The sequence below is a fragment of the Streptococcus sp. SCPM-O-B-15294 (M123) genome (assembly GCF_058200455.1).
The window spans coordinates 1-57671 of the sequence record NZ_JBYQGU010000013.1 but is presented as its reverse complement, the minus strand read 5'-3'; the positions used below and the strand labels follow the sequence as shown (position 1 = coordinate 57671).

General features: G+C 42.7%; 49 protein-coding genes, 1 pseudogene and 1 riboswitch (1 of these 51 running past the window's edge). Of the genes and pseudogenes, 43 read left to right on the top strand and 7 right to left on the bottom strand.

The window, feature by feature from the left end; all coding sequences use genetic code 11:
* A protein-coding gene (locus AC3E8G_RS08460; protein WP_414285698.1) for a cation:proton antiporter crosses the window boundary here: on the top strand, nt 1-1316 show its 3' portion. It extends 739 nt beyond the left edge of the window; 1316 of the gene's 2055 nt are visible here — the last part of the coding sequence; its start codon lies off the left edge, out of view; the stop codon is at nt 1314-1316.
* Nucleotides 1317-1398: 82 nt separating this feature from the next.
* On the opposite strand, the gene AC3E8G_RS08455 is transcribed toward AC3E8G_RS08460, so the two are convergent.
* On the bottom strand, nt 1399-2202 hold the full coding sequence (locus AC3E8G_RS08455) for an ABC transporter ATP-binding protein (protein WP_195348073.1): 804 nt from the start codon (nt 2200-2202) through the stop codon (nt 1399-1401).
* Nucleotides 2203-2258: 56 nt separating this feature from the next.
* On the opposite strand from AC3E8G_RS08455, the gene AC3E8G_RS08450 reads away from it, so the two are divergent.
* The 7 genes from AC3E8G_RS08450 to AC3E8G_RS08420 all read left to right on the top strand — a co-directional run bounded on the left by AC3E8G_RS08450 (nt 2259) and on the right by AC3E8G_RS08420 (nt 11478).
* Nucleotides 2259-3386 (top strand): AI-2E family transporter, encoded by a 1128-nt coding sequence (locus tag AC3E8G_RS08450; protein WP_048715385.1) that lies wholly within the window; start codon nt 2259-2261, stop codon nt 3384-3386.
* Between the two features lie 595 nt (nt 3387-3981).
* On the top strand, nt 3982-5463 hold the full coding sequence (locus AC3E8G_RS08445; RefSeq protein WP_490677495.1) for an AcpB/EbpR/MafR family transcriptional regulator: 1482 nt from the start codon (nt 3982-3984) through the stop codon (nt 5461-5463).
* A gap of 104 nt (nt 5464-5567) precedes the next feature.
* Nucleotides 5568-6917, top strand: coding sequence for a hemolysin family protein (locus tag AC3E8G_RS08440; RefSeq protein WP_490677494.1), 1350 nt, complete (start codon nt 5568-5570; stop codon nt 6915-6917).
* A 112-nt stretch (nt 6918-7029) separates the two neighbouring features.
* On the top strand, nt 7030-8355 hold the full coding sequence (locus tag AC3E8G_RS08435; protein ID WP_490677493.1) for a hypothetical protein: 1326 nt from the start codon (nt 7030-7032) through the stop codon (nt 8353-8355).
* A gap of 427 nt (nt 8356-8782) precedes the next feature.
* The gene (locus AC3E8G_RS08430; RefSeq protein ID WP_154853547.1) at nt 8783-9757 is read left to right on the top strand and encodes an ABC transporter substrate-binding protein; all 975 of its coding nucleotides are present in this window, start codon (nt 8783-8785) and stop codon (nt 9755-9757) included.
* 10 nt (nt 9758-9767) lie between these two features.
* Nucleotides 9768-10661: an ABC transporter permease gene (locus AC3E8G_RS08425; RefSeq protein ID WP_195550047.1), complete on the top strand. Its 894-nt coding sequence runs from the start codon at nt 9768-9770 to the stop codon at nt 10659-10661.
* A gap of 13 nt (nt 10662-10674) precedes the next feature.
* Entirely contained in the window at nt 10675-11478 is an 804-nt protein-coding gene (locus AC3E8G_RS08420) for an ABC transporter ATP-binding protein (RefSeq protein WP_195550046.1), read from the top strand.
* Nucleotides 11479-11680: 202 nt separating this feature from the next.
* Here AC3E8G_RS08420 and AC3E8G_RS08415 read toward each other — a convergent pair whose 3' ends face one another.
* The gene (locus AC3E8G_RS08415) at nt 11681-16537 is read right to left on the bottom strand and encodes a glycosyl hydrolase family 95 catalytic domain-containing protein (RefSeq protein ID WP_490677492.1); all 4857 of its coding nucleotides are present in this window, start codon (nt 16535-16537) and stop codon (nt 11681-11683) included.
* 264 nt (nt 16538-16801) lie between these two features.
* Nucleotides 16802-16984 (bottom strand): annotated as a pseudogene (locus tag AC3E8G_RS08410) (UTRA domain-containing protein); the annotation flags it as partial.
* Between the two features lie 216 nt (nt 16985-17200).
* Between AC3E8G_RS08410 and pflA the strand changes: the two are divergent.
* The 4 genes from pflA (at nt 17201) to AC3E8G_RS08390 (ending at nt 20269) form a co-directional block, all read left to right on the top strand.
* A complete protein-coding gene (gene pflA, locus AC3E8G_RS08405; RefSeq protein WP_048689741.1) occupies nt 17201-17995 on the top strand; it encodes a pyruvate formate-lyase-activating protein in 795 nt (264 codons plus the stop codon).
* Nucleotides 17996-18123: 128 nt separating this feature from the next.
* Entirely contained in the window at nt 18124-19059 is a 936-nt protein-coding gene (locus tag AC3E8G_RS08400; RefSeq protein ID WP_048789551.1) for a manganese-dependent inorganic pyrophosphatase, read from the top strand.
* 63 nt (nt 19060-19122) lie between these two features.
* Complete coding sequence (locus tag AC3E8G_RS08395) at nt 19123-19635, top strand: YiiX/YebB-like N1pC/P60 family cysteine hydrolase (RefSeq protein ID WP_490677491.1); 513 nt, start codon at nt 19123-19125, stop codon at nt 19633-19635.
* Nucleotides 19619-20269: a DUF1803 domain-containing protein gene (locus AC3E8G_RS08390; protein ID WP_490677490.1), complete on the top strand. Its 651-nt coding sequence runs from the start codon at nt 19619-19621 to the stop codon at nt 20267-20269. Before AC3E8G_RS08395 ends, AC3E8G_RS08390 begins: the two co-directional genes overlap by 17 nt.
* Before the next feature lie 37 nt (nt 20270-20306).
* On the opposite strand, the gene AC3E8G_RS08385 is transcribed toward AC3E8G_RS08390, so the two are convergent.
* Nucleotides 20307-21752 (bottom strand): UDP-N-acetylmuramoyl-L-alanyl-D-glutamate--L-lysine ligase, encoded by a 1446-nt coding sequence (locus AC3E8G_RS08385; RefSeq protein WP_490677489.1) that lies wholly within the window; start codon nt 21750-21752, stop codon nt 20307-20309.
* Nucleotides 21753-21838: 86 nt separating this feature from the next.
* Between AC3E8G_RS08385 and AC3E8G_RS08380 the strand changes: the two genes are divergently transcribed.
* The 13 genes from AC3E8G_RS08380 to AC3E8G_RS08320 all read left to right on the top strand — a co-directional run bounded on the left by AC3E8G_RS08380 (nt 21839) and on the right by AC3E8G_RS08320 (nt 36313).
* The gene (locus tag AC3E8G_RS08380) at nt 21839-23467 is read left to right on the top strand and encodes a putative polysaccharide biosynthesis protein (RefSeq protein ID WP_490677488.1); all 1629 of its coding nucleotides are present in this window, start codon (nt 21839-21841) and stop codon (nt 23465-23467) included.
* A gap of 139 nt (nt 23468-23606) precedes the next feature.
* Complete coding sequence (locus tag AC3E8G_RS08375) at nt 23607-24701, top strand: cystathionine gamma-synthase (RefSeq protein WP_490677487.1); 1095 nt, start codon at nt 23607-23609, stop codon at nt 24699-24701.
* 9 nt (nt 24702-24710) lie between these two features.
* Nucleotides 24711-25880, top strand: coding sequence for a MalY/PatB family protein (locus tag AC3E8G_RS08370; RefSeq protein WP_490677486.1), 1170 nt, complete (start codon nt 24711-24713; stop codon nt 25878-25880).
* Between the two features lie 41 nt (nt 25881-25921).
* Nucleotides 25922-26076, top strand: a riboswitch (M-box (ykoK) riboswitch).
* A 223-nt stretch (nt 26077-26299) separates the two neighbouring features.
* On the top strand, nt 26300-28960 hold the full coding sequence (gene mgtA, locus AC3E8G_RS08365; protein WP_490677485.1) for a magnesium-translocating P-type ATPase: 2661 nt from the start codon (nt 26300-26302) through the stop codon (nt 28958-28960).
* A gap of 100 nt (nt 28961-29060) precedes the next feature.
* Complete coding sequence (gene upp, locus AC3E8G_RS08360; protein ID WP_048689715.1) at nt 29061-29690, top strand: uracil phosphoribosyltransferase; 630 nt, start codon at nt 29061-29063, stop codon at nt 29688-29690.
* A 162-nt stretch (nt 29691-29852) separates the two neighbouring features.
* Nucleotides 29853-30443 (top strand): ATP-dependent Clp protease proteolytic subunit, encoded by a 591-nt coding sequence (locus AC3E8G_RS08355; protein WP_455166636.1) that lies wholly within the window; start codon nt 29853-29855, stop codon nt 30441-30443.
* Nucleotides 30444-30573: 130 nt separating this feature from the next.
* Nucleotides 30574-30858 (top strand): DUF2129 domain-containing protein, encoded by a 285-nt coding sequence (locus AC3E8G_RS08350; protein WP_490677484.1) that lies wholly within the window; start codon nt 30574-30576, stop codon nt 30856-30858.
* Between the two features lie 93 nt (nt 30859-30951).
* A complete protein-coding gene (locus AC3E8G_RS08345; protein WP_490677483.1) occupies nt 30952-32109 on the top strand; it encodes an ABC transporter substrate-binding protein in 1158 nt (385 codons plus the stop codon).
* A gap of 81 nt (nt 32110-32190) precedes the next feature.
* Nucleotides 32191-33060 carry a branched-chain amino acid ABC transporter permease gene (locus AC3E8G_RS08340; protein WP_009731472.1) on the top strand — a complete coding sequence of 290 codons (870 nt, stop codon included), beginning with the start codon at nt 32191-32193 and terminating at the stop codon, nt 33058-33060.
* Between the two features lie 3 nt (nt 33061-33063).
* A complete protein-coding gene (locus AC3E8G_RS08335) occupies nt 33064-34011 on the top strand; it encodes a branched-chain amino acid ABC transporter permease (protein ID WP_490677482.1) in 948 nt (315 codons plus the stop codon).
* A complete protein-coding gene (locus tag AC3E8G_RS08330; RefSeq protein WP_490677481.1) occupies nt 34011-34775 on the top strand; it encodes an ABC transporter ATP-binding protein in 765 nt (254 codons plus the stop codon). The genes AC3E8G_RS08335 and AC3E8G_RS08330 overlap by 1 nt, the downstream gene beginning before the upstream one ends.
* Entirely contained in the window at nt 34775-35485 is a 711-nt protein-coding gene (locus tag AC3E8G_RS08325; protein ID WP_490677480.1) for an ABC transporter ATP-binding protein, read from the top strand. Before AC3E8G_RS08330 ends, AC3E8G_RS08325 begins: the two co-directional genes overlap by 1 nt.
* A gap of 171 nt (nt 35486-35656) precedes the next feature.
* On the top strand, nt 35657-36313 hold the full coding sequence (locus AC3E8G_RS08320) for a CBS domain-containing protein (protein WP_490677479.1): 657 nt from the start codon (nt 35657-35659) through the stop codon (nt 36311-36313).
* A gap of 38 nt (nt 36314-36351) precedes the next feature.
* On the opposite strand, the gene AC3E8G_RS08315 is transcribed toward AC3E8G_RS08320, so the two are convergent.
* Nucleotides 36352-37239 carry a YitT family protein gene (locus AC3E8G_RS08315; protein ID WP_490677478.1) on the bottom strand — a complete coding sequence of 296 codons (888 nt, stop codon included), beginning with the start codon at nt 37237-37239 and terminating at the stop codon, nt 36352-36354.
* A gap of 172 nt (nt 37240-37411) precedes the next feature.
* Here AC3E8G_RS08315 and tmk point away from each other — a divergent pair, with 172 nt between their 5' ends.
* From tmk to AC3E8G_RS08275, 8 genes are all read left to right on the top strand, one after another.
* Nucleotides 37412-38050, top strand: a complete 639-nt coding sequence (tmk, locus tag AC3E8G_RS08310; protein WP_490677477.1) for a dTMP kinase — start codon at nt 37412-37414, stop codon at nt 38048-38050.
* Nucleotides 38047-38946: a DNA polymerase III subunit delta' gene (locus AC3E8G_RS08305; RefSeq protein WP_490677476.1), complete on the top strand. Its 900-nt coding sequence runs from the start codon at nt 38047-38049 to the stop codon at nt 38944-38946. Before tmk ends, AC3E8G_RS08305 begins: the two co-directional genes overlap by 4 nt.
* A gap of 4 nt (nt 38947-38950) precedes the next feature.
* Nucleotides 38951-39271 (top strand): DNA replication initiation control protein YabA, encoded by a 321-nt coding sequence (gene yabA, locus AC3E8G_RS08300; RefSeq protein ID WP_023024026.1) that lies wholly within the window; start codon nt 38951-38953, stop codon nt 39269-39271.
* A 2-nt stretch (nt 39272-39273) separates the two neighbouring features.
* Nucleotides 39274-40137, top strand: a complete 864-nt coding sequence (rsmI, locus tag AC3E8G_RS08295; RefSeq protein ID WP_490677475.1) for a 16S rRNA (cytidine(1402)-2'-O)-methyltransferase — start codon at nt 39274-39276, stop codon at nt 40135-40137.
* Between the two features lie 10 nt (nt 40138-40147).
* Entirely contained in the window at nt 40148-40720 is a 573-nt protein-coding gene (locus AC3E8G_RS08290; RefSeq protein ID WP_490677474.1) for a GNAT family N-acetyltransferase, read from the top strand.
* A complete protein-coding gene (locus AC3E8G_RS08285; protein ID WP_490677473.1) occupies nt 40713-41201 on the top strand; it encodes a methylated-DNA--[protein]-cysteine S-methyltransferase in 489 nt (162 codons plus the stop codon). Before AC3E8G_RS08290 ends, AC3E8G_RS08285 begins: the two co-directional genes overlap by 8 nt.
* 9 nt (nt 41202-41210) lie before the next feature.
* Nucleotides 41211-41564 carry an arsenate reductase family protein gene (locus AC3E8G_RS08280; RefSeq protein ID WP_490677472.1) on the top strand — a complete coding sequence of 118 codons (354 nt, stop codon included), beginning with the start codon at nt 41211-41213 and terminating at the stop codon, nt 41562-41564.
* A gap of 84 nt (nt 41565-41648) precedes the next feature.
* On the top strand, nt 41649-43190 hold the full coding sequence (locus AC3E8G_RS08275; RefSeq protein WP_490677471.1) for an ABC-F family ATP-binding cassette domain-containing protein: 1542 nt from the start codon (nt 41649-41651) through the stop codon (nt 43188-43190).
* A gap of 33 nt (nt 43191-43223) precedes the next feature.
* Here AC3E8G_RS08275 and AC3E8G_RS08270 read toward each other — a convergent pair whose 3' ends face one another.
* A complete protein-coding gene (locus tag AC3E8G_RS08270) occupies nt 43224-44048 on the bottom strand; it encodes a peptidylprolyl isomerase (RefSeq protein WP_490677470.1) in 825 nt (274 codons plus the stop codon).
* Nucleotides 44049-44348: 300 nt separating this feature from the next.
* On the opposite strand from AC3E8G_RS08270, the gene AC3E8G_RS08265 reads away from it, so the two are divergent.
* The 7 genes from AC3E8G_RS08265 to AC3E8G_RS08235 all read left to right on the top strand — a co-directional run bounded on the left by AC3E8G_RS08265 (nt 44349) and on the right by AC3E8G_RS08235 (nt 53194).
* Nucleotides 44349-45317 carry a hypothetical protein gene (locus tag AC3E8G_RS08265; protein WP_490677469.1) on the top strand — a complete coding sequence of 323 codons (969 nt, stop codon included), beginning with the start codon at nt 44349-44351 and terminating at the stop codon, nt 45315-45317.
* 159 nt (nt 45318-45476) lie between these two features.
* Entirely contained in the window at nt 45477-46397 is a 921-nt protein-coding gene (locus AC3E8G_RS08260) for a hypothetical protein (RefSeq protein WP_490677468.1), read from the top strand.
* Between the two features lie 36 nt (nt 46398-46433).
* Entirely contained in the window at nt 46434-47198 is a 765-nt protein-coding gene (locus tag AC3E8G_RS08255) for a hypothetical protein (RefSeq protein ID WP_490677467.1), read from the top strand.
* A 78-nt stretch (nt 47199-47276) separates the two neighbouring features.
* Entirely contained in the window at nt 47277-47819 is a 543-nt protein-coding gene (locus tag AC3E8G_RS08250) for a hypothetical protein (protein WP_490677466.1), read from the top strand.
* Nucleotides 47820-47921: 102 nt separating this feature from the next.
* Nucleotides 47922-50276, top strand: a complete 2355-nt coding sequence (locus tag AC3E8G_RS08245; protein ID WP_490677465.1) for a DNA translocase FtsK — start codon at nt 47922-47924, stop codon at nt 50274-50276.
* Between the two features lie 101 nt (nt 50277-50377).
* Entirely contained in the window at nt 50378-50764 is a 387-nt protein-coding gene (gene gloA2 / locus AC3E8G_RS08240) for an SMU1112c/YaeR family gloxylase I-like metalloprotein (RefSeq protein ID WP_048689655.1), read from the top strand.
* 84 nt (nt 50765-50848) lie between these two features.
* Nucleotides 50849-53194 (top strand): HAD-IC family P-type ATPase, encoded by a 2346-nt coding sequence (locus AC3E8G_RS08235; RefSeq protein ID WP_490677464.1) that lies wholly within the window; start codon nt 50849-50851, stop codon nt 53192-53194.
* A gap of 62 nt (nt 53195-53256) precedes the next feature.
* Here the strand turns inward: AC3E8G_RS08235 and AC3E8G_RS08230 are convergent, their stop codons facing one another.
* On the bottom strand, nt 53257-53601 hold the full coding sequence (locus AC3E8G_RS08230) for a DUF3397 family protein (RefSeq protein ID WP_006595849.1): 345 nt from the start codon (nt 53599-53601) through the stop codon (nt 53257-53259).
* 160 nt (nt 53602-53761) lie between these two features.
* Here AC3E8G_RS08230 and rplK point away from each other — a divergent pair, with 160 nt between their 5' ends.
* From rplK to AC3E8G_RS08215, 3 genes are all read left to right on the top strand, one after another.
* Nucleotides 53762-54187, top strand: a complete 426-nt coding sequence (rplK, locus tag AC3E8G_RS08225; protein WP_006595850.1) for a 50S ribosomal protein L11 — start codon at nt 53762-53764, stop codon at nt 54185-54187.
* A gap of 97 nt (nt 54188-54284) precedes the next feature.
* Nucleotides 54285-54974, top strand: coding sequence for a 50S ribosomal protein L1 (gene rplA / locus AC3E8G_RS08220; protein WP_006595851.1), 690 nt, complete (start codon nt 54285-54287; stop codon nt 54972-54974).
* 156 nt (nt 54975-55130) lie between these two features.
* Nucleotides 55131-57671, top strand: a 2541-nt coding sequence (locus AC3E8G_RS08215; protein ID WP_490677463.1) for an accessory Sec-dependent serine-rich glycoprotein adhesin, incomplete at its 3' end; no start/stop codon positions are given.

Here is a 57671-nt window from a genome sequence, read left to right as displayed (position 1 = left end):
TGGCTGGGATCCTAAAGGCTAGTCGGTTTAAGAAAATTACCCTACTAGAAGCTAAGGTGGATACGGTCACGCATACGGTATGGAATACAGTCAATTTTATCCTCAACGGGTCTGTCTTTGTCCTCTTGGGGATGGAGTTGGAGATGATTTCTGAGCCAATTTTGAGGACTCCCTTTTACAACAATCTGCTCTTGATTGTGACTGTTCTCTTATTGACGGGGCTCTTGTTCCTGATTCGCTTTTTAATGGTGTATGGATTTTACTGGTATCGGGGTTTCCGATTGAAAAAATCCATTGACAAGTATCTGAAAGATGCCCTCTTGTTGACCTTTTCAGGGGTCAAAGGAACAGTGTCTATCGCGACCATTCTCTTGATACCGACGCATCTAGAAGCAGAATATCCAGTTCTCTTGTTTTTAGTAGCAGGGGTCACCTTGTGTAGTTTTTTAATCGGACTTCTCGTCCTACCAAAACTATCCGAGGACAAAGAGGAATCCAATGATCATTTGATGCATATTGCCATCTTGAACGATGTCGTCATGCTATTGGAGAAAGAGTTGACGGTGACCAAGCAGAAGGGTCCTTTATACGCGGCGATTGATAATTATCATGGACGGATAGAAAATATGATTCTCAATCAGGAAGATAAGGCGACTCAAAGAGACTGGGAGCAACTGAAACTCCTTATTCTCAGTATCGAGAACGATGGTTTGGAACAGGCTTATGAAGAAGGAAAGATTCGAGATAGAAGTTACCATGTCTACCAACGTTATCTTCGATCCATGGAGCAGAAGGTCAACCGCAATCTGTCATCTCGCCTGACCTATTATTTCTTGGTGCTCTTCCGCCTGCTCCGACTGCTGTTGCACGAGCTTGTGACCTTTGGATCCGGTATTCGGGCATGGAAAAACGGAGAGAATTACAAGCTTGAAGCCATCGACTATGACCAGATTGCTGCCTTGTATCTGGCCAATACGGAAATTATTATCGAGAGTTTGGAAAACCTAAAAGGGATTTATCGGAGTACCTTGATTTCCTTCCTTCAAGAATCTCGTCTGCGGGAAACATCGTTGATTACCAGTGGTGCTTTTGTAGAGCGGGTTATCAATCGCATCAAGCCCAATAATATTGACGAGATGCTAAGAGGCTATTACTTAGAAAGAAAATTGATTTTCGAATATGAGGAGCAGCACTTGATTTCGGCCAAGTATGCGCGTCGCATGCGCCAAAATGTCAACGAATTGGAAAACTATTCCTTAAGAGAAAGTGCCAATACTCTTCCTTATGACATGATTAATTATGCTCGGAATCGGTAAAAGTGAGTTTCCGCTTTAATAGAAGAAAAGAGATTGGTGACGCTTGTCCCAATCTCTTTGTTTTGTATCTTAGTAAGTCTTTTTACTGCTCTGGCTGGATATAATAGCGTTCTTCCCCGATTGGAATCAGCTGGACCTTCCCTCCATAGAAAGCTGATAGCGTTTCTTGGGTGAGAATTTCCTCCTTGGGTCCTTGGGCAAAACTTTGTCCCTCCTTGAGGAGAAGGACATGGCTAAAGGACTTGGTGATTTCCTCTGCATGGTGGGTGACAAAGAGAATGGTCGGCGCCTTTTCCATCTGCTTGATCTGTTGGATTAGCTGAAAGATCGCTTCCCGAGCAAATAAGTCAAGCCCACTGGAGGCTTCGTCAAAGATGAGAAGATCGGGTTCTTCCATGAGACTACGGGCGATTAGAATCGTCTGTTTTTCCCCTTGAGAGAGAGTCCGGTATTTTCGCCCAATCAAAGAAGCAGCACCGATGCGACGCAACATGGATCGTGCTTCCTCGAGTTCTTTTTCTCCATAAGCTGTATAAAGAATGCTACTCTTGTATTTTCCTGTGAGGACAATTTCTTCTGGGGATAGAGATTCAGGGATGCGCTCAGAAATAAAGGAGCTGACCACTCCGATTCGCTTGCGGAGCTCAGGAATCCCTCCTTGTCCAAATTGTGTTCCAAGGACAGAAACTTCCCCTTCCGTTTTCCAATATTCCGCCATTAAGAGACGGAGTAGGGTTGATTTGCCAGCACCATTCAGTCCAAGGATGGCCCAGGTTTCCCCCTTGTTGACGGTCCAATTCAAACGGGAAAGGAGATTTTTTCCTTCTTTTCTGAGAGTAACGTCTTTCAGTTCAATTAAGCTTTCTTTCATCTTTTTAACCTTCATAAAAATATTCTCTATTTTACCATAAATATGATAAAATAGCAGATAGGAGGAAAGGGATGTTTCATAAAAGTAAATTATTTTTCTGGACCTGTGAAGTCCTATTATTAACAATTATATTCTATATTTGGGGAAGTATGGGAAGCCTGATCTCTCCCTTTGTATCCGTTCTGAATACCATTATTCTTCCATTTTTGATTGCTGGTTTCTTGTACTACATCACCAATCCAATCGTAGAATTTTTGGAAAAGAAATTTCATCTGAATCGAATTTTGGGCATTCTATTAACCTTGGTAACCCTTTTTGGATTGATTATTTATGGGATTGTTTATATCTTGCCTATTTTGATCAACCAGTTGACAAGCTTGATTAATTCAACCCAAGGCTTGTATTGGGAAGTGCAAAGTTTTGTAACGAAGTTATCAAAGAATCCAGCCTTTCAGAGTATCAATATCCAATCAACCATTCAGCAACTAAACCTATCTTATGTGGATATTCTACAAAATATCTTAAATAGTGTGACCAATAGTTTGGGTAGTGTGGTGTCAACGATTGTGAATACACTCTTCATTCTGGTGATGACACCGATATTCCTAGTTTACTTCTTGATTGATGGGAAAAAACTGCTACCGATGTTAGAGCGGACCATCCTGAAAAATGACCGGCGGAATATTACCTCTCTCTTAGTGAGTCTCAACCAAACAGTTTCTCGCTATATTAGTGGAATTTCTATCGATGCTTTAATTATCGGGACTTTAGCCTTTATTGGCTACAGTTTTATCGGTTTGAAGTATGCCTTGGTCTTTGCCATTTTCTCAGCCTTGGCTAACCTCATTCCCTATATTGGACCGACGATTGGCTTGATTCCTATGGTGGTTACCTATGCCTTCACGGATTTCAATATGATGATCAAAGCGGTCATCTTCATGCTCATCGTCCAACAGATTGACGGAAATATCCTCTACCCTCGGATTGTGGGAGGGGTGATGAAGGTACATCCTATTACCATCATGGTCCTCTTGCTCTTATCCAGTAACATCTATGGTGTGATTGGGATGGTTGTGGCCATTCCGGTTTATTCGATCGGTAAAGAGATCGTGAAATTCCTCGTGGCCTTGTATGAAAATCATAAAAAGACAAAGGAACAGCGCAAGCAAGAGGAGTATGGAATCATCAATAAATCCTAACAGAATAAACGAGAAGGGAATGGGTGACCATTCCTTTCAAATTGAAGATAAAGTCTTCTAAAAAAACTTTCCTTAGGTGAGTACGGACGTCAGCGAACTTCGTCGAAGTTCCAAGACTAAATCAAGATGCAAAGGGCGTTCGCGGATAAAGTCAAAATAGGAAGTTTGACGCAGAATCTTTTGATTCTAGGAGAACTTATCTTTTTGACACAATCCGAAGCCCGTGTTCAATTTGTATTGAGCCTCTTCGCTCTTTAATCTCTGGGCTCAGGCTAAAACAGTTTCCCAAACTGTTTTACTCTCAATAATTCCGAGTGCCTGAAACTTAATTGTTTCAGGCACTTTTCTCACAGCGGAAAGTTTTAGCTCTACTTGAATGACTCAAAAAATAAGAGTCATTTTTTGAAAATTATCTAGCTGTTTTATGTAAAACAATAGTATGTCTACGTTCAAAAAGGAATGGGTGACCATTCCTTTTTGAGTATAGACTTAGACAGGATAGGCTAAGCGCTTGAATCGTAAACTTTTAGCTTTCCTTTAAGAAAATATGTTATAATGAATTAGTAATGATACAAAATCAAGGAGTTTCTATAAGATGATAGAATTGCTTGCCAAAAAGCAGCGACGCCAAATGCGTTTGCTAGAAACATTAATTCGTGAAAAGCGCTGGTTTCATTTGAAGGAACTCGCTGAAATGTTAGATTGTACAGAGCGGTCGTTAAAGGAGGATCTTTCAAATTTACGGACGGTTTTTAATGAATTTTTGATTGAATCTTCGACAAATGGTATTAAAATTAGCTATGACGATTCGATTGGGATTGAGGTGGTGTACCATCACTTCTTTAAAGAATCTACAGCTTTCTCCCTCTTGGAATACTTGTTCTTCCATAAGGATGTTTCCAGTGACTTAATTTGTAGACGGTATGATCTCAGCCAACAATCATTTTATCGCTTGATTCGAAATATCAACCAAATTATTCAGGAAAAGTACAATATTCGAATCACCTTGAATCCTCTAAATGTTGTGGGGGACGAAGTCGATATTCGCTTTTTCTATTCCCAGTATTTTGCAGAGCGGTATTATTATTTGGAGTGGCCATTTCCAGATATCAGAGAGCAAGTCATTATTGATTTCATCACCTTCTTCTATAAATTGACAGAAATCCCACTGACTTATTCGATTTTCCATTCCTATAAAATCATGCTGACGGTCTACCTATACCGGATTAAGCAAGGTTATCGAATTGAAGGGGCCAATAATTTTGAACAATACGCTTATCTCTATCAAGAGCTCCCAAAAATCAATGAGATGCTTCGTTATTTTGGTTTGCAGTTGGGTGTAGAATTTAACGAAGAAACCATTGAACAGCTCTTTATTATCTTCCTACAGAAACGCTTCTATTTTACCCCACAGGATTTGATCAACGCTACTGAGGAAGATGCTGTTACAAAAAAATCCTATATTTTAGCCTCTCAATTTCTTGATCACCTGAGTAAATCTTATGGCTTAGAACTTGAGAATTATGAAGAGATGATCATGCATATTCACAACACTGCCTATTTGGAGCGGCGTGAAATCTTTGGTGAATTTCTTCTCTATGATACCAAGAGCTATACCAATGAGGATTATCGAACCCTCTTCCCTAAATTTTATCAGGATGTTGAAACTGGTTTGTATCACTATCTCAAAGAGATGGGCTTTCATGAAAACCCTGAAAACCTCAAGCATCAGATTTATACCGTATTTTCACATTGGGAAAATCTATTGCCTCAACTATTAAGGAGACGGACAGCTGTCAAAGTCTTAATCATTAGCCGATACGATGACCACCATGCCAAGTCTATGATTGACTTCTTAAAATTCTATTGTACGGATAACTTTGAGTTTTCACAGGTTATCAAGCATGACTTTAATCTTCATGAACTAGAGCACACTGAGTATGATGTCATTGTTGCCAACTTTATGATTCCGGATATCAAAGGGAAAAAATTTATTTGTACAAGTAGTTTGACCCTTTTGGAACTTGTAGAAAAATTGAATGTGCTCTTTTATGATTTTACACGTTATGGAGTATAACTGAGCCTTCCCTCCTCTTTTAGGAGGGAAATTTTTGCGACTATGCACCATTTTAAAAAATATGATATAATGGGCATTATTACTATACATTGAGGAGAATATCCATGGAAGACCCTGGCAGTCAGGATTTAATACTGCAATTTGTTTTACTATTTGTATTGACCTTATTAAATGCATTTTTCTCTGCAACGGAGATGTCGATGGTATCGCTGAACCGTTCTCGCGTAGAGCAAAAGGCGGAGGAAGGTGATAAGAAATATATTCGTCTCTTAAAGGTGTTGGAAAATCCCAACCACTTTTTATCTACGATTCAGGTTGGTATCACCTTGATTACCATCTTATCTGGGGCAAGCCTAGCTGATGATCTTGGGAAAGTAATCGCTTCTTGGATGGGAAATACGGAGACAGCACGTGCGATAGCTAGCTTCCTCTCACTGGCTTTTCTGACCTATATTTCGATTGTATTTGGTGAGTTATATCCGAAGCGTATTGCCATGAATCTGAAAGATAGCTTGGCTGTTCGGACGGCTCCAATCGTTATTTTACTAGGGAAAATCGTTAGCCCCTTTGTCTGGCTCTTATCGGCATCAACCAATCTGGTCAGTCGTCTGACCCCTATGCAATTCGATGATGCAGACGAAGAGATGTCACGAGATGAGATTGCTTATATGCTGGCTAAGAGTGAAACGAGTCTGGATGCTGACGAGATTGAAATGTTGCAAGGAGTCTTTTCACTAGATGAGCTGATGGCGCGTGAGCTAATGGTTCCTCGTACGGATGCCTTTATGGTGGATATCCAAGATGATACCAGAGAAATCATCGAAAGTATCTTGAAACAGAATTTTTCTCGTATTCCTGTCTATGATGATGACAAGGACAATGTCATTGGTCTCATCCATACCAAACGTTTGCTTAATGAAGGTTTTGTGAATGGATTTGATAACATCGCTCTTCGCAAGATTCTTCAGGAACCACTATTTGTACCGGAAACGATCTTTGTGGATGATCTTTTGAAGGAGCTCCGGAATACACAAAATCAGATGGCCATTTTGCTTGATGAGTATGGAGGAATGGCTGGTCTGGTAACCTTGGAGGACCTTCTTGAGGAAATCGTCGGTGAAATTGATGATGAGACCGATAAGGCTGAAAATGACGTATTTGAAATTGAACCCAACCTCTATATTGTGCAGGGGATTGTGACCCTAAATGACTTCAACGAGTATTTTGATGTGAAGTTGGAAAGTGATGATGTGGATACTATTGCAGGCTACTACCTGACTGGTGTCGGACGGATTCCAGGTCACAAGGAACGCTTGAGTTTTGAAGTAGACAGCATGAAGAAGCATTTAATCCTTACAAACGATAAGGTAAAAAATGGTCGTGTCACCAAGGTGAAGGTTGAGGTCAGTGACCTAGTCGATGAAGATGAGCAAGCGACAAAAGTTCAAGAATAAAGAACATAAAATCAGGGAGTTTCCCTGATTTTTTTTGCTCATTTTAGACGCATTTGCATCTCTCATGAAATTCCTTTATAATAAAATAACTAAAGGTTATAAGGAGATCGCAATGAAACAAGAAGAATGGTTAGCAGAGTTTGAGAGGGTTCATGGTCGACCGGCCAATCAAGAGGAAATCCAACAGGCTTTTGGTACGTTTGGAAGTCCAGAAACACAAACGACACCGAATACGCCCGTAAACCCAATTCAATCTCCATTTGAAGGTGCAGCACCTGTTTCCAATCAAGGACAATTTGGAGGTCCCTTACCGTTTCCAGAACAAGCCAAATTTGGAGGAGCAGCACCAGCCCCAGAACAAACGCCATTTGGAGGAGCAACGCTAACTCCAGAGCAAACACAGTTTGGAGGAGCAACGCCAACTCCAGAGCAAACACCATTTGGAGGAGCAACGCCAACTCCAGAACAAATTCCATTTGGAGGAGCAATGCCAACTCCAGAGCAAACACAGTTTGGAGGAGCAGCGCCAACTCCAGAGCAAACACAGTTTGGAGGTGCGACACCAGCCCCAGAACAAACACAGTTTGGAGGTACAGGCCAAGCCCCATTTGGAGATGCAAGCCCAACTCCAAATCAATTCCAAGGTGGAGCAAGTCAGTATCAACATCAAGAACAAGCTTTTGGGCAAGGTGGAACTCAGCCACAAGCTCCTGTTCAGGAGGCGGCTCAAACAGGAGCGCCCTTCGCATCTTATAACAACACTCAGATGCAGGGAGGCTACCCAAACAATGGGCAACTGAATTACCAGGCTAGTTCCCCATATATGGGACAAGCTCCAATGCCAGGTAAGAAGTCTAAAAAAGGGCTGATTATTGGTTTATGTAGTCTTGTTGCTGTTGCAGTTTTATCTGTGCTTGCATTTTTCTTTTTTACTAAAAATCCAAATAGTATTCAAGGAAAATGGTCGGCTACTCCTGAAATGAAAAAGACAATGAAGTCTGCTTTTGCAGGCACTTTCTCTACTACATCAGATATTTCTAGTGAATTTGTAAAAGATATGGATATGATCGTAGAGGTAAAGGGGAAAAAAGTAACCATCAGTGTGATTGGTAAGATTGATTTCAAGGGAGCTGCAAAGGAACTCTATGATGATGGGGACAATGATTTTTACTCTGTTGAGGATGCCTTAGACTATATCCAAGAAAACAGTGAGAATTCCTATTTAGAGGATATGGGACTTGAAATCGATGTGAAAAAAGGCACTCTTAAAATGGTAGCCTTTGAAGGTGAGGTGGATGAAAAAGATCACCGATTCATTCAGGATGAAGATGCGAGTCATTTCCTTAAATACGATCTCAAGTATAAAATTGAAAATGGAACGCTGAAAGTTTCCGTGGATGGAAATGATTATGGAATTGAATACTCCTTTAAAAAATAAGATATTCGCTTATTTAGTGCCCTATCGGGCACTTTTTTTGTTGATATACGTAGAAAAAAATAAGATAATTAAAAAAATTCTGAATTTAGGGTTGACAGCTTGAAAAATTTTCGGTAAGATAGTCAACATAAAAAAACGAAAGCAGAATCTTATGAAAAACACGAACTCCACATTGTTGAATCAAAACTTTTACTTTAGCTACTTTAGATAATGTTTGTAGACATGAACTCATGGATGCAAACGAAACGAGCAATTTGTTTGTATCTATGTGGCTAAGATTTTTGATTGTGGTCCATATAGATGATATCTAAATGGACGGCAATGCTGGCATACTTTTAAGTTTGTGAGGAATGATACCAACCGTTTAGAATCATCTAAACGGTTTTTTGTATTCTGTTTGAATGTTTTAGAGAAGGAGACATGTTTCATGAAAATTGTAAAGAAGTTAATTGCACCGGTCCTGGTAGTTGGTCTACTAATGACCTCCCTCTTGACCCTCCACCATTTGAAGACCTCTAAGCATCAAAAGATCAAGATTGGGATTTCCCAGTATATTACCCATAAGTCTCTAGATGCGACTCGAAAAGGCTTTGTCGAAGAGTTAGCCAAACAAGGTTATGTGGATGGAGAAGAGATTGAAATTGATTATCAAAATGCCCAAGGGGAGCAGAGAAATTTGAAAAATATTTCAAATCAATTGTCACAGGAAAGTGATCTTGTATTTGCCATTGCGACTCCGTCAGCACAAAGTATCGCCAATACAAGCAAAACGACCCCGGTAGTCTTTTCCGCAGTGACGGACCCTCTGGCTGCCAAGTTGGTCAAGAACTTGGATCAGCCTGGTGGCAATGTGACAGGAACGAGCGACCAATCTTCAGATGCCATTGCTACGCAAGTCGATCTGATTCAAAAGGTTTTACCAACAGCTAAGACGATTGGGATCCTCTATACGCAAAGTGAGCCCAACTCCGTCGTTCAAAAAGAGGAAGCCAAGAAGGTCCTTGAGGCCAAAGGCTACCGTGTCGTAGAGAAGACCATTTTAGACAGTAATAATGTGAAAGCGGCAGCTGACAGTTTGATGTCAGAAGTCGATATGGTCTTTGTCCCAACAGACAACATCATTTCTTCCACAATGGAAACCATCAAACAAGTGTCTTTGAAACATCAGGTTCCAGTTATTGGAGGTTCGATTGAAATGGCCCAAGTAGGAGGGCTCTATACCTATGGGACAGACTACACCGAGTTGGGTCGTCAATCTGCTCGGATGGCGATTCGTATCCTGAAAGGGGAAAAGGCAGGCGAACTGGCAGTGGAAGCGCCTAAAAATCTAGAATTGTATGTCAACAAAGAGATGGCTAAGAAATTAGGGATTGATCTCTCTGGTATAAACGAAAAGAAATAGGAGATGGATGATGGATTTAGTATTATCAAGCTTATCTGAAGGTTTATTGTGGTCGATTATGGCCATTGGTATTTTCTTAACATTCCGCATTTTAGATATAGCGGATATGACAGCAGAAGGGGCTTTCCCACTTGGGGCTGCAGTCGTTGCTTCCCAAATCCAAGCAGGGCAAAACCCTTGGATAGCGACCCTCTTCTCGATTTTAGCAGGGATGCTAGCAGGTTTGGTCTCTGGTCTTCTTCATACCAAGATGAAGATCCCAGCGCTCTTAACAGGGATTGTGACTCTGACGGGACTCTATTCAATCAATATTAAGATCATGGGGGGCGTCCCTAATTTATCCATTGGAGATTCTAGTACCATTTTCAAGTCTGTGATGGGCTTGGGTTTGTCCAATGAGGAAGCAGTCTTTGCTGTTAGTATTGCTTGTTTGTTATTGGTCTGTCTGATTTTGACCCTCTTGATGAAAACCCAGATTGGTTTGGTTCTTCGTTCGACTGGTGACAATATCCCGATGAGTGAAGCCAATGGGGTGAATGTGGACACCATGAAGATTTTCGGTTACATGATTTCCAATGGCTTGGTGGCATTGTGTGGGGCTCTCTTCGCTCAGACAGATGGCTTCTCAGACGTGACTTCTGGTACAGGTACCATCGTCGTAGGTCTCAGTGCTGTTATTTTAGCAGAAGTCTTGATCCATGATTTGACCATTGGAGGACGCTTGCTTTCGATTGGAGTGGGGGCAATTGTCTACCGCCTCATTATCCTCAATATCTACGAAATTCCAAACCTAGACCAAAACTTGGTCCGTTTGTTTAACGCCATTCTCTTGGCCTTGGTCTTGTTCGCACCAGAAGCCCAGAAACGTCTCAAGATTCGTGGATTGAAATTAAGCAACAACTAGAAGGAGAAGATAAATGGCAACATTGTTAAAAATTGAAGATATCCATAAGACATTCGAAGCAGGTACGGTCAATGAAAACCATGTTCTCAAAGGCTTGGATCTGACAGTAGAAGAAGGAGATTTCATTTCCGTCATTGGAGGAAATGGAGCCGGTAAATCGACCTTGATGAATATTCTGGCAGGTGGCCTGCAAGTGGACCAAGGAGATATCCTTTTAGAAGGGAAATCGATTAAGCAGACCAGCGTTCGGAAGCGTGCCAAGGATATTGCGCGTGTTTTCCAGGATCCTAAGATGGGGACGGCTTCCCGCTTGACCATTGAAGAGAATATGGCCATTGCTAAAAAACGTGGAGCAAAACGGGGACTCAGTTGGGGGGTCAAAGAAAAAGACCGCGAGGAATTTAAAACAGCTTTGAAGGAACTCAATATTGGCTTGGAAAATCGCCTCAAAGTGGATACGCAATACTTATCAGGGGGACAACGACAAGCTTTGACCTTGGTCATGGCTGCCTTGGTCAAACCCAAACTCTTGCTACTGGATGAACATACCGCAGCGCTCGATCCCAAGACCAGTGAAATGGTCATGGAATTGACGCAAAAGATCGTGGAAAGCCATGATTTGACAACCTTGATGATTACGCATGATATGAATCATGCCATCGCATATGGCAATCGTTTGATCATGCTCTACCAAGGCAAGATCGTGGTCGATGTTAAAGGGGAAGAAAAGAAGAACCTGACGGTTGAAGACTTGATGCGCCTTTTCCATCAGAATAGTGGTGAAACCTTGGTGAGTGACGAATTGGTTTTAGGATAAACGAAAAAGAGGCTGGGACAAAAGTCCTAGCCTCTCAATTGTCTTTGGATTATCGAGCAAGACGCAGTGGTCTACTACGCTGAATTCATCAGCTTTTACAGCCCTACTCAACTGTGCGGAGGTGGGACGACGAAATCGAATTCTAACGAATTACCGATTTCTGTCTCACTCTCTTTTTATTGATCTTGTCAGCTACATCAAGCTAATCGTTTTTCTTTTTCTCTAGGAAAGTAGCTGTGAGGACAAGGCTGAGTCCTGCTAAGAAGGGTAGGTATGAACTGTGTCCGGTATTCGTTTTTGGAAGTTGTCTTTGCGAAGCCTGGTCTTGTTTAGAGTTGGGAACACTCATTAAAGAATCACCGGCCTTCCTTGGACTCGTGCTCTCTGAAACTGGCTTGTTTGGCTCCCTTCTTTCTGATACAGTCGGTTCCACTTGTTCACTGGAGTCTGACTGGTAGACAATGGCATAGGTTCCTAACTCTTGTGCCATGAATTCAATCATGCCCTCTCGTAGTGTAAATTCTACTGCTTGGAGTTCTTGATTAGGAGTCAAGACATAGACTTGCTTCACTTCTTTTGATAGTGGAAGTCGAACCAGTACACTTCCTTTTACGGGAACTGGATTCCCTTCTCTATCCTTGAGTTGAAGGTTGAAAGCATCGTAGGTCTTGCCAAAGAGACCTTGGTCAAGAACCTTTTGAATCTCTAAATGACTATCACTACCAATCTCATTTTCTCCACTAATGACCTCTACCTGGCTTGCTTGATCTTTCAGTACTCGAAGGACATATTTAGGTAGAGAGTGAATAGCGGCCTCTTGCCCAGCAGTTCCGATTGGCTCTGTGTACTCAGGAAGGGTCACTACAGGTGGTTCTTGGTCTCCCAAACTCGTCACAATAGCAGGTAAGAGAGAGACGACCGGACTAGTGATGGTCTTTCCTCGGATGGCATAGGCTGAGATGATCTGAGTTTGTTTTTGATGAGCAGTTTCTGAGATCGGCAATTCAACTTGCTGGTCCTTAATCGCTAACACTCGATTTCCATCTGATAGAGTGACGTGTTGCTCATCGGTTTTCTTAAGGAAAATAGGATCTTTTTCCCCAAGGAAATGAAGGGCAATAGCATCCCACTCCCCAGACGGAAGTGTGAGGGTAATGGTCTGATCGCCTGCTTTTATTGGGGCCAGGCTTGGAGTATCCAGGGATACTGTTGACGGCTTCAAGATGTCAAATGAATCCAGAGAAATCATCTTTCTGCCATCAGGAGAGTTAGGATCCACTGTCAAGGTGAGGATATGATCTCCATTGCTTAAGTTTGTATACTCGCCAACCAACACATTCTTTTCATAGTCAGCACTTGAGTAGAAGTCCAAACTTGGCATTTCTTTTCCATCTATGGTGATTAAGGCTTTTCCATAGTCAGAAGATTTTAAGCCGTAAATACGAATACCTGTACCAGTGAAAGGAATGGTTGCTTTGGCCTCTGCATACTGAGATGGATCCACGTTTTGGAGAGTCGCGTATTTTTCTGTCGTTTGATATAAGCCTGATTCACTCCAGTCCTTGAACAAGGAGCCATAGTGGATACGAGAATCTCTGTCATCCATCTTTTCAACAGTCGCCCCTTGACCCGGATAGATTTTAAAGTAATCTATGGAAATTTTTGAGCGTTCATTCCCTCGGTTCAAGTGTTCCTTCTTCACGGTTAGAGTCAGGAAGTGCTCTCCATCAGGAAGTCCTGTGAAACGACCGATTAGAGCACTTTTTTCCGTTTCTCCCGAGGTGTGGAAATCCAGGTCTCCTACTTTCTTGCCATCGATTTGAACTTCCGCTAGGCCTAATTCAGATGATTTGAGACCATAGATTTCAATTCCTCGTCCATTAAAAGAAATTCTAGCAGTAGCATCGTTGTCAGAATAACTATCGACAGTTAGGTCAGCATATTTTTCGGTTCCTGCAAATAGGTCAGCATCCTCCCAGTTATGGAAGGCAGGACCGTATTGAACACGAGGATCTCTGTCGTCCATCAATTCGACAACTGGCTGGATTGACGCAGATTCTGATGCTTGCCTTGAGTGCTCCCCAATCATGGCTCTAACAGAATAGCTATAGCTGTGGAGAGAATCGATGGAGCGATCGATGAAATGAGTGACATTGGTTAGGAATTCCTTGATAGAAGGAGCGTCACTGCTTTCATCTTTGCTTTCTCGACGGATGACATAGTGGGTCGCATCTGTAACCGGATTGAAATCGAGTTCAGCTGTTACAGCATCTTTTCTCACAGCAGATAGGCGAGTGACCCGCTCTGGTAACTTTTCAAAGGTGATCTGATCCCCTTTTTGAGTGGCAATCTGAATCCGATTGTCCTTCAGAAGAGTTGGCTTGATTTCTTTCCCGTTAATTTTGACAATACTCGATTCGATGTCTGGATAATCGACCACTAAATCACCGCCTGCATGGGAAAGGAAAGCTAATGATTCAAGATTTTTCTCTTTCCATTTCATGCTGACTTCAAAGTTGCCACGGGCCACGAGACCTGAAACTTGACCGTCTTTCCAGGCATCTGGAAGGGCTGGTAATGGGGCAATATAGCCTGTGTGAGATTGAAGGAGCATTTCTGCCATACCGCTGGTGGCACCAAAGTTCCCATCGATTTGGAAAGGTGCATGGGTATCCCAGAGGTTTTCTAGAGTTGAGGACTTGAGCTGTTCAGCCAACAAACGGTGGGCGCGGTTTCCGTCTAAGAGACGAGCCCAGAGGTTAATTTTATTAGCCTTGGACCAACCTGTTCCACCATCTCCACGATGGTTCAAAGTTGCGCGTGCGGCCTCCAGATATTCAGGCTGGTCCTTATCAAATAGAGTACCTGGGAAGAGTCCAACTAGATGGGAAACGTGGCGGTGATGGTTTTCAATGCCTTCGTTGGTGAATTGAGGACTGTCTTCCTCGTACCATTCCTTGATACGGCCGTCTTGGTTGATGTGGAGTGGTTTGAGCTTGTCAAATTTAGCCTTCACTTCTGTCACCAAATCTTGGTCGACATTGAGGTGATTGGCTGCCTCCATATAGTCGTGGAAGAGTTGCCAAACTAGAGATTGGTCGAAAGTATTTCCGATCGTGATAGTACCATGCTCTGGCGAGTAAGACGGAGAAGAAACCCAACGGTCACTAGCCTTGTCGTAGTGCAAGAAGGAATTCCAGAACTTGGTTGTTTCCTTGAGCATTGGGTAAATCTTTTCTTTGAGATAAGCCTCATCCTTGGTGAATTTATAGTAGTCATAGACATTCTGCATCATCCAAGCATTGGCAGCAGGAGACCAACCCCAATAATAATTCCAACCAGGAGTAGTCCATCCAAATGGTGTCGCCTGAGTATGAACCAGCCATCCATTTTCCTGACCTTCTTTGGATTCGATACCTGCGTATTCTTTAGCAGCGATACGACCATAGTAACGCATGTCATCGATATAATTGATCATTGGCTTAGCCGTTTCTGCAAGATTACTCATGTAGGCAGGCCAATAGTTCATTTGTAGGTTGACATTGAGGTGGTAATCAGCGTTCCAAGGTGGATTATCTACAGCATTCCAGACACCTTGCAAGTTAGCAGGAAGGGCATCTGTCCGGTCACGAGAAGAGCTGATGAGGAGGTAACGGCCGTATTGGAAGAAGAGCTCTTCTAGTTCTTGTCCTTTTGTAGGATCATAGGTTTGGAGAGCTTCTTTTGTCGTTTGGCTAGACTTATTACCACCAAGATTTAGTTGAACACGATTGAAGAGACTTTGATAGTCCTTGATGTGGTTATTTTTTAGAGTTTCATAATCTTTTGTCTTGGCAGCTTCTACGATAGACTTAACAGTATTTTCTACGTCAATATCCTTGCGGTAATTGGTTTTTGGATTTTGAGCATAATTAGTCTTGGCACTGAGTAAAAGGGTCGCATAGCTGGCTCCAGTGACAGTCAAATAGCCATCTTGGGCAGTGACTTGTCCATCTGTCTTGATTCCAAGATAAGAGGCAAATTGAAGACCATTGTCTTTGACAGTCCCCTTGAGCAAGATACCATTTGAATCGGTCGTGACTGCCCCTTGTTTATACTTCGAATATTCCCAAGAGTAGTCACCATTCGCAAGTAAATCCTCTGTCAAGCTATTCCAAAGGGTAAAATCGAGGGTCTTATCCCCTTTTTTACTCAAATGGGTCACAGTAACATCATCCGGATAGCTAGAGAAGGTTTCGCGTTTAAAGGTGGTTCCATCCTGGCTATAAGAAGTAGTTGTGATAGCTTCGGTAATATCTAAGTCACGGTGATAGTCGGTAACGTTCTCCAAACCTTTCTTTTGGTTGTTAAAGACCATGAAGATATCACCGAAAGATAAGTAGCGTCCGTATTGAGCGTTGTTTGGTCCTACTAGATTTTCTTCGGCTAACTGTTTCGCTTTTTGGCGGTCTCCGGCTTCAAGGGCCTTACGGATTTCTGCTAAGACTTTGTAGCGATCTTGGTAGTTTCCTCCGTTGTAGTCGGTGCTATCCGGTTGTGGTCCACCAGACCAAAGAGTTTTTTCGTTGTATTGGATTCTTTCCTCGCCGATGAGTCCGAAAACCTTAGCGCCCATTTCTCCATTTCCGACTGGGAGAGCTTGCTTTTCCCACCCATCATAGCTAGCAGCAGCAGGTTGATTGTAGCTTAAATGATAATCTGTTTGTTTGGCCACGGGAGTCTCAACTTTCATAGTTTCCCTTTCTTCATTTGGCTCAATCGAAGTAGTCGAAGTGGCTGTATGCTTGCTTTGAACTTCTGTATCAGGTGACGAGCTTTTTTCTTCAGAAATAGGAGCGCTATACGGATTTTCTGGTTTGGCTTCTCCGGTTCCATCAATCGGGCTCTCTATGGCTGGGGCAGCTTCAAGGTGGTTGCTTTCGTTTTGGCTTCCAACAATACTATCAGCACCTACCTGGTGTGAGCCGAGAAAAATGGCTCCTAATAAAACAGAAGCCGTACCAACAGTTAGTTTGCGGATACTATAACGACAGGATTTTTCCAAAAATCTTTGGTCCATAGAACTCTCCTCTAATTTTTGAGACCGCTTACATTTTTAGTTAAAGACAGTCCCTTCATATTTATTTCTATCATATCCAATTTAATAGGGAAACAAGAAAATGTCAATAGCTTTTAGGTAAGATGCATATTTGAGAGTGTTATTTCTTGAAATAGTAGAGAAATAAGAGATAAATAAGCTATTATTTTGGGCTGAAAACAGTTTTCATTTTCGGATATCGTAAAAAAAACAGTTGAGTCCATTCTCAACTGTCAGCGGAGTACTTTATTTTTGATTTCTTTTTGCATAGTCGACAAAATGGAACTTATCTAATTTGTGATGGCTTTCGGTGAACTGGAATTGTCGTACGTCTGCTAGGTGAACTTGGGAGCGGACTGTCACCACGTGTTGGTCTTTCCCAAGATCCAGTAAGATTTTGTCGCGATTATCGATTGGTGAGATCAAGATTCTTAAGATATTAAAAAAAAAGATAACGGCTCTTCGTTTTCTTTTTTTGCCATAGAGAATAGGTAAGGGTAAAAGCGACTGGAAGGGCCTGTACTAATACAATAGGTTGAAATTGAAAAACAGTTTATTTTCTAAAAAATCATTAAAATCCTTTTATTCACAAGGAATCATGGTATAATAAAACCATAAAACGTTTTCAAGAGAGAAGGACAAGACATGGAAAATGAAACAGTTGACTATGGAAAAGTAACAGGAATGGTACACTCTACAGAAAGCTTCGGTGCAGTGGATGGACCAGGGATCCGTTTTATTGTCTTTCTTCAAGGCTGTCAAATGCGGTGTCAGTATTGCCATAACCCGGATACTTGGGCTATGGAAACCAACATGTCTAGAGAACGAACAGTGGATGATGTCTTAGAAGAAGCCCTCCGCTATCGTGGATTTTGGGGTCAAAAAGGTGGGATCACGGTTAGTGGTGGAGAAGCCCTCTTGCAGATAGACTTTTTGATTGCCCTCTTCACCAAGGCTCAAGAATTGGGCATTCACTGCACGCTCGATACCTGTGCTCTACCTTTCCGCAATACCCCTCGTTACCTGGAAAAATTTGATAAATTAATGGCAGTGACAGACTTGGTGCTTCTGGATATCAAGGAAATTAACGATGAACGGCACAGATTTGTAACCAGTCAAACGAATAAAAATATTTTAGCCTGTGCCAAGTATTTGTCTGATATTGGCAAGCCTGTTTGGATTCGGCACGTCTTGGTGCCTGGGCTTACAGACCGAGATGATGACCTGATCGAACTTGGGAAATTTGTTAAAACCCTTAAAAATGTTGATAAATTTGAGATCTTGCCTTACCATACTATGGGGGAATTCAAATGGCGGGAATTGGGTATTCCGTACAAGTTGGAGGGTGTGAAACCACCGACAAAAGAACGGGTTCAAAATGCAAAAGACTTGATGGAAACAGAAAGTTACCAAGATTACCTGAAACGGGTTAAAGGATAAAATAAATCGAGACAGTTGGTCCTTCCAGCTGTCTTTTTCTAATGAAATGAACAACTATTCCCTTTCTTCAAACGGAAAAACGTGCTAAAATAGAGTGAATCTATAAATGAAAATGAAGAGGTAGAAACATGTCAAAAATTCTCGTTTTTGGTCACCAAAATCCTGACTCAGATGCCATCGGTTCATCTGTAGCCTTTGCTTATCTTGCAAAAGAAGCTTACGGGTTGGATACAGAAGCAGTGGCTCTTGGAACTCCAAATGAAGAAACAGCTTTCGTATTGGACTATTTTGGTGTGGAAGCACCGCGCGTCATCACATCAGCTAAAGCAGAAGGTGCAGAGCAAGTTATCTTAACAGACCACAATGAATTCCAACAATCTGTTTCAGATATCGCTGAAGTAGAAGTATATGGTGTGGTGGATCACCACCGTGTGGCTAACTTTGAAACTGCCAGCCCACTTTACATGCGTTTAGAACCAGTTGGATCAGCATCTTCTATCGTATACCGCATGTTCAAAGAACATGGTGTAGCAGTGCCAAAAGAAATCGCAGGTTTGATGCTTTCAGGTTTGATTTCAGATACCCTTCTTTTGAAATCTCCAACAACTCATCCATCTGATAAAGTGATTGCCCCTGAATTGGCTGAATTGGCTGGTGTGAACTTGGAAGAATACGGTCTTGCCATGCTCAAAGCTGGTACCAACTTGGCAAGCAAATCAGCAGAAGAATTGATCGACATTGATGCTAAGACTTTTGAATTGAACGGAAACAACGTTCGTGTGGCTCAAGTCAATACAGTTGATATCGCTGAAGTATTGGAACGCCAAGCTGAAATCGAAGCAGCCATCCAAGAAGCAAACGCAGCAAACGGTTACTCTGACTTTGTTTTGATGATTACAGACATCGTCAACTCAAACTCAGAAATTTTGGCTCTTGGTGCTAATATGGATAAGGTAGAAGCAGCTTTCAACTTCAAACTTGAAAACAACCACGCTTTCCTTCCAGGTGCTGTTTCACGTAAGAAACAAGTGGTACCACAATTGACTGAAAGCTTTAATGCATAAGGATTGATGGGGAAACCCATCGTTAAAAAGGAGTTTCGACTCCTTTTTTGCTAGGAGGAGACCATGTTAGAATCTGGCGATTTGATTTTTGTGAGAGAAAATACGGAAATGGGCCAGGCCATCCAGGCTTCGACAGGTAACTACAGTCACGTGGCTATCTTTTTGGACGGACAGGTCTATCATGCTACGGTGGAAGGTGGTGTTCTTTCCCAGTCACCCGAAAATTTCTTTGAAGCTGGAAAAGTCTATGACCTTTATCGCTATACGGCGATTGATCACGAAGAAGTCAAAAAGCGAGCAGAGAGCCTTTTAGGAGCTCCCTACAATGCGTCCTTTTATCCAGATGGAGATGGTTTCTATTGTTCCCAGTTCATCGCTGAACTACTTCCTATCTTTGAAACCATTCCCATGAAGTTTGGAGATGTGGAAGAGGAGATTGGTCCGTTCTGGCTGGATTACTACAAGGAACTTGGCCTAGCCGTTCCCCTAGATCAGCCTGGGACTAACCCGAGTCAGTTAGCTCAGTCTCCCCATCTACAGTTTAAAGAAAGGTATATGGATGATTCAGATCATTAATCCCACACGTTTGACACGTCAGCCATTTTTCAAGGACTTGATCAACTATTTGGACCAGCACGACGATGTGATCCTGCGGCAAATTAAGGCCCAATTTCCGGATCAACCAGTGGATAAGCTGATGGAGGAATATATCAAAGCGGGCTTCATCCTTCGAGAAAATAAACGCTACACCCTCAATTTGCCTTTCTTAGAGTCAGCTGATCGAGTTGAATTGGATCAGGAGGTCTTTGTCCGAGAGGACAGTGCAGTTTATCAAGAATTAAAAGCCAAGGTCTTCCAAACGGAACTCCGCAATACTACCAATGCAGCAATTCTCATAGAGGAGACTGACTTCGAACGACATGCACAGACACTTTCCAATTACTTCTACAAGGTTGCTCACCAATATCCATTGACGGAGGAGCAAGAGAAACTCTATGCTATTTTGGGCGATGTCAATCCCGAGTATGCTCTCAAGTATATGACCAGCTTTTTGCTCAAGTTCCTCAAAAAAGAAGAAGTCCAGCAAAAGCGCAGAGACATCTTTGTTGATAGCTTAGAAGTCTTAGGCTATATCCGCAAAAATGATGAAGGCAAATATGAATTAGCAGTGGACTTGGATAAGGAAAGACTGGTGTTTATCAAACAATAAAAAAGGCTAGGAATTTTCCTAGCCTTCTTTCGTTTGATTAAAGGTAACGTTCAGCAATTGCTGCGTCACCTGGATACTCTTCTTTTACGCCATTGACGATTTGGTAGCAGTCAGCTCCTTTTCCGGCGATAATGACGGCATCTTCAGGCTTGCTGGTCGTTGCCATAGCTACTTGAATGGCTTCTTCGCGATCTGCGATTTTTTCGACAGGGCGCGTGATGAAGCTGCTAATCTCTTCAGCGATAGCCAAAGGATCTTCATAGTTGGGATCATCCGCTGTGAGGAAGACTTGGATTTCAGGATGGTCTTCTAAGAGCAAGCCGAAGTCCTTACGACGGCTCTCTCCTTTATTCCCAGTTGATCCAAGGACCAGTGAAATCGTCCCCGTTTGATGGGTTTCAACAACTGAGAGCAGTTTTTTCAAGCTATCTCCATTATGGGCATAGTCGATGAAGACCTTGGCCCCATTTTTCTGAGTCAAGACTTCCATTCGGCCAGGAACGCGCGTCTTAGCAATCCCTTTTTGGATATCCTCGAGACTCGCTCCTAGACGAAGGCAGGCAAGACCTGCAGCCACAGCATTTTCTTGGTTGAAGTGACCGATGAGCTGGGTATCATAATCTCCTGCCAGCTTGCCAGTGACAGAAAAGCTAAAGGCTTTTGAGTTCTGGACTTGGTTGCTTGATTGACTACCGTAGAAGTCGTGGTCTTGCTCCGCAACCTGCTCCGCAAGAATCTCAAAATGATCCATATCGCTATTGACGACAACAGCACGGCTATTTTCCATCAAGAGTCGTTTGTGGTAGAAATAGTCTTCAAAGGTTGGATGTTCAATTGGTCCAATATGGTCAGGGCTGATGTTGAGGAAGACACCGACATCAAAGGTCAGACCGTAAACCCGTTTCACCAAATAAGCTTGGCTAGAAACCTCCATAATCAGGTGGGTCCGATCATTGGCAACTGCCTGGGCCATCATTTCAAAAAGATCAATGCTTTCTGGAGTGGTCAAGGTTGATTTGAAGAAAGTCTTGCCATCCAAGGTTGTATTCATAGTGGACAGCATGGCTGGACGGTGGCCTTGCTCAAGAATCTTGTAGGCATAGTAAGCAGAAGTCGTTTTGCCCTTGGTCCCTGTAAAGGCTAAGAGTTTTAGCTGGCGCTCAGGGTGGCCATAGAATTCCATGGCAATCAAGCTCATAGCCTGTTTGATATCCGTAACGATAATGGCTGGGATGCTGACCTCAAAGTCTTGCTCAGCGACATACCACTGGAGACCTTGCTCGATCGCTTGCTCCAAAAATTCCTTCTTGAAATTTGCCCCCTTGACAAAAAAGAGGGTCTCGGAGTTGACTTTTCGACTATCGTAGCTTATTTGATTAAAAGAAACACCACTTGCTGAATAGTGGTATTCTCCGTCTTGTAGGATCTCACGAAAGTTGTGATCCTCTTTTAAAATGTTTAGTACAGTTTCTATCTTCATCATAATCTTATTTTAAACTGAAAGAGCTTATTTTACAAGTGTAAAGGAAAAGTTTATAATGAAAGAAGACTATAAAGTAGAGGAAACATATGAGTAACGAAACAAGTAATCAACAGGCCCAGATGCTTCGAGGCACAGTCTGGTTAACAGCCAGCAATTTCATTAGTCGTCTCTTAGGTGCGGCCTATCTCATCCCTTGGTATATCTGGATGGGCAAACATGGAGCAGAGGCAAACGGCCTCTTTACGATGGGCTACAATATCTACGCTTGGTTTTTGCTGATTTCAACAGCAGGCGTCCCAGTAGCAGTCGCTAAGCAGGTGGCCAAGTACAATACCAAGGGGCAAGAAGAGCACAGTTTTGCCATGATTCGTGGCTTCCTTAAGTTCATGTCTTTATTGGGCTTGGTTTTTGCCATTATCATGTATGTGCTTTCCCCAGTATTTGCAAATCTGTCTGGAGGTGGGAAAGACCTAATCCCTGTTATGCAGAGCCTGTCTTGGGCAGTCCTCATTTTCCCTTCCATGAGTGTCATTCGTGGCTTCTTCCAAGGGCATAACAATCTGAAACCTTATGCCATCAGTCAAATTGCTGAGCAAGTGATTCGGGTTATCTGGATGCTCTTGACAGCCTACTTCATTATGAAGGTCGGCTCAGGTGATTACGTTGAAGCCGTGACCCAGTCCACTTTTGCAGCCTTTATTGGGATGGGAGCAAGTCTCCTAGTCCTCGTCTATTACCTCTGGAAAACAGGACTTCTACAGCACATTATTCATCGTCCAGAGTCTGATAGCCAGATTGACACCAAGGCTCTCTTGTGGGATACCATTCGTGAAGCGATTCCGTTCATTGTGACAGGATCAGCCATTCAACTCTTCCAAATCATCGACCAGATGACCTATAGCAATGTCATGTCTTGGTTCACCAACTTCACTCGTTCAGAGCTTTTGGTTCAGTTCAGCTACTTCTCAGCGAATCCGAACAAGATTACCATGATTTTAATTGCGGTTGCGACATCGATCGGTGGGGTGGGAATCCCTCTTCTTACAGAGAACTATGTCAAGGGTGATTTCCGGGCTGCAGGGAAGCTGGTTCAAGATAATTTGACCATGCTAGTAGCCTTCTTGCTTCCAGCGACGATTGGAGCAGTAGCCATTGCAGAGCCTCTCTATACGGTCTTTTACGGGAAGCCAGATTCCCTGGCTTTGGGACTCTTTATCCTAGCTATGCTGCAAACGGTCATCCTAGGCCTGTATACGGTTCTCTCTCCAATGATCCAGGCTCTTTTCCAAAATCGGAAGGCAATTCTTTACTTTGGTTATGGAGTATTGGTAAAACTGATTCTCCAAGTACCGTTCATTTATGTCTTTAAAGCCTATGGTCCTCTTCTTTCTACTACAATTGGTCTCATGATTCCGATTGTCCTTATGTACAAGGAAATTCATCTGGTGACCCATTTCAATCGCAAGACAGTCTTCAAACGAAGCTTATTGACAGCCATTCTCACCTTGATCATGCTCTTGGTGGTCCTAGTTGCAGGCTTTATCCTAGGCTTTGTGATCAAACCAAATGGTCGAGTGACCAGCATGATTTATGTAGCTCTGATTGGTGGTGTTGGAATCGTGGTATACGGTGGCCTTGGTCTTCGTCTTCGTTTCTTAGATCGCTTCATTGGTAGCAAGGCAGCTAGTCTTCGAAATAAATTTCATATTTCATAATCAATAGAGGTTGGGGCTATCCCACCTCTTTTTTTATTATAGTTTGAAGCTATATCTAGCTCTTGAAAAAGGAAAAACCGAATCATCTAAAGAAGTGATACAATAGAGACAATTGAATTTACGTCCATTGGAGGTTTGTATGAGTCACAAAAAGAATATTAACACCATCCTAGCTCAAGCGGGAATCAAGTCGGATCCAGCAACAGGGGCTTTGATTACTCCGCTTCATTTTTCAACCACTTACCAGCATCCAGAGTTTGGTCAATCTACTGGTTTTGACTATATCCGTACCAAGAATCCGACTCGGGTAAACGCTGAAAAGACCTTGGCAGCTATTGAGAGTGCAGAGCATGCCTTGGTGACGAGCTCAGGTATGTCTGCCATTGTCTTAGCCTTTAGTATTTTTCCTGTTGGCGGTAAGGTCTTGGCAGTAAGAGATCTTTATGGAGGCTCTTTCCGTTGGTTCAACCAAATGGAACAAGAAGGACGCTTTTTCTTTACCTATGCAAATTCAGAAGAAGAGTTGGTAGAAGGATTGAAGGGAGAGGTGGATATTCTCTATATTGAAACACCTACTAACCCACTCATGCTGGAGTTTGATATCCAGAAATTAGCTAAACTCGCTCATGAAAAAGGGGCAAAAGTGATTGTAGACAATACCTTCTATAGCCCTATCTACCAACGTCCAATTGAAGAAGGAGCAGATATCGTCCTTCACTCAGCGACCAAGTATCTAGCGGGTCATAATGACGTTTTGGCTGGGGTTGTAGTGACTGATGATGAAGGTCTCTATGAGCAACTCTTTTATAACTTAAACACAACTGGAGCTGTTCTCTCTCCTTTTGACAGCTACCAATTGATCCGTGGTTTAAAAACCTTAGCCCTTCGAATGGAGCGCTCTACAGAAAATGCGAAGAAGGTAGTGGAATTCTTGAAGGGGCATCCAGCTGTTAAGGAAGTATTGTATACCGGCAAGGGAGGCATGGTTTCCTTTAAAGTAAGCCACCAAGAAAAGATTCCAACCATTTTAAACCACTTGCAAGTCTTTACCTTTGCAGAGAGCTTGGGTGGAGTGGAGAGTTTGATTACCTACCCAACTACACAGACCCACGCAGATATTCCTGCAGAGGTTCGTCATTCCTATGGGTTAACGGATGACTTGCTTCGCCTTTCCATCGGAATTGAAGATGCACGGGATTTGATTGAGGATTTAGAACAAGCATTGGCTAGATAGGAGTCCATCATGGGAAAAGAACAATTTTTGACTGTCCCTAATCGTTTGGGGCATCATACTAGCAAGTGGAAGGAGTCAGAGCAAGATCCAGAACTTCTTCCTGCTTGGATTGCAGATATGGATTTTGAATCCTTGCCTGCGGTTCGCCAAGCCATTCGAGATTACGCAGATCAATTAGTCTACGGATACACCTATCCTAGCGAGGAGCTTTACAAGGCTGTTCAGAATTGGGAAAAGTCAGAGCATGGATATGTGTTTGAGAAGGAAGCCATTGTCTTTATGGAAGGTGTGGTTCCGTCTATTTCAACGGCTATTCAGGCTTTCACTAAGGAAGGCGAGGCTGTTCTCATCAATACGCCAGTTTATCCACCCTTTGCCCGTAGCGTCCGCCTCAATCAACGCGAATTAGTGACTAATTCCTTAGTAGAAGTGGATGGACTCTTCCAAATTGATTTTGAGCAATTGGAAAAAGACTTTGTGGAGCACCAAGTCAAGCTCTACATCCTGTGCAATCCTCATAACCCAGGCGGTCGCGTCTGGGAACGAGAAGTCCTAGAAAAGATTGGTCGCCTCTGTCAAAAATATGGGGTCTTGCTTGTTTCAGATGAAATTCACCAAGACTTGGCGCTATTTGGAAATCGGCACGTATGTTTTAATACAGTAGATCCAAGCTTTAAGGACTTCACCCTTGTCTTATCAAGCGCGACCAAAACCTTCAACATTGCAGGTACAAAAAATTCCTATGCCATCATCGAAAATGATGCACTAAGAAAATCCTTCCAAGCTCGGCAGTTGCGAAACAATCAACATGAAATTTCTGCCCTTGGCTTTATCGCCACCGAAGTCGCCTATCAGAATGGAAAAGCTTGGTTAGAGGACTTAAAGGAAGTCTTGGAAGAAAATATCGATTACACTGTAGAAGTTTTGCGTGAGCAGACAGACATTGGTGTGATGAAACCGCAAGGGACCTATCTACTCTGGCTTGATTTTTCTGCCTACGGTTTGTCAGAGGAAGAACTCCATGCTCGACTTCATGACCAGGCCAAGGTCATCCTCAATAAAGGGACAGACTTTGGAGTAGAAGGGAAGCAACATGCCCGCCTCAATGTGGCAGCTCCGAAAACCCTAGTCCAAGAGATTGTCGATCGGATCGTAACAAATTTTCCTAAAAAAGGTTGATTTTAAGGGTTGACTTTTCTATAGGGGAGGAGTATACTCAAGGGGAATAACGGTAGGTGAGGCTACCACAAGGATACGGATGACTACCGCAAAGCAGTGGAGACACTACTCGTTGGTCAACAGTCCTGATCGCAAAGGTCAAGACTAAGCTCATTTCATTGCCTTGCGGAGCTAAAGCTTGGACGGTCTATTTTTTGAGAATTTTTATTAAAAAATAAACGACGAGTTTAATGAGTCCTACCTGTAAAAGGGGAGGGCTCTTTTCTTATGCTTAAGAAGCCTCTCACCTATCAAGTAGAAAAGGAGAACACTATGATACAAATCGACGATCATCCCGAACCGCACATAGCCAGCCAATCGCTGATTTGTGTCATCGGGACTCTATAAGCGTTTGGCTCCTGATTTAAAAGGAGATTCCAATGCAAACAACAAAAGAAAGACTCATTGCTGCATTGCAAGATGCAGAAACAAGAACCTTAGCAACCTATCAATCTAGCTGGTCTGGCTTGACGGAAGACCAAGTAGAGGAGAACCGGGATAACTATGGAGAAAATGTCCTCACAAAGGGGCAAGATGATTCTATCTGGAAACGGATTGTTGAATCCATCATCAATCCCTTCACAGTCATCTTACTGCTCATTGCCCTTGTTTCTCTGGTGACCAATGTTTGGTTAGCCAAACCAGGTGAGGAAGATCCAACGACCTCTCTCATCATCGTCGTTCTCGTCCTTCTCTCTGGAGGGATTCGGTTTATTCAAGAATTGCGAAGTGACAAGGCTGCTAGCAACCTTTCTCGCATGATTGTCAATACAGCAACGGTCATTCGAGAAGGCAAAGAAGAAGAAATTCCCATTGATGAGATCGTGGTGGGAGACCTGATCAAATTGAGTGCAGGCGACATGATCCCAGCGGATGTGGTCTTGTTGGATTCTCGAGACTTCTTCGTCCAACAATCAGGTTTGACTGGAGAGAGCGATGCTGTCGAAAAAGTCTGCTTGAAAAAAGCAAGTGGCCAAAATCTGGACAGTCTTTTGGAGAGTGAAAGTCTAGCTTTCATGGGGACCAACGTCATCTCAGGTCGAGCAACAGCCTTGGTCTTGGTCGTTGGGGATGAAACCATGATGGGAGCGATTGAGCAAACCATCAATACTTATGATGAACCAACCTCTTTTGAACGAGAAATGAACACCATCTCTTGGTTGTTGATCCGACTCATGATGGTCATGGTACCCATCGTCTTCTTTATCAATGGTTTGACAGATGGGGATTGGCTGGAAGCAGGGGTCTTTGCCCTCAGTGTAGGGGTGGGCTTGACTCCGGAAATGCTCCCAATGATTATCACAGCCAGCTTGGCCAAGGGTTCCATTATCATGGCCAAAGAAAAGGTGGTCATTAAAAAACTCAATGCCATTCAAGACTTAGGAGCTATCGATATCCTCTGTACGGACAAGACTGGAACCTTGACCCAAGATGAGATTGTACTCGAATACCCCCTCGACATTCGTGGGGACTTGGATTTGTCTGTCCTTCGTCGGGCCTATCTCAATTCTTACTTCCAAACCGGCCTCAAAAACTTAATGGATCGCGCTATTATCAGCCGGACAGAAAGAGAAGCTAAGAAACATGAGATTGTCAGTGGCTTGGACCAAAGCTTCCAAAAAATTGATGAATTGCCTTTTGACTTTGAACGCCGGCGGATGAGTGTCATTGTCAAAGATGAGGGGGGAATCGTGAGCATGGTCACCAAGGGAGCCTTGGAAGAAATGCTAGCAGTCTCTAACTATGTAGAATACAAGGATGAGATTATCCCCCTAACAGACCAAGTGCGGGAAGACGTCTTGGCAGAGGTGGCTCAGCTGAATGAACAAGGTTTGCGCGTGCTAGGGGTTAGTTACAAATCAAATCTTGAGGAAGGCTATGCCTTTGAAGTGGCAGATGAAGCAGACATGATCTTGACGGGCTATCTAGCCTTCTTGGATCCACCAAAACCATCCGCAGCACCAGCCATCAATACCCTTGCGGAATACGGAGTTGCTACTAAAATCCTTACGGGTGATAATGAGAAAGTGACCCAAGCGGTTTGTGAAAAGGTGGGACTGGATGTTGACCACATTTTGCTGGGTAGCGATATCGACAGTCTCTCTGATTCAGACTTGGCCCAAGCAGTAGAAACCACTACCGTTTTTGCAAAATTATCTCCAGACCAAAAAGCACGCATTATCTTGCAGCTGAAAGCAAATGGCCATAAGGTCGGCTATATGGGAGATGGCATCAATGATGCACCATCTATGAAAGTGGCAGATGTTGGTATTTCGGTTGATACAGCTGTCGATATTGCCAAAGAAACAGCAGATGTTATCCTACTGGATAAGGACTTGATGGTCCTCGAAAAAGGCTTGGTAGAAGGACGCAAGGTTTATGCCAATATGACCAAGTACATCAAGATGACCGTTTCTTCTAATTTCGGGAATATTTTCTCTCTTCTCTTTGCCAGTATTTTCCTTCCTTTCCTTCCAATGGCCCCTATCCATCTCATCGTTTTAAACTTGGTTTATGACCTTTCCTGTATCGCCTTGCCTTTCGACCGGGTTGATAAGGACTTCTTGAAGAAACCAAGAATCTGGGAAGCGAAATCCATTACCCGCTTTATGGCCTGGTTTGGTCCTATTTCCTCTGTCTTTGACATCTTGACCTTTATCGCTCTCTACTTTATCATCGTACCAATGATTACAGGCTATGGCTATGTCCATGGAGCAGACAGTGCGGGCCTCTTCATCATGCTCTTTCAAACCGGCTGGTTCATTGAGTCCATGTGGTCCCAAACTATGGTCATCTATATGCTCCGCTCTCCAAAATTGCCCTTTGTTCAAAGCCGGCCAGCCCTTGCAGTCATGGCAACGACCCTATTGGGCGCCCTCTTTGTGACCTTCCTACCATATGGCCCACTGGCTTCCTTGTTGAAAGTAGCGCCACTAAATAGTCTTTACTTCCTATTACTAGCGGGGATTCTCTTCCTTTATATGGCAAGTGTCACCCTGGTCAAACACTATTATATTGGCAAGTACAAGGAGTGGCTATAAGCTAGTCATTAAAATAAGAAAAGAAAAGGTTTGCATATTTGTAGGCCTTTTTCTTCCTTTTTGATATAATAAGATGAATATAGAGAAAGAAGGAACCACAATGGGAAAACTTGAAGTTATTAAACATCCACTGATTCAGCATAAATTGTCTATTTTGCGTCGGACTGATACCTCTACAAAGGCTTTTCGTGAATTAGTAGATGAAATTGCTATGTTGATGGGATACGAAGTTTTGCGCGAACTTCCTCTTGAAGATGTAGAAATCGAAACACCCATCACAAAGACAGTTCAAAAACAGATTGCTGGAAAAAAACTAGCGATTGTTCCAATCCTTCGTGCAGGAATCGGGATGGTAGACGGACTCTTGAGTTTGGTACCCGCTGCTAAAGTTGGTCACATCGGAATGTACCGTGATGAAGAAACCTTGAAACCAGTTGAATACTTGGTGAAATTGCCAGAAGATATCGACCAACGTCAAATCTTTGTGGTGGACCCAATGTTGGCGACTGGGGGATCTGCAATCTTAGCTGTGGATTCATTAAAGAAACGTGGTGCAAGCCATATTAAGTTTGTCTGCTTGGTTGCAGCACCAGAAGGAGTGGAAGCTCTTCAAACAGCTCATCCGGATGTCGAAATCTTTGCTGCAGCCTTGGATGAACGACTCAACGAAAACGGCTATATCGTTCCAGGTTTGGGTGATGCTGGAGACCGCTTGTTTGGTACCAAATAAGCACATTTCCAATCCATCTTTAGGAAAGTAAAAATTTGACCTTTGTTGACCAATGGGATATAATAGCTTTTATAAAGAATGGAAGGAGAGCTAGCCTCTCGAATCAACCGGATGAAACTCGTGAGATGGTGCCGGTTATAATGGATAAAAGGAGATGAATGAATGATTCCAGTAGTAATTGAACAAACTAGTCGTGGCGAACGCTCATACGACATTTACTCACGCCTCTTAAAAGACCGTATTATCATGGTGACAGGACCGGTCGAAGACCAAATGGCCAATTCGATTATTGCCCAATTGCTCTTCTTGGATGCCCAAGATAATACCAAAGATATCTATATGTATATCAATACGCCAGGAGGCTCTGTCTCTGCAGGTTTGGCAATCGTCGATACCATGAACTTTATCAAATCAGACGTCCAGACCATCGTCATGGGGATGGCCGCTTCAATGGGGACTGTGATTGCATCAAGTGGTGCCAAAGGCAAACGCTTCATGTTGCCAAATGCTGAGTACATGATCCACCAACCAATGGGTGGTACTGGTGGCGGTACTCAACAAACGGATATGGCCATTGCAGCAGAACACCTCTTGAAAACACGTCACAGATTAGAAAAAATCTTGGCAGAAAATTCAGGTCAAACCATCAAGAAAATCCACTCTGATGCGGAACGGGATAATTGGATGACTGCAGAAGAAACCTTAGCTTATGGTTTCATCGATGAAATCATGGCTAACAACAATCTCGGATAAGAAATCTTAACCATCCAACCCTCTCCTTTGACAGGAGAGGGTTTTTAGGATACTCTTCACTTTCTAGAAAAAGATAGTATTTTTACCTGAAATTTGCTATACTTGTAACAGAAGCAGAAAGGGATTGTGTATGTTTGAGAAGCAAGCTAGAACAGGCTTAATTGTAAAATTATATTATAACCGAGATGCAAAGAAATTGCAGGAAATTGGGGATGTGATCTATCATTCCAAAAAAATGCGTTATGTCCAGGTCTATGTCGATAGTCCTCAAGTTCTTGAAATTATGCAACAATTAAAAAAAGAACGCTTTGTAAAGAAGGTTCAAATTTGCCATATTCAAGAATTGGATCGTGATTTTGTAGGAAGTTTGCATCGTCAGAAGGAAGAGACGCAAGTAGAAAACGCAATCATTTAATCGATTGCGTTTTTTATGTTGACAATTTTCAGATAATTCGGTATATTCTTAATATGTATTTATTTTAAGAATTATTTAAGGAGATTATTACAAATGAAGAATAAATTTGCTCTTTCATTTTTAACCATTGCAAGTGTCGCTCTTCTTGCTGCTTGTGGTGAAGTTTCAACTTCAGGTTCAAACACAACTGGTAACGAAATCGGCAAAGAACTAAAAGTCGGTTTTAACTTTGAAAAAACTGGTGAAGTAGCAGCCTACGGTAGTGCTGAACAAAAAGGTGCTCAATTGGCCGTTGATGAAATCAACGCTAAGGGGGGTGCTGATGGTAAGAAGATTGTTGTTACAGATAAAGATAACAAATCTGAGACAGCGGAAGCAGCTACCATTACAACAAACCTTGTTACTCAATCAAAAGTGAACGCTCTTGTAGGACCTGCAACTTCAGGTGCCACTGCAGCAGCGGTTGCGAATGCTGGTAAAGCGGGTGTTCCATTGGTAACCCCATCAGCAACACAAGATAATTTGACAAAAGGTCAAGATTACCTTTTCCGTGCTACCTTTATCGATAGCTTCCAAGGACAAATCATTTCAAAATACACAACTGAGAACTTGAAAGCGAAGAAAGTCGTTCTTTACTACGATAACTCATCTGACTATGCGAAAGGGATTGCTGAAGCCTTTAAGAAATCTTATAAAGGTGAAATCGTAGCGACAGAAACTTTCCAATCTAAGGACACAGACTTCCAAGCTGCCCTTACAAAAATCAAAGATAAAGACTTCGATGCTATTGTTCTTCCAGGTTACTACACTGAAACTGGTAAAATCGTAAACCAAGCACGTGGTATGGGAATCAAACAACCAATCATCGGTGGTGATGGATTTAGCGATGCAAAATTCGTTGAACAAGCAACACCTGCTGCAGCTACAGACATCTACTACGTAGCTGGATTCTCTACTGAAGGTGAAATGACTGATAAAGCCAAGAAATTCGTAGAAGCTTATAAAGCGAAATACAACGAAGAACCTTCAATGTTTGCAGCTTTGGCATATGATTCAGTTTACATGATTGCAGAAGCATCTAAAGGTGCTAAGAACTCTGTTGAATTGAAAGATAACCTTGCGAAGTTGAAAGACTTTGAAGGTGTTACTGGTACAATGTCTATTGACAAAGACCATAATCCGGTTAAATCTGCACTTATGATTGGCTTAAAAGATGGTAAAGTTGAGTCAGTTGAATCGGTTAAACCTTAATTATCATTTGTTGTTTGTACAAGAGGCTGGGAGAATGAAAATTCCTGGCCTCGCTCTTTATTGTTAGAAAGGATGGTTCAAATGCTCCAGCAATTAGTGAACGGTCTAATCTTGGGAAGTGTCTATGCACTCTTAGCCCTTGGTTATACCATGGTGTATGGAATTATCAAATTGATCAACTTTGCCCATGGGGATATCTACATGGTAGGTGCCTTTATGGGGTATTTCTTATTGAACTCATTGAAAGTTAACTTCTTTGTAGCCTTGCTTCTAGCTATGGTTGGGACAGCTATTTTAGGGGTTGTGATTGAATACTTGGCTTATCGTCCGCTTCGTCATTCAACTCGGATTGCAGCCTTGATCACAGCCATCGGGGTTTCCTTCTTGCTCGAATATGGGATGGTCTTTTTTGTAGGGGCTAATACCCGTTCCTTCCCGCAAGTCATTGAAACTGTTCGTTACAATTTTGGTCCTATTTCAATCTCCAACATTCAGTTGATGATCTTAGGAGTGTCTATTTTCTTGATGGTCGCTCTTCAATTTATTATTCAAAAGACAAAGATGGGGAAAGCCATGCGGGCTGTTTCTGTTGATAGTGATGCTGCTCAATTGATGGGGATTAATGTCAACCGGACCATCAGCTTTACCTTTGCATTGGGATCAGCCTTAGCGGGTGCTGGTGGTGTCTTGATCGGTTTGTATTACAACTCGATCGAGCCTTTGATGGGGATGACACCAGGGATCAAAGCCTTTGTCGCAGCCGTTCTTGGAGGAATCGGAATCATTCCAGGTGCGGCCCTAGGTGGATTTGTCATCGGTTTGTTGGAAACCTTCGCTACAGCGATCGGTCTCTCAGACTTCCGTGATGCCATTGTGTATGCCATCTTGATTGTGATCTTGCTCATCCGTCCTGCAGGTATCCTCGGTAAAAATGTGAAAGAGAAGGTGTAAGCCATGAAACAAAATTTAAAAGTGAATTTAGTCTGGCTTGGTCTTTTGGTCGCAGGTTTTGCCTTGATCCAAGTCTTGGTTGCAGCAGGTGTCCTCAACCTCTTCTATATCCAAATTTTGGAACAAATCGGGATTAATATCATTCTTGCTGTTGGTTTGAACCTCATCGTTGGTTTTTCAGGTCAATTCTCGCTCGGACATGCTGGATTTATGGCGATTGGTGCTTACTCTGTAGCCATTCTCGGTTCTAAATCACCAACCTATGGTGCTTTCTTTGCTGCTATGGTTTTAGGTGCCTTGATCGCAGGTATCGTTGCCTTGATCGTTGGGGTTCCAACCCTTCGGTTGAAAGGAGACTACCTGGCGATTGCAACACTTGGGGTTTCAGAAATCATCCGGATCTTGATCGTCAATGGTGGTACTCTAACAAATGGTGCTGCGGGGATCCTTGGTTTACCAGCTTTTACAACCTGGCAATTGGTTTACATCTTTGTTGTCATTACGACCATTTTTACCATCAACTTCTTACGCAGTCCAATTGGGCGTTCTACCCTTTCTGTTCGTGAAGATGAAATCGCCGCAGAATCTGTTGGGATTAATACGACCAAAGTTAAAGTCATTGCTTTTGTTTTCGGTGCGATCACAGCGGCGATTGCTGGATCTCTTCAAGCCGGCTTTATCGGTTCTGTTGTTCCTAAAGATTACTCTTTCACCAATACCATTAATGTCTTGATTATTGTCGTTTTCGGTGGTTTGGGATCGATGTCAGGAACAGTTGTGGCAGCCATCGTCTTGGGGATCTTGAACATGGTGCTTCAAGACTTCTCAAGCGTACGTATGATCATTTACTCATTAGCTTTGATTCTCGTAATGCTCTTCCGCCCAGGTGGTCTTCTTGGAACATGGGAATTTAGCTTGAAAAAACTATTCTCAAAAAAGGAGGCTAACTAATGGCACTTCTTGAAGTAAAAAATTTAACAAAAAACTTTGGTGGTTTGACAGCCGTTGGGGATGTGACCATGGAACTCAATGAAGGGGAATTGGTTGGTTTGATTGGCCCCAACGGTGCCGGAAAAACAACCCTCTTCAACCTCCTAACAGGGGTATATGAACCAAGTGAAGGGACCATTACCTTAGATGGTCAGCTACTAAATGGTAAAGCACCTTATAAAATCGCTGCTGGTGGTCTGGGACGGACTTTCCAAAATATTCGTCTCTTTAAAGATTTGAGCGTTTTGGACAATGTCTTGATTGCCTTTGCCAATCACCACAAACCACATGTTTTTGCTAGTCTTTTCCGCTTGCCAAGCTATTACAAGAATGAAGAAGCTTTGAAAGCGAAAGCCCTTGAATTGTTAGCGATTTTTGGTTTGGAAAAAGAAGCAGATACCTTGGCCAAAAACTTAGCTTACGGACAACAACGTCACTTGGAGATCGTTCGTGCCCTTGCTACAGAACCCAAGATCCTCTTCTTGGATGAGCCTGCTGCAGGGATGAACCCTCAAGAAACAGCAGAATTAACCCAACTGATCCGTCGCATTCAAAAAGAATTTAATATTACGATCATGCTGATCGAGCACGATATGAGCTTGGTCATGGAAGTAACAGAACGGATTTATGTATTGGAATATGGTCGCTTGATTGCCCATGGTACGCCGGATGAAATCAAGTCCAACAAACGTGTAATCGAAGCATATCTGGGAGGTGAAGCCTAATGTCTATGTTAAAAGTTGAAAATCTTTCTGTACACTATGGCATGATCCAGGCTGTCCGTGATGTCAGTTTCGAAGTCAATGAAGGGGAAGTTGTATCCTTGATCGGTGCCAATGGTGCTGGGAAAACATCTATTCTTCGTACCATTTCAGGTTTGGTGCGTCCAAGTGCTGGGAAAATCGAGTTTTTGGGGCAGGAGATTCAAAAGGTTCCGGCTCAAAAAATTGTAGCTGCGGGACTCTCTCAAGTTCCAGAAGGCCGCCATGTCTTTCCAGGCTTGACCGTTATGGAAAATTTGGAAATGGGAGCTTTTTTGAAAAAAAATCGAGAAGAAAATCAAGCGAACTTGAAGAAAGTCTTCTCACGTTTCCCACGGTTGGAAGAACGGAAGAACCAAGATGCAGCTACCCTATCTGGTGGGGAACAACAAATGCTTGCGATGGGTCGTGCCCTCATGTCGACGCCAAAACTCTTGCTTCTGGATGAACCTTCCATGGGATTGGCCCCAATCTTTATCCAAGAAATCTTTGATATCATCCAAGATATTCAAAAACAAGGAACAACCGTTCTCTTGATTGAGCAAAATGCCAACAAGGCGCTTGCTATTGCAGACCGCGGTTATGTTTTGGAAACAGGGAAAGTCGTTCTGTCCGGAACAGGAAAAGAACTCTTAGCCTCTGAAGAAGTCCGCAAGGCCTACCTTGGTGGATAAGATTTCTAAGATTCGTTAGATGCTTAAAAAGAAAGGTCAAAAGGCCTTTCTTTTTTCCCTCTCTTGTTTGATTTTTCTAAATTTTGAAAACAAGAGAAAACTGCTGAAAGCGTTTGAAATCATATTTAAAATCAAGTATAATAAAACTAAGAAAAGCATAGGAGAATGATTATGGCTGTTAAAGATTTTATGACCCGTAAAGTAGTGTATATTAGTCCAGATACAACAATTGCTCATGCGACAGATTTGATGCGGGAACAAGGCTTACACCGCTTGCCAGTCATTGAAAATGACAAATTGGTCGGCTTGGTGACAGAGGGCACGATTGCAGAAGCAAGTCCATCTAAAGCAACAAGCTTGTCTATTTTTGAGATGAACTATCTGTTGAACAAGACAAAGGTCAAAGATGTCATGCTTCGTGATGTCATTACTGTCTCTAAATTTGCCAGCCTCGAAGATGCGACCTATCTCATGTATAAGAACAAGGTGGGAATTCTTCCGGTTGTAGACAATGACCAAGTATCCGGTGTCATCACAGACCGTGATATTTTCCGTGCCTTCCTCGAAGTATCCGGTTATGGAGAAGAAGGAGTTCGTGTTCGCTTTGTGACAGAAGATAAGGTTGGTGTTCTAGAACAAATCATTCATTTGATTGTAGAAGAAGGCTATAACATCGCCAATACAGTCAATATCCCAACCAAAGACGATCATGTGGTTATCGAAGTTCAAATTGATGGCATTACCAATACGGAAGTCATCAAGAAGAAATTTGAAGAAAATGGTATTCGTGTGGATGAAATTAGTCGTACATCTGCAAAAGCCTTTTAAATAAAGAAAGAGCCTGAGATATTCTCAGGCTCTTTGTTTTAGCGAGCAATGGGTTGCTTGTTGGTATCCAAGGTAAATCCTTCTCCCAGGATTTCGTGAGCTTCTGTAATGGTAATGAAGGCGAATGGATCGATCTTATTGATGATATCTTTCATTTGTTTCATTTCATTCCGTGAGACCACGCAGTAGACAATCTTCATTTCTTGTTGGCTATAATAGCCCATGCCGTTTATGAAGGTGACTCCTCGGCCCAAATCAGTCGTGATTTGTTTGGCAATTTCATCCGGTTTAGATGTAACCACGAGGAATCCTTTTCCTGCAAAACCTCCTTCACCGACGATATCAATGACGACGGTGTCAATCAGGATAAAGAGGAGGGTGTAGGCTGCAATTCGGAAGTCCTTAAAGACGATCAAAACAGTTGTCAAAACGATGGCATCCACAATCAACATGAGGCGTCCCATGGAAAGCGTCGTGTACTTGTTAAAGATACGCGCGACAATATCGGTTCCACCTGTAGTGCCTCCAGCGTTGAAGATAATCCCTAGTCCAGTTCCAAGGATAACCCCTGATCCGATACAGGCCAGAAGGATATCTCCATCAAGAGCCGTAAAGATTGCATTCTGAACTTGATGACTTCTGGGGATCAGCTCGAAGATGGCCATCCAAGAAGAAACCGAAAAGGTTCCAATCAGACTGAGATAGAGAGATCGGAGCCCCAGTAATTTCCAGGCCAGGAAAAAGAGGGGGATATTGATCGCCAAGTTCATGACCGAAACGGGAATTTTAAAGAGGTAGTAGGTGATCAGGGTAATCCCTGTAGCCCCTCCCTCATAAAAGTGAAATGGAATGACTAAAAAGAAGATTCCAAAAGAAAAAATGCCAGCCCCAAAAATAATGGCCAGAATATTTTTTGCCTTAAACATGCTCGTTCTCCTATTCATTTTTCACCATACATTTTACCAAAAAAAATGAAAAATAGGAAATAATTTTCATCAATTTTCACGAATTCGGACAGGATTTTTACCCCTATTTTTGGTAAAATAAAAAGAAGTGATGCATGCTAGAGAAATGAGTATAGAAAGTTAAGATAAGAGAATGAAACAGGGAACATTAATTTCAATTGAAGGCCCAGAAGGTGCAGGGAAATCCTCCGTTTTAGAAGCCTTGCTACCACGCTTGGAAAAGGCAGGGATTGCCTATATTACCACGCGGGAGCCAGGGGGCGTCGAAATAGCAGAAAAAATACGCGAGGTCATTCTAGATCCATCCCATACGGAAATGGATCCCAAGACAGAATTGCTTCTTTATATCGCCAGTCGTCGCCAACACTTGGCAGAACGTGTCCTTCCAGCTTTGAAAGCAGGGAAGCTAGTTATCATGGATCGTTTTATCGACAGTTCGGTAGCATACCAAGGCTTTGGGCGTGGATTAGCAGTAGCAGATATTGAATGGTTGAACCAATTTGCGACTGATGGTCTGAAACCCAATCGGACCTTCTATTTTGACATCGATGTAGAAGAAGGGTTGGCTCGAATTGCTAAAAATGCTAGCCGTGAAGTCAATCGCTTGGATCTAGAAGGCCTCAGTCTCCATCAGAAAGTTCGTCAAGGTTATCTGGCCATCCTCGAAAAAGAACCGCAACGTGTGGTGAAAATTGATGCCAGTCAACCTTTTGACCAGGTGGTCGAGGATGCTTGGCAATTATTGAAAGAAGTCTTGGAGATCAGTGAATGAAGTTAGAACAAGTGCAAAAACTTCAACCTCAGTTAGTCGATCGCTTCCAAGCTATTTTAGAACAAGACCGCTTGAGCCACGCCTATCTCTTTACAGGAGATTTTGGAAGTTTTGAGATGGCCCAGCTCTTGTCCCAAAGTCTCTTTTGTACGGATAAGAAGGGTGTTTGGCCCTGCGGGACTTGTCGAGCTTGTCGCTTGATTGAAGAGGATGAATTTTCAGATGTAACGGTTGTCCGACCGGTCAATCAAATCATCAAAACGGATCGGATCCGGGATTTGATCCAGCATTTTTCTCAGTCAGGCTACGAAGGATCCAAGCAAGTCTTTATCATTTGTGATGCAGACCGGATGCATGTCAATGCGGCCAATTCCCTCCTCAAGGTCATTGAAGAACCTCAGAGTGAAGTTCATATCTTTCTGCTGACAGCAGATGAGCAGCTGCTTCTCCCGACCATAAAAAGTCGGGCGCAGCAGGTCCATTTTCCAAAAAACCAAGATTTTCTAAAAGAATATCTCCTTCAGGAAGGTCTCTTGCTTCAACAAGCAGATCTGTTAGCCAACTTTAGTCAAGGTTTCCAAGAGGCTCAAATTCTCGCTCAGAATACATCCTTTTTCGATCTGGCGAGGGAGTGTGAGCGTTTCGTCGCAGCTTGTCTAAAAGCAGATCCGCATGTCTACTTACTGGTCTCTCGCTTGGTTCAAGAGACAGATGATAAAGAAAAGCAGGCCCAAGCCTTTCGCTTGCTGGAATTACTCTTTGCACGCTCCATCGGTCAGTCCTTAGGAAGAGACTATCTAGAAAAATTGGTCTTGGCTAAACAGATGTGGGAACGGAATGTGAGTTTTCAAAATGCTCTCGAGTATATGGTTCTACAGTTGAAAAATAGAAGGTAAAGAGATGAATAAAAAAGAATTATTTGATGCTTTGGATGGCTTCTCCCAGGAATTGCTAGTTACATTAGCAGAGGTTGAAGCCATTAAGAAAAATCTCAAACTCATTGTCGAGGAAAATACTGCTCTGCGTCTTGAAAATGATAAATTGAGAGAGCGCTTAGGAGAAGTGGAGAAAACCAGCTCCCCTAAATTCCATCGCAATGGTCGTGAAAATTTACAAAGAATTTACAATGATGGATTTCATGTTTGTACAGACTCCTATGGTCAACGTCGTGAAAATGATGAAGAGTGTATTTTCTGTGATGAATTGTTATTTAGGGAGTAAACATGCAGATTCAACGAAGTTTTAAAGGGGATAGAGCGACAGGGACTCTCTTTTTAGTGCCAACCCCAATTGGCAATCGGGATGACATGAGCTACCGCATGATCCAAACTCTAAAAGAGGTGGATCTGATAGCAGCAGAAGATACACGCAATACAGGACTCTTGCTCAAGCATTTTGAGATTGCGACACCGCAAACCAGCTTTCACGAGCACAATGCCATGGAGAAAATCCCTGATTTGCTAGCTCATTTAGAGTCTGGAAAGGACCTGGCCCAGGTATCGGATGCAGGACTGCCCAGTATTTCGGATCCAGGTCACGACCTGGTCAAGGCGGCTATTGAGCGAGAAATCCCTGTTGTGGCGGTTCCTGGTCCGAGTGCCGGCATTACCGGCCTAATTGCTAGTGGCCTGGCACCCCAGCCCCATATCTTTTATGGCTTTCTTCCACGCAAGGAAGGGCAGCAAAAGGCCTTTTTCCAGGAAAAGCTAGCCTATCCTGAGACTCAGATCTTTTATGAGTCACCGCACCGGGTACGAGCGACCCTTGAAAATATGCTGGCAGTCTATGGAGACCGCCCAGTTGTCCTGGTCCGAGAACTGACCAAGATCTATGAAGAGTATACGCGAGGGACCATCGCAGAGTTAGTGGACTATCTAGAGGGAAATCCACTTAAAGGAGAGTGTCTCCTGATCGTGGAGGGGGCCAGTGAGCAGGAGCTAGATCTAGAAGAAGTGGATCTGATCCAAGAGATTGATCTACTGGTCCAATCTGGTATGAAAAAGAACCAGGCGATTAAACAGGTTGCCAAACAATTTGGGCTACAAAAGAGTGAACTTTATGCCCGTTACCACCAAGAGGAAGAATAAGGAGAGTCTGATGGAAATTAGAATGGCCTATCCCAATGAAATCAATCGGATTATGGAAATTATCCAAGATGGCAAGGACAGCTTAGCTGCAGCTGGCGTGGACCAATGGCAGGATGGTTATCCCAATCATGAAATCATTTTTGAGGATATCCTAGAAAGCCGTGGTTATGTGGCTGTAGAGAATCAAGAGGTCGTAGCCTATGCCGCTCTCTACAAGGGAAATGAAGCCGCCTATAATGACATTTATGATGGAAAATGGGAACATGATAACTATCTCTATATCAGTTTCCACCGGGTCGCTGTTGCCAAAGAAGCTGCTGGTCGAGGAGTAGCCCAAACCTTCCTTCAAGGTTTGATCGAAGGAGAAAAGGGCCCAGATTTCCGCTGTGATACCCATCCTGACAACAAGGTTATGCAACATCTTTTAGAGAAGTTAGGCTTCCATTACTGTGGAAAAGTGCCAATTGATGGGGTGCGTCTCGCTTATCAGAAGATTAAGCGAAAGGCAGAAACCAGCCTCTTCCAAGTGATTAGTGAAGATGATCGTTGGGACTACCGTGCAGAACAGTCTCAAAATGACTAGGTTTTATCGGCAACTCTATCAGAGTCCCTTGGGGCCTCTATCTGTTGTGGTGGATGAAGACAGCCTAGTAGGGATCTGGTTTTGTGACCAAGCCAATTGTGAGCAGGGTCTTGAGCATATCGAAGCAGCTTGTCAGCCACTTCATGAGGCTGTCTTTGAATGGCTGGATCAGTACTTTTTAGGGGAAAATCCTTCCATGCCCTTTCCCCTGTCTCCTCAAGGAACAGACTTTCAACAAAGAGTTTGGGCCTATCTAGCTCAGATTCCCTATGGGGAAAGTCAGACTTATGGAGAGATTGCCCGGGCCTTGTCTTGCAGATCGGCTCAAGCCATCGGTCAAGCAGTAGGTCGGAATCCCTTGATCCTCCTCATCCCTTGTCACCGGGTGCTGGGGACGGAGAAAAAGTTGACAGGCTATGCTGCTGGTCTAGATCGCAAACGTTGGCTGTTGCAACATGAAGCCATATCTTGGAAAGAATAAGGAGAAAAGATGTTATCATTTATTGAATACCCAAAATGTTCGACCTGTCGCAAGGCGAAATCGGAGTTAACGAGCTTAGGCTGTGAGTTTGATAGTCGAGATATCGTGGTAGACACCCCGACCAGTGAGCAACTACAAACCTGGATCAAGGAGTCTTCCCTACCAATCAAATCCTTCTTTAACACTAGTGGGATGAAGTATCGGGAATTGGGCTTGAAAGACAAAGTGGATCAGCTTTCGGTAGAAGAAGCGGCAGACCTTTTAGCTAGCGATGGCATGCTGATCAAACGCCCTCTCTTAGTGAAGGACGGAAAAGTTGTTCAAGTGGGTTACCGGAAGCCATATGCGGACTTAGGTTTGTAAGAAAAAAGGGAGTTGGACTCCCTTTTAATTCTGTCTTGAAGATGATATAATCATACGAGTGAAATCAATGAAAGAGAGTCAATCATGAGTATTTTAGAGGTGAAAAATTTAAGCCACGGCTTTGGAGACCGGGCTATTTTTGAGGATGTGTCTTTCCGCTTGTTAAAGGGAGAGCATATCGGATTGGTAGGGGCCAATGGTGAAGGAAAATCCACCTTCATGAGCATCGTGACGGGCAAGATGCAACCTGACGAAGGGAAGGTTGAGTGGTCTAAGTATGTGACCGCTGGCTATCTTGACCAGCATGCTGTCCTAAAAGAAGGGCAAACGGTGCGTGATGTTTTACGGACAGCTTTCGACGAGCTCTTTAAAGCAGAGGCTCGCATCAATGACCTCTATATGGAAATGGCTGAAGATGGAGCGGATATGGATGCTCTCATGGAAGAAGTCGGAGAGCTCCAGGATCGGTTAGAGAGTCGGGATTTCTATACCTTGGATGCCAAGATTGATGAAGTAGCCCGGGCTCTTGGGGTCATGGACTTTGGTATGGAGACAGATGTGACTGCTCTTTCAGGTGGGCAGCGGACCAAGGTCCTTTTGGCTAAATTGCTTCTTGAAAAACCAGATATCCTTCTCTTGGATGAGCCAACCAACTACTTGGATGTGGAGCACATCGATTGGCTCAAACGCTACTTGCAGAACTATGAAAATGCCTTTGTCCTCATTTCCCACGATATTCCTTTCTTGAATGATGTAATCAACATCGTCTACCATGTGGAAAATCAACAGTTGACCCGCTATTCCGGAGACTACTACCAATTCCTTGAAGTCTATGAAATGAAGAAATCGCAATTGGAAGCGGCTTATGAGCGCCAGCAAAAAGAGATTGCTGATTTGAAAGATTTCGTAGCCCGCAATAAGGCGCGTGTGGCTACACGGAATATGGCTATGTCTCGTCAGAAGAAGCTGGACAAAATGGAACTCATTGAGTTGCAAAGTGAGAAACCAAAGCCATCCTTTGAATTTAAAAATGCCCGGACTCCAGGTCGCTTCATCTTCCAGGCCAAGGATCTCCAAATCGGGTATGATCGTCCTTTGACCAAGCCTTTGAACCTAACCTTTGAACGCAATCAAAAGGTAGCCATCATCGGAGCTAACGGGATCGGGAAAACCACTCTCTTAAAGAGCTTGCTGGGAATCATCCCACCGATTGCTGGAGAAGTCGAGCGGGGAGATTACCTAGAACTTGGCTACTTTGAGCAAGAGGTCGAAGGGGGCAATCGTCAGACACCGCTAGAGGCAGTTTGGAATGCCTTTCCAGCTCTCAACCAAGCAGAAGTCCGTGCAGCCCTTGCTCGCTGTGGTTTGACCACCAAACATATCGAGAGTCAAATTCAGGTACTATCTGGTGGGGAGCAAGCCAAGGTACGTTTTTGTCTTTTGATGAACCGTGAAAACAATGTCTTGGTCTTGGACGAACCAACCAACCACTTGGATGTAGATGCCAAAGATGAGTTGAAACGGGCCCTTAAGGAATACAAGGGATCAATCCTCATGGTTTGCCACGAGCCAGACTTCTATGAAGGCTGGATGGACCAAATCTGGGACTTTAATGAATTGACGTAAACACAAAAAGAGAACCGTTTGGTTCTCTTTTGCTTATTTCTTGAAATCGTAGTCTTTTATGATTTCCATTTTTTCAATTTTGACATCTTCTTTTGGTTTGTCTTTGTCGTCTGTTTCAACTTCGGCGATTTTGTCGACTACATCCATGCCGTCGATGACTTGTCCAAAGACAGTGTAGTTCCCACCATCAAGGGTAGGGTTTCCACCATTCTTATAGGCTTCAATGATTTTAGCAGGGAAGCGCTCAGTTGGAAGCTTGCTGGACCAGTCTTCTTTATTTTGGTTAATATAGAATTGGCTACCATTTGTATTTGGTCCAGAATTGGCCATGGCTAAAGCACCACGAAGATTGTAGAGGTAAGGAGAGTATTCATTTTCAAAGCCTGCTCCTGAATCTTTAGAGGTATCTTTTCCTTTCCAAATGGATTCGCCACCTGTACCATCTCCTTTAGGATCTCCTGTTTGGACCATAAAGTTATTAATCACGCGGTGGAAGAGGAGGCCATTATAATAGCCATCCTTAGCGTGGGTTAAGAAATTCTCAACGGCTAAAGGTGCGTATTTCGGAAAGAGCTTAACGGTAATGTCCCCTTTGTTGGTCGTGATTTTCACGACAGCTTCATCTTCAGCAACTTCGTTAGGGAGCTGAGGAAAGACCGCATTTTCATTGGTCATCGCATCTTGGATATCCTTACGAAGCTGATCTAATTTCTTTTGTTCACTAGCATCTACGCTAGAAGTAGTTGTTTGCTTAGTTTCTGAAGCCGAGCTAGAGGATGTCTTTGTATCTGATTGATTAGAGCCACATCCTGCCAAAGCTAAACCGGAAAATACAAGTAGGGCAATTAATTTTTTCATATTAATCCTTTCAACACATTAGTCTATCTTCTATTGTACCTTAATTTTCCATTTGATTCAAATCTAGTCTTGGGATGAGGCGATATGTAGCTTGCGGGCCTATGAAAAATAAGGTATGATGGGAGGTGAACTTTTAATATCTATCCAACATTATCTGTATGGGATAGCATATACGAGGAAAAAACATACAGCTGTGTAATTGACTATACAAAAAGGAAATTATCATAAATGAAACAACCACGTAAATTCTACATTTACTCTAGAAGTTCACTGTATTTTTTGATCTTTTTGGTAGTGTCGATGTTTATCGCTATCATCCAATTACTGATTGAAGAGAATTTTTTTGAAAACCTAAAAGTCTTACTAGCTATTTTTTCTCTTCTAGTGACAGTTGGATGGATTGCTTTTTCATCAATGGGAAGAATAGAGATTAGGAACTCAGAAATAGTGGTCGATCGCAATTTCAAGCGCTATCGCCTAGACCCATTCACCATTGTGGTCCGTTTGGGAGAAAAGAATACGTCTCGAGGGATCACCAATTATCCAATTTATGTGGAAGGAAAAGTCATAGGCAATGGGACTTCTGATCGTTCAGTTACACTTAAATTCCTTGGTACCAAACGAAAAAATAAAGAATTACTGAAGTATTACCAAGAGCATCTTCAAGCTCAAGTAGAAGCAAATAAAGCTCTTGAGCAGGAGCTCATGGAAGTGGACTTTGAACAAATTGTGTTAGCATCGAAGGAGCGACAACAGTTCCCTTTACGCGATTTGGTCGAATTCGGTGCAGATCAAGGTGATCTAGAAAAAACAGTATTTTATCATCCTAAAGAGAATAAGCTCTATGTCGGAAAAAGTGTTCCATTTCCCATTATCTTTACTCCGAGCACGGTACTTTTTTATGGCATTTATCTATTAACAGATCGAGTATCCTTTCATGGACTTATCCCACTAGTGCTATCGTTTGGATTGATGCTTGTCATCGCTATATGGCAATTGCAACACAGAAGGCAGAAGTACACAGTGAATGTCATTCCTTATGAAATGCCTGAGCATTATTTTAAAGTACAGAAGTCAAATGGAATTAAAACCTATTTGCTAATTCTTGTCTTTGGGCTCATCACCTTAGGATTATCCATCTTATATCTCACCATCGGAAGCTTTCTGTTATTGTTTATAAGTTTTTTGATGTGGTATCTCTTTGTTGTATTAACATTATGTGGCCAATTCAAGAAAACACATTATTTAAAAATTTTGGAAAAGAAATAGTTTCCTTAGTTCTTTAGCATTTGTCACCCATTAGGGTGATTTCTTTTTGGCCTAAATCACTAACTAAGAAGGAGGTTGCGTATAGGGATGAAATCGGGTATGATGGAAGATAAGTTGTTTAGTTTATGAAAGAAACGATTGGTTTTGTAGAGGAAAAGAATGAAAAAATGCTTAAATAGTAAAATGGCAGGAATTCTATTAAGTTTGTTACTTATTTTAGGGTGTGTTTTCGTATTGGTTCATCCTAAATCGAATCAGCACAAGAAAACTGAACCTGCTTCAACATATGTAGAGTCAGGGAATATTAAGAATGTTTCATACTGGGGCGATCATAACGAATATATTCTAGCTAAAGATTTCCATTTTGTAGGGAATCGTTATTTGCTTACTTTTGAATTTTATACTAATAAAAATGGAGATAAAGGGGGAAATTATACTGGCTTTTTAGCTTATGATGCTAAAAATAATTTGAAAGAAAATAAAGTAGAGGTTTTGAAAGAAATCCGAAAAAAATATCCCAAAGCTTATTTGGCAAGAGAAGGAAGTAACTACGGTATTATAAACAGGAATGGAAAAAATTTGGTTTGGATGAGATTCTTTAAAGCTCCTATGTCCGAAGAATATGATGAAATTTTTTACGATTTAGATAAACAAATGTTTGTTCAGGAAGATAGAATAAATAGTGACTATTTACAAATTGATTCAATTGTAATTTCTTATACAAATTTAGCTGGTATTGTAGTTGATGAAACGGGTTATAATATTGGTTCAGGGATTCGTCGTAATAGGTATTCGAAAATAAATAAGGATGATCTAAATATTTTTAAAGAACATCCTGAATTGAAAGAAAAGCTTTCAAAGGAAGGTTATATTTTATACCCACGTCAAGACTCTATTTCTAATGCTGAGTATTTTGATCAACTACTTCACTGGTTTGCTCCTACCGGTCAAGATCAAATCTCTGGAGTAAAGATAGATGCATACTACTCAAAGGATGGTCAAGAGCATGAAATTCATTCTTATGAAGAGTTTAAACAATACTACAATGGAAAAGGTGGCGAATTACAGAACCGAATCTAGCCACATTGAAAACAGGAATAGAAAAGAGTGATTTGTATGAATTATTACCAAATGCGAAAAAACTATAGACTCTATATTAGATTTGCAGGCGTCTTGGCTATGCTTTTGATTATTTGCATTGGGTTCGTGGTCAGAGATACTCTTCTTCAGACTCCTGGCCTCTTATTGGTCCTTGCAGGCTTGTTTTTATTTATCCACTTGCTCAAGAAGAGCTATACCAACAAGTGCAACACCTTGCTTCATGTAGACTTAGATTTAGCTTTTTGGCAGCAATACCTTCAGTTGAACAAGAAGGTGAAAAAGCCCATTTTACAGATAGATATGAAGCTGACATCAGTTGCCTATTCTTTTATGATGGGAGATTTCGATACTGTCATAAAAGAAGCTAGGGAAGCACTCAGCCAGAAGGAACTACCACAGAAATATAAGAACTTTTTTGAGAGTTATCTTATTCGTTCGATCGTCCTGACAGATCCTGATTTGTCTAGAGAAGAGCTAGAGGCTCGATTAAATGAATTGACCATTACAGACCCTGTACTGGCTGAGAAAACTAAAAAGGTCTGTCTCGCTCTTTATGATTTAACCATTGCCCACCAAAGTAATGATTATTTCGAAGATTTAAGCAATGATTTCAAGTACCAACAGTTAGAAATGATCTACTACCAAGCCTTGAATGCTACTCTTAAAGGCGATAAATCTAGAGCGGAAGAGCTCTTTCGTAAGTTGGTTTCAGAAGATGAGTCGCTCTATATCGTTCAAAAGGCGCAACAATACTTGAAGGATGAAGGGAATTATCTGTAAATCCTCCAATCAAAACAGGATTTTTCCAAATGAAGGTATAAATAATTCAAGAAAGATAGGATTAAAATGGAGAAACAGATGACAACTATTTCAGATATACTAGAAAAATTTTATGCAGATCACGAGGTGAAACCTTATATTTCGCCTGAGAGAGACTTGAAAGCTTGGTTGTTGGATCCAAAGCCTGTTTCTAAACGAAACATGGAGTTGCTTCAAGATGGCTTGCTTGCAGGGGATATTATTCTCTTGTGGCGGATCCATTTTGGAACATTTACGACGGAGACTTGGTTTCCTAAGTACTTCGAATACACTTATGGGATTCATGCGCCGGAACATTTGAAAGCTTTGGTAGATAAGGGGTATGCTGTTATCGAATCGGCTTTTGATTCGCTGGACCATATCAATGCGACCATGAAAAAAGCCATTCTCAAAAAGAAGGGAGTCACGGGCTTGTCCAAGATGAAAGCAGCCGATTTGAACCAAGCTTTGGCGGATCACTTTACCGAAGAAGAGTTGGCACAAGAGTTCACAGTTCGGGGCTATCAGTTGACAGAAAAGGGAAAACAAGCGCTGAAAGAGCATCAAGCCATCATCGACCGCCACCCAAAGAAAAATCTATAAGTAACAGTGCCTGTGAGGTACTGTTTTTTGTTGTTGCTTTCGCAGATGAGAGAAAAGGATTTTACTAGAGAACTAGTCTAGAAATGTGGTATAATAAAGGTTATGGCAAACAATAATCAATCAAAAAAAACACGGTCGACAAGACGACTGTCTAAAGCAGAAATAGAAAGAAAAAAAGCAATTCGCCGAATGATCATGACGATTGTCTTAACTCTCGTCTTCATTTTCGCCTTTTTACGATTAGGTGCCTTAGGTTTAGTGACCTACAACCTTATCCGTCTCTTGGTAGGTAGTCTGGCTTACGTCGCGATGACGGCTGTTATTGTCTACCTCTTCTTTTTCAAATGGATTGAGAAGCATGAGGGAACCTTGTCTGGCTTTTTAAGTCTTTTTGCAGGCTTGCTACTAATCTATCAAGCTTACTTTGTCTCCCTCTTGAAACTTGAAGGTTCTTCTTTCGGGCCAACCTTCTCACGTATCTTAGGGGACCTCGTGCACCTTCGCGTCTCTTCTTTTGCAGGAGGTGGTTTACTGGGTGCTATCTTGTACACGCCGATTGCCTTCTTGCTCTCGAACATCGGGACTTATTTCATTGGAGGACTCTTGATCGTATTAGGACTTCTCTTGATGAGTTCTTATTCGGTTTATGACTTGTATGAGCAGGCTGTCGCAGCTTTTCACTCCTTTATGGAAAAACGAGAAATTCGTCGCCAAGAGCGCTTTGTCGAGCGTGAAGAGAAGAAGGCCCTTCAAGCAGAAGCAGAGGAGGCTGCCCGCATCGATCAACTTGCAGAAGCTAGTCCCATGAGTACAGAAGGTTATCCTGTAGATCTTGAGACAGGTGAGGTCATGGAACCTGTGATCGAAGCAGAAGCGCCCGCAGAGGAGGCCTATCCTCAAATTTATCTACCAAATGAAGAGGAAGGCTATTCGGAAGAATGGTCGGACGACTACCCAGAAGAGCTTCCGGAAGCTGAAGAATTCGAGGACGATGGGGAAGAAGTTCAAGTGGATTTCACACCTAAGGAACTCCTCCAGTACAAGCTTCCAACCATTGATCTCTTCGCACCTGACAAGCCGAAAAATCAATCCAAAGAGAAAAACATCGTTCGCCAGAACATCCGCATTTTGGAAGAAACCTTTGCAAGCTTCAATATCAAGGCGACAGTGGAGCGGGCAGAAATCGGTCCTTCTGTTACCAAGTATGAGGTTAAGCCAGCTGTCGGTGTGCGGGTCAACCGCATCTCCAATCTAGCAGATGATTTGGCTTTGGCCCTAGCAGCCAAGGATGTGCGGATTGAAGCACCGATTCCAGGGAAGTCTTTGGTCGGGATTGAAGTTCCCAACTCAGAGATTGCGACCGTTTCCTTCCGTGAATTGTGGGAACAGTCCAAAACTGACCCGGCTAAACTCCTTGAGATTCCTCTTGGGAAGGCTGTAGATGGCTCGGCTAGGACCTTTGATTTGGCTCGGATGCCCCACCTCTTGGTAGCGGGTTCGACCGGATCTGGTAAGTCCGTCGCGGTCAATGGGATTATTTCGAGTATCTTGATGAAGGCTCGTCCGGACGAAGTCAAATTTATGATGGTCGATCCAAAGATGGTGGAGCTTTCTGTCTACAATGATATTCCTCACCTTTTGATCCCAGTTGTGACCAACCCACGCAAGGCCAGTCGGGCCCTACAAAAGGTCGTTGATGAGATGGAAAATCGCTACGAGCTCTTCTCGAAAGTAGGCGCTCGCAATATTGCTGGCTTTAATGCCAAGGTGGCTGAGTACAATGCCCAGTCTGAGATGAAGCAAGTGCCCCTTCCATTGATCGTGGTCATTGTCGATGAGCTGGCAGACTTGATGATGGTCGCAAGTAAAGAAGTGGAAGATGCCATTATTCGCCTCGGACAGAAGGCGCGTGCGGCGGGGATCCACATGATCTTGGCGACTCAACGACCATCGGTTGACGTTATCTCAGGTTTGATCAAGGCCAATGTGCCTTCCCGTGTCGCTTTTGCGGTATCATCCGGGACCGACTCACGGACCATCTTGGATGAAAATGGAGCGGAGAAATTGCTTGGTCGCGGAGACATGCTCTTTAAACCGATTGATGAAAATCATCCGATTCGTCTACAGGGATCCTTTATCTCAGATGACGATGTGGAGCGGATTGTCAACTTCGTCAAAGAGCAAGCTGAAGCGGATTATGATGATGCCTTCGATCCAGGTGAAGTATCTGAGTCAGACTTTGATGGAGGTATGGGTGGCTCAGACGAAGGCGATCCTCTCTTTGAAGAGGCAAAGGCGCTCGTGATTGAAACTCAAAAAGCCAGTGCTTCCATGATTCAGCGTCGCTTATCGGTTGGTTTTAACCGGGCCACTCGCCTCATGGAAGACTTGGAAGCAGCGGGTGTCATCGGACCAGCTGAAGGAACCAAGCCAAGAAAGGTCTTACAGACCAATTAATCTTTCTTTAAATGAAGAAGGAATGAGATATTTGACAATAGCAAAAACCTGCCTGTACAAGGGGCAGGTTTTGTTTACGATAAAAAAGAAAAGGACAGCAGATGCATCTCGATACCATTCACCACATTGCCATTATTGGCCACGATTATGATAAAACCAGAGAATTTTATGTAGACAAGTTAGGCTTTGAACCTTTAGACGAACACCATCGGCCAGAAAAGCAGGATATTCTCTTTAATATTCGAAAGGGAAACCTGACCTTGGAAATATTTATCAAACCAGATGCCCCAAAAAGACCCTTTCTCCCTCATCCAGAGCATACCGGTCTCCGTCATCTGGCTTTTAAAGTGGAAGATGTTCAAGCCTGTCTAGCAGAGTTTGACCAATTGGGAATTCCTCATACAGAGCTACGGGTGGATGATTTTGATGGGCGCAAAATGGCCTTCTTCTTTGATCCAGATGGCTTGCCTCTTGAACTTCACGAATAGATCTACACAATCTTCGGTCTCTAGTCCCAAGCCAGAAGACATTCTTTTTGCTAAACTAGATACAGAAAAAAGAAAGAAGAAAATATGGAAGAGAAGCGATATAGCGGGCTAACAAATGAGCAAGTCCAAAGCAGCATCAGAGAAGGAAAACAAAATCGAGTAACGATCACGGCAGAAAAGTCGACGAGAGAGATTATTTATTCAAATGTCTTTACCTATTTCAACCTGGTTTTTGGTATTCTAGCTATCTTATTGATACTAGTACGGTCTTGGAACAATATGTTATTTGTTCCCATTGTGGTCGTTAACTCCTTGATTGGGATTGTTCAAGAATTGCGGTCCCGTCGGATTTTGAATAAGATGCGCCTCCTTCAAGTGGAGAAAGCTCGAGTGATTCGTGAGGGAGAACGGCTGGACCTTCCTGTCGACCAGGTGGTAGAGGGGGATGTCGTCTTGTTCCAAGCAGGGGATCAGATCTATGCGGATGCCAAGGTTCTGGATGGCTCGATCATGGTCGATGAGTCTCAATTAACAGGTGAAGCAGATGAAATCCCTAAAGGTGAGAATCAGAAACTCATGTCAGGAAGTTTTGTCATCTCAGGTCAAGCAGTTGCCGTCTTGGAACAAGTAGGAGATGCGTCTTATATTAATCAGCTGAGTCTCTCCGCCAAGAAAGTCAAGGGACACGAAGAATCCGAAATGGTTCATGCGGTGGATGGTCTCGTCCGAATGATCGGAATGATTCTCATCCCGATTGGCTTGCTCTTGTTCTTGCAGAGCTATCTAGGAAATCAAGACTCCCTCAAAGTTAGCATCACCTCTATGGTCGGTGCCATCATTGGGATGATCCCAGAAGGACTCTACCTCTTAATGACCCTGGCCTTGGTGCTTGGAGCAACCCGTTTAGCCCTTCAAAAGGTCCTACTCAACAGTATGAAGGGGATTGAAACCCTATCTCGTATCGACGTCCTTTGTCTAGACAAGACGGGAACCATTACCGAACACAGGATGCAGGTGAGTGAGCTCCTCCCCTTGGCACTAGATGAAAAAGAAGGCAGAGAAATATTAAGTCACTATCTCCAAGCAAGTGAGGATCAGAATGATACTATCACGGCCATTCGGCAGTTTCACTCAGTTCAAGCAAGTGAAGTTTGGACCGTTCAAGATCGCCTTCCTTTTTCATCCAAGAAGAAATTTGGGGGCCTTCAGTTCCAAGAAGGGATTTACCTATTAGGGGCACCGGATGTTTTGCTTCGAGATGATCTCGATGCTTACCAAGAAGTCTGGCAGCGAGAGATTGAACGAGGGGCGCGTGTCCTTATTTTGGGGCATTACCAGGGGGAGCAATTGGCGGAAGTATTAGAAGCTCCAGTCCTTCCCCTTCTAGCCTTGGTCTTGGAGAATCCTGTACGGTCGACTGCCCCTGAAACTTTCGCCTATTTCCAAAAACAAGGGGTGACCATCAAGGTTATCTCAGGGGATCATCCTGTGACAGTTGCCGCCGTAGCTCAAAAAGCAGGTATTCCTGATGCAGATCAAGTGGTAGACGCCAGTCAGCTCAAGACATATGAGGAGGTAGTAGATGCAGCACGGACCTACACAGTGTTTGGACGAGTTAGTCCAGAACAAAAACAAATCCTCGTAGAGAGCCTGCAGGCGGATGGTCATAAGGTTGGAATGACAGGGGATGGGGTCAATGATATTCTTGCTATGAAAAAAGCTGATTGTAGTATTGCCATGAATACGGGCCACGATGCGACCAAAAAGGTGGCCCAGGTTGTGCTTTTAGATTCAGACTTCTCCCACATGCCTTCGATTGTAGATGAAGGCCGCCGAGTGGTCAACAATATTCAACGTTCGGCTAGTCTCTTTTTGGTTAAGAATATCTTTTCAATATTATTGGCTATTTTGGCCATTCTCTTTGCTTTCACTTATCCCATTCAGGCTTCTCAGATGTCCTTGATCAGTGGATTTACCATCGGAATCCCCGGTTTCTTACTGGCCTTGGAGAAGAATCGTTCCCGGATAGAAGGAGACTTTATTGAAACCGTGATAGAGCAGGCTCTTCCAGCTGCCTTGACCAATCTCATATCGGTCCTTTTTCTTGTGGTTCTGGGTCCTTTCCTTGGATTAAGTCAGGGAGATATTTCGACCATCTCGATTTACCTGCTAGCTTTGATTGGCTTTACAAAAGTATACCAACTCAGCCTTCCCTTCAATCATGTGAAATTGGGCATCATCCTTCTAAATGTAGCAGGATTTTGTCTGTCGGTCTTTGTATTTTCTTCCATTTTTAATCTCAGTCAGCTTCATCTGACTGGCTGGATCTTGACCCTTGTCCTAGGACTGGTCATGGAAGGGGTCTTATGGTTGGTGAATCGTCTTGTCTATACCTTGGTGACCCATCTGCATAAGTCCAGAAACAAATAAAAAAAAACGGTATTAGCTAAACCATCTTAGATCTAGTTAATACCGTTATTTTTTTATTAAAATCAGATAAAGAGACTAATCGTCATGATGAGGTATAGGAAGAAGGTAATGAGAAAACCTGCTCGCCAAAAGTACTTAAAAAATTTCGGATAGTAAAAGCTACGTCTCTTTTTCAAGAAATAGATAGTCAAGCCGATAGCTAAGAGGGACAAGGCCAATAACAATTGCGGCAACAAATTATGATAGTAGGCCGCATCTGAAATTAAATAGTATTCAAGCGCGAACAGAGGAAAAGCTAGATCGGCAAAATTCCAGCCATATCGACGCAGTTTAAAGACTCGAATAATAATCCCACTGAGAATCAGGGTCAAAAAAATAAATACAAGGGAAGCAACTTTTATTAACATACCTCCATTTTATCACAAAAGTAAAAAAAGTGTGATGGAAATGAAATTTTTTCTTGCATTCGGAAGAAAATAGTGTATAATAGAAAGGTATGCGCAGAGCATACTTGTGGGAGGTAAAAATCTGTAATTACCGCCAAAACCACAAAGGAGGATTTAAGAAATGGCTAAAAAAGTCGAAAAACTTGTAAAATTGCAAATCCCTGCTGGTAAAGCTACACCAGCTCCACCGGTTGGACCAGCACTTGGTCAAGCAGGTATCAACATCATGGGATTCACTAAAGAGTTTAACGCTCGTACAGCTGACCAAGCTGGTATGATTATCCCAGTTGTGATCACTGTTTATGAAGACAAATCATTTGATTTCGTTACAAAAACACCACCAGCTGCTGTTCTTTTGAAAAAAGCTGCAGGTGTTGAAAAAGGATCAGGTACACCTAACAAAACGAAAGTTGCAACAGTTACTCGTGCGCAAGTACAAGAAATTGCTGAAACTAAGATGCCAGATTTGAACGCTGCAAACATTGAGTCTGCAATGCGTATGATCGAAGGTACTGCTCGTTCTATGGGATTCACTGTTACTGACTAATTGTAACAATCCTATTTGCCCGCAATACACTTGATCATGAGACGAGTGACGTGGGAGATGAAAATCGATATGACCACATTACAAGGAGAAAGATAAAATGGCTAAAAAAAGCAAACAACTTCGTGCTGCACTTGAAAAAATCGACAGCACAAAAGCATACAGCGTAGAAGAAGCTGTAGCTCTTGCAAAAGAAACTAACTTTGCAAAATTTGACGCAACTGTAGAAGTTGCTTACAACTTGAACATCGACGTGAAAAAAGCTGACCAACAAATCCGTGGTGCAATGGTATTGCCAAACGGAACTGGTAAAACTGCTCGCGTTCTTGTATTTGCACGTGGTGCAAAAGCTGAAGAAGCAAAAGCTGCTGGTGCAGACTTCGTAGGTGAAGATGACCTTGTTGCTAAAATCAACGACGGTTGGTTGGACTTCGACGTTGTTATCGCTACACCTGACATGATGGCTCTTGTTGGACGTCTTGGACGTGTCCTTGGACCACGTAACTTGATGCCAAACCCTAAAACTGGTACTGTAACAATGGATGTTGCTAAAGCAGTTGAAGAGTCTAAAGGTGGTAAAATCACTTACCGTGCAGACCGTGCAGGTATCGTACAAGCAATCATCGGTAAAGTGTCATTTGACGCTGACAAATTGGTTGAAAACTTCAAAGCTTTCAACGATGTTATCCAAAAAGCAAAACCAGCTACAGCTAAAGGTACTTACGTAACTAGCTTGACTTTGACTACTACTCAAGGTCCTGGTATCAAAGTGGATGTTAACTCACTTTAATTAGAAATCAAAGCTACCTTCGGGTAGCTTTTTTTATTTCTTTGAATGCTTTCAAAACCGTTCTCCCTAATGATAAATTTGACTTATATTAAAACGCTTGCATAAGTACAGAAAAAAGGTATAATATAGTTGAAAATAAAAATTAAGGAGAATCAAATGATTTTTAAACGTTCAAACGGAGAATTCCGTGAAACTGATCGAGTGACTCGTTTCAAGTTGATCAAGTCAGGTAAGAACTGGTTGCGTGCAGCTACTTCAAACTTTGGTTTGCTCAAAGTGATCCGAGGTCAAGTCGAAGAGACTGTTGTTGCTGAGGTTCGTGAAGACGCTGTTTCTGCTAAGAACCGTCACTTCTTAAAAGGGATCGTAGTAGCAACGGCCCTTTTAAGTGCTACTACAGTTGCAACTACTACGTTTGCGGATGAAGTAGGAAACGAAGTTGTTTCTTCCTCTACAGCAGTGAGTGCTCCAGTCGTTTCACCTGAAGCAGCTCCATTAACTGAAGAAGGGTCGAAAGAAGTCTCAGTCCCTCAAAATGAAACTGCTACAGAAACAAAAGCTCAAGCAGCAAGTTCATCCCAAGTGGTCGAAAGTGCTGTAGCATCGGATGATAAAGCAATCTTGGAACAAAATGCTTCTGAGGCTGCCTTATTGAATCAAATAGCAGAAAAATATGCTTCCAACCATCAAAATGAAGAGCAGAAAGCTGCTATCAAAGAGGCTGTTGCAAAAGTTCAAGCTGAATTGCCAGCAAAAGAAACTTCGAGCAGTTCTGAAGTAAAACCACAATCATATGCTGAACAACGAGAACGCTTGAACAAGTCAGTAGATGATATGATGGCAACCTTGAAGGCTGCAGGTTTTAATGGGAATACAACTGTTAATGGTGCACCAGCAATCTCTGCTCAGTTAGATGCTCTTTCAACTTCAAACACCTTGACTGCCCCATCAGTTACTCCAACAATGGAGAATCCAAACGGTGCTTCCATTAATGACCCAGCATGGAACAATACAACTTATCAATTGGATCCAAATGCTGACCGCTATACCTATTCTATTTGGGATCTTCAAAACTGGCAAGGTCCGGCAAATCAAGGTGGCGTTACCTATAGCAATGGTGGCTATTATGTAACCTTCTCAGTAGATCGTTCTGCTGTCGGAACAACTCAGACACCAACTGTTCATGCTCGTTTGGTTGAAAAAGCTACTGGTAAAGAAGTCGAAACCTTGGATTTGACTGCCAAGTCAACTTTCCAATTTAAGACCTTGGTGAAAGAAAATCCTACTTATGCCCCTCAATTTGATTATACTACTGGGGAATCTTCGCAAATCCTAGGAACTTGGACCAATAACCGTGAAGCTGGTCCAACTTCTGATGATAAATATAAACACCATATTCTCCAAGTTCGTGATACGACCAAACCAGGAAATGTTGGGGAAACAAAACCAAATGTTCAAACAGTTATCCCAACGGAAAAAGTAACCCATACCACCTACTATAAAGTAGAGGGTACGAATGAAGAATTGGCTTCATACAGCCAGACTGGTATTGAAAGCCAAGACTACAAGGCATCGAATCCACGTTCATTTGAAGGCTACGAGTTTGTACGTACGGATGCTGAAAAAGATATGACGGGTTCTCTGGGTGGTGTAGGAGCTAAATACTTGGAACTCCAAGGTGGACGTGCTCACTACTACGTCAAACGGATTGTAGAGCAAGTCGATAAAGATGGAACATCTGTTGTTAAATTATATGCTTTAGACCCATCAAAAGTGGCATCGTATAATCCATCAACGGATGTAAATACGCTTGATTTAACCAACTATACATTGTTGTATACTTCAGATCCGGTTAAGCCAGGAGGTAAACCAACACCATCTGGAACAAAAGATGCATTAACTGATTTGGGATATGTTGATAGTAAGGATGGACAATACCATCTTCGTGTACAAACATATACGGATGGTGGAAATGGAAATGTGCGTTTGAGTGGTTGGTACAATAAGGCCACTGGGGATGCCTTTACAGCCTCACCACAGTTCTCAGCAGATGTCGATCCCGTTCGAAACAATACTTCCAACATCATTGGTGGGAACACCCCAGGGGATAAAGCGTCTGGATATAAATCATTCTTTAATAACTATTCTCTTCCATCCATTAAAGAAATTTCTACAGATGTAACGCACTATTACCGCAAATCAGATGTTACTGGTAATGTTTACGTTCATTATAAGGATACCGAGGGTAATGAGCTGAAAACTTCCGTCACAGATGAAGCAGCACAACCAATTAATAAGGCCTACGACACAGTCGTGGACAACCGTCCGCAAACAATCGAAAAAGATGGAAAGACCTACGAATTGGTACCAGCTGGTAACTACACAGTCGGTGAAGTAGATGATGAAGGTCACCTTAAGTCTTCTGATCCTACAACTGGTCTGGTTGCAAAAGAAGATAAGAATGTTACCTACATCTATAAGCTCAAAGAAGAGCCGAAGGGTAATGTCTATGTACACTATGTAGATACAGAAGGCAAGACCATCAAGTCAGATGTGACCGACGAAGATGCTCAACCAGTGGACAAGGACTACGATACAGTTGTAGATAATCGCCCACAAGAGATTACATTTGAAGGCGAGACTTATGAATTGGTTCCAGCCGGTACATACACTGTCGGTGAAGTAGATGATGAGGGC

Excerpts from the sequence above, each read along its gene's own strand:
- AC3E8G_RS08455 (WP_195348073.1), bottom strand. The coding sequence starts at position 2,202 with ATGAAGGTTAAAAAGATGAAAGAAAGCTTAATTGAACTGAAAGACGTT.
- AC3E8G_RS08450 (WP_048715385.1), top strand. The coding sequence starts at position 2,259 with ATGTTTCATAAAAGTAAATTATTTTTCTGGACCTGTGAAGTCCTATTA.
- AC3E8G_RS08445 (WP_490677495.1), top strand. The coding sequence starts at position 3,982 with ATGATAGAATTGCTTGCCAAAAAGCAGCGACGCCAAATGCGTTTGCTA.
- AC3E8G_RS08440 (WP_490677494.1), top strand. The coding sequence starts at position 5,568 with ATGGAAGACCCTGGCAGTCAGGATTTAATACTGCAATTTGTTTTACTA.
- AC3E8G_RS08435 (WP_490677493.1), top strand. The coding sequence starts at position 7,030 with ATGAAACAAGAAGAATGGTTAGCAGAGTTTGAGAGGGTTCATGGTCGA.
- AC3E8G_RS08430 (WP_154853547.1), top strand. The coding sequence starts at position 8,783 with ATGAAAATTGTAAAGAAGTTAATTGCACCGGTCCTGGTAGTTGGTCTA.
- AC3E8G_RS08425 (WP_195550047.1), top strand. The coding sequence starts at position 9,768 with ATGGATTTAGTATTATCAAGCTTATCTGAAGGTTTATTGTGGTCGATT.
- AC3E8G_RS08420 (WP_195550046.1), top strand. The coding sequence starts at position 10,675 with ATGGCAACATTGTTAAAAATTGAAGATATCCATAAGACATTCGAAGCA.
- AC3E8G_RS08415 (WP_490677492.1), bottom strand. The coding sequence starts at position 16,537 with ATGGACCAAAGATTTTTGGAAAAATCCTGTCGTTATAGTATCCGCAAA.
- pflA (WP_048689741.1), top strand. The coding sequence starts at position 17,201 with ATGGAAAATGAAACAGTTGACTATGGAAAAGTAACAGGAATGGTACAC.
- AC3E8G_RS08400 (WP_048789551.1), top strand. The coding sequence starts at position 18,124 with ATGTCAAAAATTCTCGTTTTTGGTCACCAAAATCCTGACTCAGATGCC.
- AC3E8G_RS08395 (WP_490677491.1), top strand. The coding sequence starts at position 19,123 with ATGTTAGAATCTGGCGATTTGATTTTTGTGAGAGAAAATACGGAAATG.
- AC3E8G_RS08390 (WP_490677490.1), top strand. The coding sequence starts at position 19,619 with ATGATTCAGATCATTAATCCCACACGTTTGACACGTCAGCCATTTTTC.
- AC3E8G_RS08385 (WP_490677489.1), bottom strand. The coding sequence starts at position 21,752 with ATGATGAAGATAGAAACTGTACTAAACATTTTAAAAGAGGATCACAAC.
- AC3E8G_RS08380 (WP_490677488.1), top strand. The coding sequence starts at position 21,839 with ATGAGTAACGAAACAAGTAATCAACAGGCCCAGATGCTTCGAGGCACA.
- AC3E8G_RS08375 (WP_490677487.1), top strand. The coding sequence starts at position 23,607 with ATGAGTCACAAAAAGAATATTAACACCATCCTAGCTCAAGCGGGAATC.
- AC3E8G_RS08370 (WP_490677486.1), top strand. The coding sequence starts at position 24,711 with ATGGGAAAAGAACAATTTTTGACTGTCCCTAATCGTTTGGGGCATCAT.
- mgtA (WP_490677485.1), top strand. The coding sequence starts at position 26,300 with ATGCAAACAACAAAAGAAAGACTCATTGCTGCATTGCAAGATGCAGAA.
- upp (WP_048689715.1), top strand. The coding sequence starts at position 29,061 with ATGGGAAAACTTGAAGTTATTAAACATCCACTGATTCAGCATAAATTG.
- AC3E8G_RS08355 (WP_455166636.1), top strand. The coding sequence starts at position 29,853 with ATGATTCCAGTAGTAATTGAACAAACTAGTCGTGGCGAACGCTCATAC.
- AC3E8G_RS08350 (WP_490677484.1), top strand. The coding sequence starts at position 30,574 with ATGTTTGAGAAGCAAGCTAGAACAGGCTTAATTGTAAAATTATATTAT.
- AC3E8G_RS08345 (WP_490677483.1), top strand. The coding sequence starts at position 30,952 with ATGAAGAATAAATTTGCTCTTTCATTTTTAACCATTGCAAGTGTCGCT.
- AC3E8G_RS08340 (WP_009731472.1), top strand. The coding sequence starts at position 32,191 with ATGCTCCAGCAATTAGTGAACGGTCTAATCTTGGGAAGTGTCTATGCA.
- AC3E8G_RS08335 (WP_490677482.1), top strand. The coding sequence starts at position 33,064 with ATGAAACAAAATTTAAAAGTGAATTTAGTCTGGCTTGGTCTTTTGGTC.
- AC3E8G_RS08330 (WP_490677481.1), top strand. The coding sequence starts at position 34,011 with ATGGCACTTCTTGAAGTAAAAAATTTAACAAAAAACTTTGGTGGTTTG.
- AC3E8G_RS08325 (WP_490677480.1), top strand. The coding sequence starts at position 34,775 with ATGTCTATGTTAAAAGTTGAAAATCTTTCTGTACACTATGGCATGATC.
- AC3E8G_RS08320 (WP_490677479.1), top strand. The coding sequence starts at position 35,657 with ATGGCTGTTAAAGATTTTATGACCCGTAAAGTAGTGTATATTAGTCCA.
- AC3E8G_RS08315 (WP_490677478.1), bottom strand. The coding sequence starts at position 37,239 with ATGTTTAAGGCAAAAAATATTCTGGCCATTATTTTTGGGGCTGGCATT.
- tmk (WP_490677477.1), top strand. The coding sequence starts at position 37,412 with ATGAAACAGGGAACATTAATTTCAATTGAAGGCCCAGAAGGTGCAGGG.
- AC3E8G_RS08305 (WP_490677476.1), top strand. The coding sequence starts at position 38,047 with ATGAAGTTAGAACAAGTGCAAAAACTTCAACCTCAGTTAGTCGATCGC.
- yabA (WP_023024026.1), top strand. The coding sequence starts at position 38,951 with ATGAATAAAAAAGAATTATTTGATGCTTTGGATGGCTTCTCCCAGGAA.
- rsmI (WP_490677475.1), top strand. The coding sequence starts at position 39,274 with ATGCAGATTCAACGAAGTTTTAAAGGGGATAGAGCGACAGGGACTCTC.
- AC3E8G_RS08290 (WP_490677474.1), top strand. The coding sequence starts at position 40,148 with ATGGAAATTAGAATGGCCTATCCCAATGAAATCAATCGGATTATGGAA.
- AC3E8G_RS08285 (WP_490677473.1), top strand. The coding sequence starts at position 40,713 with ATGACTAGGTTTTATCGGCAACTCTATCAGAGTCCCTTGGGGCCTCTA.
- AC3E8G_RS08280 (WP_490677472.1), top strand. The coding sequence starts at position 41,211 with ATGTTATCATTTATTGAATACCCAAAATGTTCGACCTGTCGCAAGGCG.
- AC3E8G_RS08275 (WP_490677471.1), top strand. The coding sequence starts at position 41,649 with ATGAGTATTTTAGAGGTGAAAAATTTAAGCCACGGCTTTGGAGACCGG.
- AC3E8G_RS08270 (WP_490677470.1), bottom strand. The coding sequence starts at position 44,048 with ATGAAAAAATTAATTGCCCTACTTGTATTTTCCGGTTTAGCTTTGGCA.
- AC3E8G_RS08265 (WP_490677469.1), top strand. The coding sequence starts at position 44,349 with ATGTTTATCGCTATCATCCAATTACTGATTGAAGAGAATTTTTTTGAA.
- AC3E8G_RS08260 (WP_490677468.1), top strand. The coding sequence starts at position 45,477 with ATGAAAAAATGCTTAAATAGTAAAATGGCAGGAATTCTATTAAGTTTG.
- AC3E8G_RS08255 (WP_490677467.1), top strand. The coding sequence starts at position 46,434 with ATGAATTATTACCAAATGCGAAAAAACTATAGACTCTATATTAGATTT.
- AC3E8G_RS08250 (WP_490677466.1), top strand. The coding sequence starts at position 47,277 with ATGACAACTATTTCAGATATACTAGAAAAATTTTATGCAGATCACGAG.
- AC3E8G_RS08245 (WP_490677465.1), top strand. The coding sequence starts at position 47,922 with ATGGCAAACAATAATCAATCAAAAAAAACACGGTCGACAAGACGACTG.
- gloA2 (WP_048689655.1), top strand. The coding sequence starts at position 50,378 with ATGCATCTCGATACCATTCACCACATTGCCATTATTGGCCACGATTAT.
- AC3E8G_RS08235 (WP_490677464.1), top strand. The coding sequence starts at position 50,849 with ATGGAAGAGAAGCGATATAGCGGGCTAACAAATGAGCAAGTCCAAAGC.
- AC3E8G_RS08230 (WP_006595849.1), bottom strand. The coding sequence starts at position 53,601 with ATGTTAATAAAAGTTGCTTCCCTTGTATTTATTTTTTTGACCCTGATT.
- rplK (WP_006595850.1), top strand. The coding sequence starts at position 53,762 with ATGGCTAAAAAAGTCGAAAAACTTGTAAAATTGCAAATCCCTGCTGGT.
- rplA (WP_006595851.1), top strand. The coding sequence starts at position 54,285 with ATGGCTAAAAAAAGCAAACAACTTCGTGCTGCACTTGAAAAAATCGAC.